Origin of the sequence: Pelotomaculum isophthalicicum JI (assembly GCF_029478095.1) — a bacterium.
GTDB lineage: Bacteria > Bacillota > Desulfotomaculia > Desulfotomaculales > Pelotomaculaceae > Pelotomaculum_D > Pelotomaculum_D isophthalicicum.
Genome location: NZ_JAKOAV010000030.1, coordinates 1 through 41,337 on the forward strand (window position 1 = coordinate 1; position 41,337 = coordinate 41,337).

Here is a 41,337-nt window from a genome sequence, read left to right on the forward strand (position 1 = left end):
TTTGATTACAGCCTGGTACTTCTCCTCAAGCCCTTCGGACCTCACCTCGCGGTGAGCGCCCTGCCCTCTGGGTATTACCCAGCCCCCAAGGCATTACCCCCGGGTTTGGATATGAGCCCCCTAGTCCGGGACTCAGTGGGACTTTAACCCACCTGACAGCTACGCTGCCATGCGCACACTACGGGCTCATCTGTCACCCGGCACCACGTATTCCCTTCCTTGCATTTCTGCTTGTCTGGGCTTACCTGCTATCAGCAGGATGGTGCCGGGTTTCCCCGGTTAAGTCTGCTTGCCTGAACTTGAACACATCCGTCCTAACCTCTCAGGTTATCCAGCTTTTGGGCTTTCCCACTCTGTGCAAGGTTACCCACCTGAGTAGCCATCTCCGGTTCGCTTGCGCTATGTTCCAAGTTCCCCCTTCGACGCACCAATAGACCCCACTGTTACCAGTGACGCCCTTGTCTACGGGTTGTCTTCCCGCTGGTTAGGTGACAAGGTTTCTTTCAACCCCTCGGCTCGGCAGACATGCCGGGCGAACATAGACAGGCTGTTCCGGAAGAAACAGCCTGCTTTAGTTAAAAGTAATGGAGTGTGGGCCTGGATATATTTTCCCAGTTCCCCGTGAATGGTGATGGCGGCCACGCATAACGTCGCCCGGTTGCCATCGCGGCTGTGCAGAACAACATTTTGTTCGCGTCATGCCGCCGCCGCACCCGCGGGGAGGCCGTCAGTTCACGCGGGACGGCCACAGGAGTCGGGTGCCTTAACGAAATGGTGCCGGGAAAGGGCATATGGATAGTCGCATAAGCCGGATATTGTTTTACGTTTTACGGATAGTATTCGCCGTTTTCTACTTCGCCAACGAGGCTTTAGCTTTTCTTTAAAGACTGGCGGTAAAGTTGTGTGATTTCCTCGCCCGGCTCGGCCCCCATCACTTTTTGCAGCAGGCGCCGGTAGCGCAGAAACTGCCGGCTGGCCGCCGAATGATGTCCCTGCGACAAAAGAAGGCGGATAACCTCCCGCTGGCCGTCTTCGTGAAAAGGCTCGCGCTCTACCAGTTCCCGCCACAATTCCAGGGCTTCCTCCGGCCTGCCCGCTTCCTCGGAATACCTGGCCAGCGACCACAATATTTTTAGATACTGCTGCCGCAATCTTTCCCTGGCCGGAACCGGCCAGCTTTCATAAATGTCCTCGGTCAGCAAATCCCCCCGGTAGAGTTGCCTGGCCTCTCTCAGGCAGGTTACCGCCATATCGGGAGCAGTTGCCTCCTTGCTGAAGGCAAGGGTACAGGCCCGGCTGAACACATCTACATCCACCTCTTCCACCAGCCCCGGCTCCAGGTAAATCACTCCATCGCGGCTGACAACGTATTCGATATCCCGGCCCAACCCGGCACTAAGCGTTTTTCGCAGCGTATGCAGTGTAACGTAATAAGCATTAGAGGCCTTTTCCGCCGGAAGATCCGGCCACAGAAGCTCCATCACCACATCCCTAGGTACCTTTTGCCCAAGGTGCAGGGCCAGGAATTTGAGCAGGGTTTTACCCTTGCGCCGCGTCCAGCGCCGGTCGTCCAGCAGTTCTTCTCCCCGGTAAACCCGGAAGGCGCCCAGGCAGCATATGCGCAGGCGCGGCGGCGGGTCCAGATCTGCCGGCGTTTTGGAAGCATCCTGCCGGTTGCCGTTTTCAGCAACCGGCGGGGCCGCCGGCCCCGGGGCCGGACGCCGAGAAGAAGGGTTATTTTTTCCCGCCGGCCGGGACATTTCCGCGTCTGCGTAGTTTGCCTGCTCCAGGATCAGCCGGCACGGTTTCCTCTCCCTGTCCGGCAGGGAGGGAAAACGGTTTAGATGTGCGAGGCATTGCTTCAAAAGAACCGGGTCCGGCTTGCCGCTCAAAAGAAATTGTCCGTAAAAACGCCACAAGCCGGCCAAAGCCAGGTGATAGGGGTCTTCCCGGGCGCGGAAAACGTTGTTTGCTTTCTCCAGCATTTTCAAACCGTCCCACAGGCTTTCCCCGCCGGCCTCTATCCAGGCGGCGGCCAGATTCAACCCCGCCATCGCCTCCTGCCACCCATCGCTCATCCCTCTGGCCAGTTCCAGTGCATTGTGCGCCTCTTCGATGGCCCGGCCCGTTTCACCTTGTTGACGGAAAAAAGCACTCTGACCCAGCGCCAGGAGAAAGCCGGCCTCCAGGGAAGGTCCCAGACGGCCCAATTCACCGGCCGCCTGCCGGAAAAGGAGTCCGGCGCGACTGTGGTCCGGGCCGGCCAGCAGCCCGAGCGCCTCAGCCTCCCCCAACTGTGCCAGCAAACTGGTCAGGGAGCTGTTTCCCTCCTCTGTGACAGCTTGCCGGGCAAGCTCAAACCGCCTGACCGCCTCTGCAGGTTTTCCAAGGTAAAGGAGCACCCTGCCGCCCAGCAGATGACAGCGTGCCGCAAGCGCAAAATCTCCGTGCGCCCGTGCAATCACGTCCACCCGGCCTACCAGGCTCGCAGCTTCTTGAAAAAGCCCCCGGCGGCAACAGTAGAAGGAAGCCCGGTCCAGGAGCGCCTCCCCTTCCGCCGCAGTCTCGCCGGACGAACGGTAATGGCCGGCCGCCTCTTCAAAAAACCGGCGCGCCTGCTCCACTTCCCCGGCCCGGGCCGACCAGATCGCCAGGTAGTGTAACACCGTTCCCCGGAGCCGGGAATCACCGGCTTCCACCTCGCCCAGGGCCTGGCGGTGTACCGCCCGGGCATTTCCGTGCTCCCCCAGGGCGGTAAAAGCTGTTCCCTGCACACAGAGAGCTCTGGTCAGGCCGGCGGCATCACCGGCCTGGCCGCAGGCACCGGCGGCACGGCGCAGCCAGCGCAGGCCTTCACGGTACTTTCCGGCCTGGACACAGGCTTCCCCGAAATGCAGGACGATTTCCGGAAAGGAATCCGTTACCTTGCCGGGCAGCGCTTCCAGCCAGGTGGACAGGGTATTCAGCCGGTTCTGCCGCAAAAGCGTGGGAGCCGCCCGCTGCAGGAGCAGTCCGGCCGGGCCGAAATCCCCGGCCGCCACCAGGCAGGGAAAGGCTTCTTCCGGTTTTTCCCGTGCCAGGTAGTAATCAGCCGCCTGGCGCTCAACCTCCCGGTAGGCCTGAACGTCTTCTTTAAGCCGGTTCAACAGGTACTCCCTGAACAGGTTGTGGTAACGCAGCCCGCCGGGTACCCGCTCCGCCGGCAATCCTCTGCCGGCCAGGTACGCCACCATGGCGGAGCCGTCCCGGCGGTGGAAAACGTTGTTGAAAAGCTCACCGTCCCATTCCCGGAAAACCGCCGTTCTAAGCAGAACCTCCCTGATCTCCGGCGGTTCACCTTCCAGAATCTCATTCATAATATCTTCGAACAGGTAGAGCCGCCCCTTGTCCTGCCCCAACAGGCCGGAAGTGTCCCCCGTTTTGCCGCCGGCCGCCAGGGCCCGGGCGGCCAATTGCAGTCCGATGGGCCACCCCGCCAGTTCCCGCCAGATCTGTTCCACGGCTGCCCGGGATAAAGCCGGGCCGTGTTGCCCGGCGAAAATACGCTCCGCCTCTTCCAGGGTAAAACGCAACTCCTCCTGGCCCAGTTCCGCCGCCCGCCCGGCAGCGGCCAACGCGGGCATGGTCCTGAGAGGGACATGGTTCCGGCTTAGCAGAATAAACTGAACCTGCGGCGGGAAGAGACGAATCAGATTGTCCAGGATAGCTCTTGTTTCATCGCTGCCCAAAACGTGGTGGCAGTCTTCCAGCACCACCGCCAGCCGCCGGCCCGCCAGCTGTTCTTCCAGAATATCCGACACTGCATCCAGAAGCCTGCCTCGGTCGGGCCAGTGGAGCTGGGGCAGAATTCCTTCCCGTTCCAGTTCGGCGCCGAAGGAAGGAAACCGGCGGGTCAGGCCCCGCAGGATCAGCTGTAGAAACACCGTGCCGTCACTGTCGCCGGCATCCAGGTTTAGCCAGAGAGAGGGCAAGCGGTTTTGCTTCAGGAATCCGCAGGCCAGGGTGCTCTTGCCGTATCCGGCCCCCGCCGCCAGACAGGTGAGCCGCCTGGCCGGCTCATCTGCCAGCAGGGCCAAAAGCCGCTCCCGGGGGAAATAGTGATACGGCAACTCGGGGGGCTGGAATTTGCTTTTAGGAAAGGTTGTCAGCATAGGTTAGACTTCCCTTCGCAAGCTGTCGAATAACTGAGTATTCTCTCAAAAAGACCGGTAATCCTCTTTCACAAAGAAAGGACCCGGGGTAACTTTCCGGCCGGGTCCTTTCTTAATCCTCTTTGGATGTGATAACAACTGCTAAACAAGCCTTAAGAAATTACCTCTTTATGAAAATCACCGCCCGAACAGGGACTTTTGCAGCATATCGTATCTCATCCTTTCATTCCAATACCTGTCAACATCTTTTAACGTCATATCATCTGAATCCGGGCCGCTGGTTTCCTTCACGGTTTCCTGGCCGGCAGTACTGTCCGGCTGGGCTGTCGGGCTTGAACTGTTCCCCTTATCCAGGAAGAAATAATGCTTGCCAAAGACCACCTTGCCTGTGGCACTGTCATAAGAAACCTTTTCTCCCAGTGCCTCCGAGGCAAACCGCAGAGGCACAAAAGTTTTGTCACCGTTGATGAACGGCGCCGCCTCAAGCTGTCGCGGTTGTCCGTTGAAAAAGGCTACTTTATTGTCGATTTGGAGTATTACTTTGTTCTGTCCTTTCGATGCAAGGATGGTTTGGGTTGCGCCATCCCATTGAACTTCCGCCCCCAGGGCTTCGAAAAGGTCCCTCAAAGGGACAAAAGTACGGTCGTTAACTACCATTGGCTTCTGATTAAAGGTTATTTCAGTCAACTGCGCCGCGGGTTCAGTGTTGCCGCCCGGCCACTGTCGGGGCGCCGCAGGGGGAGAAGTTACGGCCGGTGTTTGGACAGGCGTGGACGGCGTCGCCGGGACAGACGGCGTAACCGGCGCAGATGGCGCTGTGATCACAGGCGGCGCGGAGGCGACCTTCGCCGGCGCCCCTTTCAGCCTATAAAGGGTGAAGTTTACGTAACGATCGTCGTTAACTAATGGAATATCGTCGATGTACAGGGCGAAATAACCCAGAGTCAGAGTCTTCAGGATATAAAAATGGCCTGCTTCGATTTCCTGTTTCCCGTTATAGGCCAGTAACAGCGGGGTGATTTGCAGTACCTCCCGCCCGGCTGGCTTATCCAAAGCACCAACGTCCATAAAGCCAAAGCCGCCGTCATCGCCTTCGCGATAAGTCAGGCTCGGATAATTGTAGCCATAAAATCTAAAGAGCTCATCGACATTATGGTCAACAGAAGTGTTTCTTTGCAAGTCCCAAAAGTTGTTTAATTGAAGGCCGTATTCCTGAGCCTCACCCAGCTCAATGGAGAGAGGCGAAACCGCTGCCGGGGCAGGCTGTGCTCCGCCCGCAAGGGTTATACAAAAGACAGCCAGGGAAAGAATTAACACCGTTGTCAGCCATGTTCGCATTTTGATCACCTTACCCTTCCAAAAAATAGAACATCTTACAGCTAAAAGTTTGCTGTCGCTCGCCCAAGTCTAAAGAAAGCGATGTGACGGCCGCCTGCAAAGGTGACTTGGCGGCAAATAATAAAATGCAAATTGAGGTTAGAAACAAAAACCAATTTTACAATAACCTACATTGCACATAGTTCACCACTTTTCATGCTTTTTCAAAGAAGGCCACTGAAGAGTAAGTGGCCCTCCATATTACCTTTTTCAGCGTCCGAACAAGGACTTTTGCAGCGCATCGTATCTCAGCCTGTTATTCCAATATTTGTTGATTTCCCCTCTAAGATCTTCGCCTTCTGAACTGTTGCTTTCCGTCACGGTTTCCTGCCCTGCGGTATTGTCCACCTGCTCTGTTGTTTTAGCACTGTTTTCCTGACCCAGGTAGAAATAACGGTTGCCGAAGACCACTTTACCTGTGGCGCTGTCGTAAGAGACTTTTTCTCCCAGTGCTTCCGAGGCAAACCGGAGAGGCACGTAGGTTTTCTCATTATTTATGAACGGCGCCGCCTCAAGCTGTCGCGGTTGTTCGTTGACCCAGGCTACTTTATTGTCGATTTGCAACGATATTTTGTTTTGCCCTTTCGTTGCCAGGACGGTCCGGGTAGCGCTATCCCACTTAACATCAGCCCTCAGGGCTTCAAAAAGGTCGCGCAAAGGCACAAAGGTACGGTCGTTAACTACCATCGGTTTTTGATTAAAAGTGATTTCAGTCAGCTGCGCCGCTGGTTCAGTGTTGCCGCCGGGCCATGGCCGGGGCGCCGCAGGGGAAGAGGTTACCTCCGGTGTTTGGGGTGGCGTGACAGGCATGGCCGGCACGGACGGCGCAGCTGGTGCAACGGGTGCGGAGGCGACAAATGACGGAGCCCCTTTCAGCTTGTAAAAGGTGAAATTCAAATAAGGTACGTCTTTTACAACCTGTGCGCTGTCGGCATACAGGGCAAAATAACCGAGGGTAAGGGTCTTAAGGATATACAGATGACCTTCGCTGATGTCCTGCGTGTCCTGGTAAACTGTGATCTCCGGGGAAACCTGCAGCGTCTGATCTCCGGCGGGTTTATCAAGACTGCCGGCGTCCACAAAACCGCCGCCTTGTCCACCTTTATAAACAAGGCGTGGATGCAGGTTTCCGTAGATTGCAAAGCACTCACTGGTAGTTTCGGCTCCAGTTATATTTTTTTTCAGGTCCCAAAAATTATTGTAATCCCCACCAACACTATATTCATGGGGTTCACCCAGTTCCACAGACAGAACTGATGCACGGGCAGGATGCATGCCTGCAGTGAAAAAGATACAAAAAACAGCTAAGAAAAGTACCCAAAGTTTTGTATTAAACATAATTTTCAGCCCGCCTTTCCAAAATTCTTAATGATTTAAATTCTTACCTGTGACATTTCAACAGATATCTTAAATGCAGGTCCCCTCCGCTTGCGATATTAATTATTTCAGCCGAAAAAAGTTCCAAAGCCCGGAGTACCAGCCTACCGGCGAGTGAACTCAATGGTCAGACGAAGCATGTTCCCGTCGGGCAGGCGCCGGACCTCCACCTTGTTCACCAGGTTCCGGATCAGGAATAGCCCCCAACCCCTGGGTGCTTCATCTCCTTCAATCTTATTTTGCATAGAAGGAGCCGGGACAGGGAAGGTAAAAGGCGGGCCGGCGTCGGCTATGTCCACTTCCAGGGAGCCGGGACCGGTCCGGAAACTCAGCTTTACCGGCAAGCGGGAGTCATAACCGTGGGCGTGCTCCATGGCGTTGAGGCAGGCTTCGCTTACGGCGGTGGCCAGATTCATGGCCGCTTCATTACCCGCGCCCTCAAGGCGCGCCAGTTCCGCCGCCACCGTCATCGCCACCTTTTCATAACCTCGTATGGATGGAATTTGTAATTCAACAGTTGGCTTCGCCATGGTAACCACATCCCTTTTAAGCACACCTTTTAAATTTACACAGCGCCGGCATTGACCAGATTGGCTCCGCTCCGGATCCAGCCGGAGTAAGAACTTGTACACATCCCCCCCCGTATCCGAGGTGAGGGGACATACCTTCTGTGTTATCTTAATTCCTTACTTTTTAACATTCTCGCGAAGGAATGTCCCCAATTTAGTGACCCTGTTACATGGAGTGTACCGGGGGGATCTTACAGAAATCTTACAGAAAACGGGTAGCCTGTGCGTTTCGTGAAAATTTTTTTAAAAAATTCTTCCCAAAAATTTAAAGCTAAATTATCCATCCGGTTTACCTAATCTAACCGTTTGATGCCGAAAAAAACCTGTTCTCATTAAAGAAAACAGGCGGTGCGGCCGGCCCTGTGCGAAAGAAAGGCGGCCATGGCCGGCGGGGAGATCACGGCGGCTCCTAAAAACGGGAACTTTTGTCCGGTTACCTTAACCGGCGCACCACCAGCAGGGTGAGGTCGTCCTCCTGTTCGCCGCCGGTAAAACGGGACACCTCGTCTATAACAGATAATATGAAGGCTTCACCGGTGGAGCCGCTGGAAAAACGAAAAGCGTCTAAAAAGCGCGGGAAACCGTAAAGTTCACCGGTTACGTTTCGTGCCTCGACGATTCCGTCCGTATAAAAGGCCATTCCGCCGCCGGGGGGAATGGCCAGGGTTGTTTCCCTGTAGGAAACTCCACTCGCCAATCCCAGCGGCAGCGCCCCCGTATCAACCAATTCCGGGCCTGTGCCGTCCGGAAGAAACCGGACCGGACTTAAATGCCCGGCGCTGGCCAGGGTGCAGATTCCGGCTGCGGGGTCGAACACGGCGTAAAGGGCGGTGATAAACATCCCCCCGGACACAGTGCCGCAGATGAGGTCGTTCACCCTGCCTAAAACCTTTGCGGGACTTTCTTCCCGGGGCGCTTCAGCCCGCAGCAGGCCGATCACCGCCGCCATCAGCAGGGCCGCCGGCATACCCTTTCCCGCCGCGTCACCCACGGCCAGCCCGAAACGGCCGCCCGCCAGGGGTATGTGGTCGTAAAAGTCGCCCCCCACCTGCCTGGCGGACAGCGATCTCCCGGCAACCTCCCAGCCCGGCCAAAACGGAAACTCTTTCGGCAGCAGTTCCGCCTGCACGGAGCGGGCCAGCGCCAGTTCGCGGTCCACTTCCCGGTAAGTCAAGGCCGCCTGCCGCTGCAACCGGTTAAAGGCCACCACCAGGTCCCCTACCTCATCCAGCGACGTCACCGCCAGCGTCTGGTGCAGGCCGGGCCGTATTCCCCGGGTTATTTGCTCCAGCTTCCCGGTCACCAGGACAATGTCACGAGCCGTATCGGAAGCGGTTATAACGCCGACAACGACACAGAAAGCAGCAATCAATACGGTAAGGATTAAAAACAGGCCTATGGGCAAGGGTTTTCCTTCCAGCGGGAAAAACAGGTAGGAATATAAAAAGGTGGACGCCGCAATAACCACAATGGATATGATTGTGATCAGCAGGCGGCTTCTTATGGCCAGGCGCTTGCCTTCGTCCGGCGCGAGGCCCGTGGTTTTTTCCAGGAACTCCCGCAGCGGCCTCCGGGCGAAAGCGAAGAAAAGCAGGGCCAGCGAGACGGTGAGGGTCAGCTCGAAGGCGGCGGCCTGGAATGTCGCCAGCCACCAGTTGGCCGGGATATCTCCCTTATAAAAGAAGAACCACTCGGAAAAGTGAAAAATCAGAATGAGCCCTATCCCGCAAAGGGCAAGGAAAACGAGCATGTCCAAGGGGTAATTAAAAGCCGCCCTCCTGGCCTTGGCGACCAGTTGGCGCGCCGGCTCCCTTCCCTCCTCAAAGCAGTCGAGGGTATCCAGCACCGGTCTCAAATAGGCTGCCGAAAGGGCGTACAGGGCCAGTACCACAAATAAGCACTGCCCGGACACCACGGGGAGATAAAAAGCAACCTGCTGCTTAAAAGTAACGCCCTGGATAAACTGGTTGCCCAGGGTTATCACCGCAAAAGCCACGGCCCCCATACAGGCGGCGAGGCGCCAGATCCGCCCTTTGAGCCTGCGGGACGCCGGTTGCTTAAGCATCTCTTTCCCCTTCGCCGTTTTCCGGCGCCAACACGGTACGCGCGGCGTCCTCGCCGTCAAAAACCGTTATATAGTCGTTGAGGCCGACCATGTGAAAAATCTTGCGGTAATGAGCGGAAAGGTTGACGGCGCCCACCGGGCAACCGGATGCGCGGCAGCGGCGCACCAGGCCGATGAGCAAAGCCAGGCCCGCGCTGTTGACATAGTCTACCCCGGCGAAATCCAGCACAACCGGGGCGGTTTGCCCGTCCGGCGGCAGCATCTTTTTGAATTCCTCTTTGCCTTCACTGGTTATATCGCCGCTGAGGCGCAAAAACGTCATCCCTTCTTTCCACTCAGACCGGGAATAGAATTTTTTCTTCACACCTGTCCCTCCTGCGTCCGGCCGCACGGCTGCCTGCCCCCGGGCATCTCTCCGTCAATACGCCGCGGGTTTTAACCATCAATCTTAAAATAACCGGAGTTTGACTAAATAAAAATATTCCACCCGCCCCGGAAAAACCCTGCAAGTCTTTGGAATTCGGACCGGAACGGCAATAAAAAATTTTAATAAAGACCTGTATCTCTTTCAACAGTAAAGGAACCGGGTTGTTTTTTGCCCGGTTCCTCTGTTATTTTGCCGTTTATATACCTTTTTGCAGCCGGAAAAAATCCGGGGTTGTTATTTTAATGCATTCATAATCGCCGTGACTGCTTCCGCTCTTGTGCTGTTGCCTTCAGGTTTGAAGGTATTATCGGGGTATCCTTTCATGATGCCCTTTTTAGCGGCCGTGGCAACAGCGCTTCTGGCCCAGGCTGAAATCTTGTTGCCGTCCTCGAAAGAAATACCTTCGGAAACTATGGCAAGTTTCTCAGCTTTTACGATCATCACGGCCATCTGCTCACGGGTGATCAGGTCGTCCGGACCAAATGTTTCGTTATCGTAGCCGTTTACAATTCCATTTGATGCTGCTGTCGCAATATAATCCCTGGCCCAATGCCGAGCGGTATCCGCAAAGATTTTCCCGTTTTGAGGCGCGAGTTTTAACGCTTTAACCAGGACGGTGGCAAACTCGGCCCGGGTGATTGTATTGTCCGGTTTGAAGGTTCCGTCAGGATAGCCGGTTACGGCGCCGCGGGCTACCAAGCCCTCAATTTCATTTTGCGCCCAGTGGCCGGCAATGTCTGAAAAAGCAACGGTTGGCGCTTCACTGCCCTTTTCGACGGCCAGTACCGCGAACTTCGTGAAGTGATTGACATCACCGCTCACCTTGCCGGATGCAAGGTCGATTTTTATATTGTCAAGTTTGGTCCACTTGCCTGTCTCAGGATTGAGCCAGAAGATGCCGATGTCGTATTTGGCGGTGTCTAATTTAGACTTGTCAAAGGGTAAGGTGATTGTAACCGCCTTACTGAAGTCACCGGCTTTGTCCTTGGTGATTTCAAAGACATCGCTGATCAGCCTGGTGTTCTTCGCAAATGACAGGCTGGCGGTATTGGCCACCTTTTCAACGGTCACCTTGATGTCACCTGTTACTGCACCGGCCGGAACAACGATGGTAGCGTCATTGGAGGTAACGGTTCCGCCGCTTGTTGCCGTAACAGTGGTTGAACTGCTTACTGGTGGCACACCGCCACCGCCACCGCCGCCGCCACCGGCCGAGGTCTGCGTGTAGGTGACGAATTTAGTAAAGTGTTTGGTCCAGATTACCAGGTCTGAACCAACGTCAATTTTACCATCTCCTCCTGCGGGAAGCGCGTCGCCGGCAGCCTGCGTATCGGAACTTAGAACCGCAGTTATTTTATTAAAGGCTCCTCCCCGGTAGTAACCCGCGTCCTTGCCCGCCTGGCCGGGAATAAGTATCCGCACCGCCTTGCTGAACGTCAGGGGAACGTCACCAAATCCCACTTCAATTACAGTATTAACTGTCGCGGTTTTCCCGGCGTCAGCCGTTACCGCTACACTGTTGTTGGGCTTGACCGTAGGCACATTTATCGTTCCGTCCCAGTTATCGGCTGCGTCCGCAGTAACCGTGGTTCCTGCCGGTATAGCCACCTGGACAGGATTAGCGTTAACGGAAGTGTTGGCCTGTATGGTTATGTTCGGCAAAGCGCTGGTAGTCACTTTACCGGCTACAGGCGCATTTAGCAAGCCTACCACGTTTATGGTTGCGTCTGTGACATTGTTCGGGATAGCTAACGTAGTGGCAGGAGTAGTGCTGGTTATGGAAAGGTTTTTATTGTTGCTGTCAACCGAAACCGTTGGAGAAGTAACCTTTACCGGGCCATTGTTCGTTACCGCCTGTCCCGCGAAGGTTGCAAGAACACCACCGTCGGCTGCTACCACTGTGCCCGCAGTATATCCTATTGTGATTACGTCACCATGATAAATTGGGTTGGCAAGCGTCAGCTCTATTTTTTGGGGATCAGCGTTCAGTGCAGCGGCTGTCACCGCATCCGGCGTCCCTCCGACTGTAACTGTAAACTGTGCGTGTTTGCCTGCCGGGTCTGCCATTGCCTTGTTAAAGGTCAGTATTATTTTGTTGCCTGCGTTGTTTGTTGCGGCAGAGGTGACTACAGGCGCGCCGGCTTCTGCCTTGCCGATAAAAACGCGGTGGTCGGAATAATGAAAACCGCTGAACTCCATCGTCTTCCCGCCGGCTACATCGGTCACTATAGCATTGGTTACGGCTTCCTTGTTATTGCCGTTTCCATCCCCGATTTGTGCGGCCAACTGGTTATTAGAGGTGATACCCCAGTCCTGGAGCAGGGCCTCAGGCAGAAATACCTTGAAATAGCCTTCCTCCCCGCTAACCCCGTTGATATAAACGTAAAGTTGCGTTCCTGAAACCATGACGGGCGCATTAAACGACGACGCGTTAGTGGAGATAGACATGCCCCGGTACGAAACAGGCATATTATACGGTGCTTGGTTAGCATCATACGCGATGGCCATTTGTACACCCAGGTGCACGGGAGTTCCATCCGGGAATTTAAAGGACATTCCCTTCACGCGGATAGTAGTGACCCCGTCCTGACCGGTTTCCCAGCTTTGAACATACCCGGCTCCGAGGAGAATGTAAGGGGTATGGCCGTTGTTGTTGATAGTGACCGTAAATTCTGTGTTTGAGTCGTACGATCCTCCACTAATGTCGTCATTCCCGTTTCTCCTCAATTTTAGATTAGCCAGTCTGGAATTGGAATCGTAAGTTAAATTAGCTGTTATATCGTTTAATGCCTCGCCATTAGCATATACTGAGCCGGAAACTGACGGCACATCGCCATCAGGTGGTAGCCCGCCGCCACCAGCTTGTGCTGCTCCGATGGGCATCACCCATATTTGAGTTGTTGTTGGTAAGTTGTTGGACTCAACATTTATAGAGTTGCTATTTTTTACTGAGTATGTGAAACCACCTACACTTTTCTGGTCAGTTAAGAAATAATTCAACCCTGCTTGGCTCCACCAATGTATAGGAATAACAACCTTCGGTTGAAGGTCTTGAATAGCATAAACTACGTCCTGGGTGCTAAGATTTTCCATTTGTGGACCACCATATTCAGGTGGAACAGGACCCATGGGGCCGCCAATTGGAACAAATAAAATATCGGGTGTTCCTAAGGCTTGCTTCTCCGCCGCTGTAAATCTGTTATTGTCAGAACCAGTGCCGTCTCCAAGATGCACAATCCGTAATCCGTCTACATTGAAGACAAAGGCTGCGTCATCCCCGGCGCCGTAAAAGTGCGGAAGGTAAACATCATTAATTACAGTATCATTAACCACCTGATTTATACTGTTAAAGGTGTTATAGCTATCAAAAAGAGGGCTTATTCCATTTAATACCAGGGGTCTCCCATACACCCACGCTGCTGTTGAATTATTATGGTCTGAATGTTGGTGACTAACTGTAACTACGTTAGGATATATGGGGCCGGGATCGACGCCAAGGTTTCCGAAATCTCCAAGATGTGGAGGGTCCATCAAAATTTTCGTTCCGGCATCAGTGGTCATCAGTACCTGGGAGTGGCCGAAGTATTGAATAGTGAAAGCTGAAGCCGGGGTGGCCATGGGCAGCAGAAGGCTGGCCGTTAAAGTCAGAATTAAAATTATTGAAAGTTTCCTTTTCCTTTGCATAAGAATCTCCTTCTTCCCTAGTAACTGAGTTTGTTTAAGGGCCTTCATTACCATGCAATGCTTTTAACCAGGCATTATCCGGGCACGGTGGTACCGGCTTTTACCCCTCGCTCACCGGACGGGGAACTCCATGGTCAGGCGTAGAAGATTGCCGTCGGGCAGGCGCCGGACCTCCACCTTGTTCACCAGGTTTTGGATCAGGAACAGCCCCCAACCCCTGGGTGATTCATTTCCCTCAATCTTATTTTGCATGGAAGGAGCCGGGACAGGGAAGATAAAAGGCGGGCCCGCGTCGGCTATGTCCACTTCCAGATAGCCGGGACCGGTCCGGAAAGTCAGCTTCACCGGCAGGCGGGAGTCATAACCGTGGGCGTGCTCCATGGCGTTGAGGCAGGCTTCGCTTACGGCGGTGGCCAGTTGCAGGGCCGCTTCATCACCCGCGCCTGCAAGGCGGGCCAGTTCCGCCGCCGCCATCGCCACCTTTTCGTAACCTGGTATGGATGGAATTTGTAATTCAACAGTTGGCTTCGCCATGGTAACCACATCCCTTTTTAAGCACACCTTTTAAATTTACCCGACGCCGGTATTGACCGGGTTGGCTCCCCCCGCTTGGGATCCGGCCGGAGTAAGAACTTGTACACATCCCCCCCCGTATCCGATGTGAGGGGACATACCTTCCACGCACCTTGAATTTCTTGTTTTTTACATTCTCGCGAAGGAATGTCCCCAATTTAGCGACCCTGATACATGGAGTGTACCGGGGGGATCTTACAGAAATCTTACAGAAAACGTCCAGCCGGCATGTTCACGAAAAAATTTTTTTAAAAAATTTTTTACAAAATTACAACCACATCATTCATCCGTTAAAACCGAAAATAACTGGACTTTGTTTAAATAAAAATATTCCACCTGCCCTGGAAAAACCATGCAAGTAATATTGTCAGCTACCTCTCACTTTGGCCCTCTGAAATGACAAAGGGGTTATCGCCGATAAAAGCGATAACCCCTTGTCTTACAAGAATTTTGGCGGAGAGAGTGGGATTCGAACCCACGAGGCGGCTCATCACCGCCTACTCGATTTCGAGTCGAGCGCCTTCGACCAACTCGGCCATCTCTCCGGATACTTTTTTCTCCCTCAATTCTTTAAAGAAGCGCTGTATAATATCCCGGCATTCTTCTTCCAGGACTCCCGCTAAAACTTCAACCTGGTGGTTGAAGCGTGGTTGTCTCACCACATCAATTACCGAATCAACCGCGCCGGCTTTTGGATCAGCCACACCATAAACCAGCGTTTTCACCCTGAATTGCACCAGGGCTCCGGCGCACATGGGGCATGGTTCGAGAGTCGAGTAAATGACAGCGCCGTTCAACCGCCAGTCGCCGAGGTACCTTGCCGCCTCTTTCAGCGCCAGCATCTCCGCATGGGCGGAACTATCTTTTAAAGCCTCGCGCAAGTTATGACCCCGGCCGATAATTTCACCGTTAAGCACTACCACTGCGCCAACCGGCACCTCACCCACGGCATAAGCTTTTTCAGCTTCCGCCAGAGCTGCGCGCATGTAGCCGGCGTGATCCAACGGCACCTGCTCCTTCAAAAAATCATGATGAATTTTTATCTTCCACGACATCGACATTATAGCATAGTGTATGGCTGTTGACAACAACAGCGACTGTTATTTGACGTTGTCATTATATCGTTGCTGCTCACCCGTTTATTCCACGGTTTACTTATAGATTTGGCGTTAATTAAATATAATACCAAATTTAGTATTGAAGTCGGCAATAAAAAATGATAACATTATATTGTAAAAGGAGGGATTCCTGTGGATACTGACGCTGTCGGTACTGTAAAAGCTTATTTGGGTGTAAAGCAAGTAAAGCTGCAACAGGATGTACAGGTAAACATCCTGCGCCAAATTATGAATCAAGAAAAGCAGTCGGTCCAAGATCTTCTGGAGACTATGCCTCAGACTTCGCCGAATCCTCCTCATCTGGGTAATAATTTGGATCTATATGTTTAATAAACGGCAAGGCGCGCCTGCCGTTTATTATTCACCTCTTTTTCCCCAATTCCTTAAGCCGTTAAACTGTAAAATGTCTTCATTATATTCATACTATTATACCTCGTTGCGGCAAGCAGCCTCACGGCGTTTGCTTATTGATGCGGTAAGTTATCTAGGAATGGGTAAAGGTTTAATTAAGAAATATACTTAAAATTAACTGAAATTTTGTTAACGGAGGTAGAATAAAAATGGTTTCGGGGAAAGAGGTAATTACCGTTAAACAAGAAGTCTGGCTAAAGGTGCCTTATCAGCCGTCCTTTCCAGCCACAATCAATTATGTAGAAGAAGATATCTTCTGGACGAACCTGCCCAGAGGAGAAGGTCAGGTTCTATTATTGCAGGAAAAACAAACTGTTGAAATTGGTTTATCTCTGGCGGAAGGATTTTATAGCGCTGATTCTCATGTCGTAAAAATGGGTGAAGATCATAATAAATTTTATGGTTTCTCCATTCCGGAAAATTTCACGATGGCACAGGAGAGACAATTCCTGCGCGTGCCCTATGCGACAAACGTGTTGTTTGCCGCCGGCGGTCTTGTCGCCCAAACCGCTTTGGTAAATTTTTCGGCTGGCGGCGTAATGGTCTATCTTGTGCCGGAACTTGAGAAAATCCTGGCTTCGGGCAAAGAAATAACCATAAGTTTAAATATTGACAACATTGCTCTTAAACTACCGGTGTATTTTGCATGGAGAAAAAGCTACGACAACATACCGTTTGCCGGATTTGAGTTTCAAAATCTGGATACTCCTATGCAAGATACCATAGCCGACCTGGCTAAAAAATATTCGAAAAACAAATAGTGTTCTGTTCATCAGTTGTAACACTTTTTCCCCGCCTCAGCCAAAAGCCGCGCAGCCATTAGCGCGGCTTTTGTTCTCATCAATTATGGCGCTTTTTCATATTGAAAATTCCCACTCACAATTATATTCATCCGAGTGGTTGTTGTCCGGATGACAGGTAAGGCAACGAGTCTTGATACGGGAGTCAATGGTTTTCGCAAAACTGCTATATTCAAGAATACCCACCGGCTTGCATGGAAATTCCGGCATCTTCTTCCATTTCCTGGTCGCTTGAACCCGGCAGGTGGTCATTCTGAAAATCAATTTATTTTCGCTTAATTCAACAACTTCCTTTTTGTTGAGAAAAGAGTACTGCCTCAATTCCAGGGCTTTTACCAGGGCGGGCAAGCCTCCGTCCGGCGGGATTTTATGTAACTTCATGATCCTGGCGGCTTCTATCTGAGCAAATCTATCCCATGCCCGGGCATCCATTTCAACAGCCTCTTCCATGCCATACTTATTCTCCACACACTGGAACCAAACACCATCGTGCGCCAGCCAGCGTTTGGACATATCCTGCACCAGCGCTATTAATTCTTCTTTGCTAAACGATTCGAGCGTCTTCAAGCCATCCAGTTCCATCGAAAAAAAACCTCCGCTACAATGATCTAATTAATCAATATTATAACATCTGGCTGCCACTATTCAACGTAAAACAAATTTGATTTTCTAAACCTTTGAGTATACAACGCGGCTCATGTTCGGCCCCTATAATTGTTCGAGTTCTATCACCGATAAAAAAATTCCTTTTGCCATAATTAGTCACTTTCGTGTTTCCTGCTAATTATGCAAAAGGAGACAAATAAGGGAGATACGCGAGAAAATTTATTTATTGACAGTCGACACAGACGCCAGCTCACTTGATAACACTATGCGCGCGTCAACTATCGAATAATAATCAGGATAGGCTAATACCGGATTGAAATCCAATTCGCTAATTTCCGGCATTTCTTCGAGCAACTTACCGGCATGAATAATGAGATCCGCTAATGCCACAATGTCGCAGGGTTTATTCCGGCGAACCCCTTGCAGGATCTTAAATACCTTGGTCTCTCTAATCTGTCTCAATGCTTCTCCTCTGTCGAGCCGCGCCAACCTAAAGGATACATCCTGCAGCACTTCAATTAAAGTTCCACCGGCCCCAAACATGACCACCGGCCCGAATTGCGGATCCCTTAAACCGCCTACCGCTACTTCCACACCTTGAGGCATTGACTTTTGTACAAGCACTCCATATATCTCAGCGTCCGGGACCTTGCCACGGACATTTTCAAGCATGGTGCTGTACGCATTTTTAAATTGCTCCTCTGACTGAATACCGGTAACAACACCACCCGCGTCGGTTTTATGAATTACTTGCGGGGAAACCACCTTGACAACCACCGGGAACCCCATGGATCTGGCGGCGTCTATTCCATCTTCTACATTCGCGACAAAATTGAACTGTGGACAAGTTATTCCAAACTCACCGCAAACATAGTACGCTTCCGGTTCTAACAAGTGACTTCTTCCTGTCTTTAAAACATCTTTAACTAACTTTTTATAATCCATAATTTAACCTGCTTTTCCGCCACTCGCTATACCACACCATGTTCGCCATCACTGAAGCCGCTACATCAGGAAATTCCAAAGTAGGTATACCTCCACGCTCAAAAAGACGTCTTAGTTCAGCAACATGAGATCCGAACGTAAAAACGCTGAGCAACGGCTTCCTCTTTTCTTTGGGAAATGAATTATAAGCATTGAGGAAGTGCTCGACAAGTTTCTCATTGCTAAAAAAAGCTGGTGGAGTAATCAAATAGATCAGCCCGTCAACACCTTCATCCGCGAGAATTGTTTTTATAACCTCTTCATGCAGCTCTTCGGTGACGGACGCTGTCATATCCACATAGCCTTGAGGCTCATCAACAACGGCAGTGCGGGCTAGTGTTTCTTTTAAATGATTTTTGGCGTGATCTGACAGACTGGCCATTTCCACTACACCAGTGGCTAACAAAGCGTCTATGCAAATCGTTCCCGGCCCGCCAATAGCTGTGAGAACACATATCCTCTTTCCCCGTGGCAACGGCTGCTTGCCAAGGGCACAAATAGTATAGTAGAATTCCGCGACAGCAACGGTTCGAATGATTCCAGCCTGGCGGAATGCTCCATCATAAATCTTGTCGTTGCCGGCAACCGCTCCCGTGTGACTGCGCACCGCTCCGGATCCAAAGTCTGTTCGCCCACTTTTAAAGGCCACTATCGGTTTCGTTTGCGAAACCTTTTTGGCCACTTCTACAAAGCGTCTACCCTGCCTGATTCCTTCCAGGTACATGGCTATAACCTTGGTGTTTTTGTCTTCGCCAAAAAATTCTACAACCTCATCCATATCCACGTCGGCCATATTACCCACAGTAAGAAATTTACTGAGACCGAAAAGTTCCAGATCTTTTGCCCACATGAGAAACGAGGCGGCGAACGCGCCGCTTTGGGAAACGACAGAAACCTCGCTTTTAAGGTACGGCGGCAAATCAAATATAGTATTAACACCACTGTGTTGATCAGCGATTCCCAGGCAATTTGGTCCAATTACGCGTATACCGCGAGCTTGTAAAGGTTCCAGCATGGCCTTCTCTTTGGCCAGGCCATCCGCCGAACCCCCTTCGCCAAATCCAGCGGAGACAACCACTATACCGGCGACGTCTCCTTTTTCGTCCCACCGGCGGGCAATATCCTGCGCAATCCTAACACATTCATCAGCGCCGACAATCAGTACCACCAAGTCCAGCCGGCCGGGAATATCCAGGATGTTTTTATAGCATTTAAGGCCTTCGATTGTTGATTGTGTGGGATTAACCGGGTATATTAGTCCATCGAAGTCCATTGCTTTTGCGTTCCGGACGATTTGGTTGCCCGGCTTGCCGGGTCTGGGTGACGCCCCGACAATGGCAATGCTCTTGGCGTTGAACACGCCACTCAGACTGCCTTTAGTAACTTGTTTGGTAACTCTCATTATCGTTCCCTCTGATTTTTCGTTATCTAGCAATCCAGTTCGCTAAAAGGCTCAAATTGCAATCCCGGTAACGCCACGTAATAATGAAATAGCATTATAGTTAAATTTCACATAATATTTATACCTGGCAATTACAAGATATTTTAATGCAATTTTCATACCACTAACTGATGCGTTTCCGTTTTATTCTGACTTTTTTTCGCGGTAATTTTTACGTTTTGTAGAAATTATTTTAAAAACGCTTTATCAATAAAGTTAAGATTGACCTGAGATTAAACAAACATATGCCATCACATGTAACTATAAACATTTACGCCTGTATAGTATTAATTCAGGTGTCCGGTAATTATACAGCGTATGATTGTCGGACACCTGCCTAATTCTAAAGCATAAAATAAGTTGCTTTTTTCCAAGTACAATGTTTTTATATCGCCTCTACCTTACATAACAAGGCTTTGAAGTCGGGGTAACCGGTAATTGGATCACGCACTTCCATATCGGTCAGGAGATTAACGTTAGCTTGGGACCACCCGTGTGGAACAGCTACTATTCCCGGCATTAACCTTGGCTGCTCCTTAACCCGCATGTTTATACTGCCATTGCGGGTGGACAGCCGGATCCGTTCCCCGTCCTTTACTCCGTAACGGCTGCAGGTCGACGGGTGGATTTCAGCAAACGGCTCCGGTTCAAGAGTTCTGAGTTTCGGCACATGCCGCATTTGTGTATGCGTAAATGCTTTCCTCCTGGCCCCGCTAATCAATATTAACGGATACTCCTTAGCTAGTTCGGGAGTGCTTACCGGACTCTGCGCCGGCTCCACATATTTCGGCAGCGGATCGTAGCCGGCATCTTCCAGGGTCTTGGAATATATTTCGATCTTGCCGCTGGGCGTGAGGATCTTTTTATTCTTGTACAATCCCACACGCATAGCATGCAATCGCTTAGCACAGTTCTGCTTTCCACTTTACGCCACCCCTTACATTACAGGATCTATACAATAATTGTAAATGAATATAATTCATAAGCCAATTCTTAATTGCATTAAATTCATTAAAGGGAATTTGTAGTGAGGATATGATATAATATACAGAAGCCATCACTAGGAGGAATAACGTTGGATATCGGCAATAAAATAGCCTTTCTTAGAGAGCAAGCGGGATTGACGGGATCAGCCCTTGCTTCAAAGGTCGGTCTTAACCAGTCCCAGATCTGCAAGATCGAGAAAGGTGTCTGCAACCCTTCAATAAGCACCTTGCGCAAAATATGCGACGCCCTTGGTATTTCATTGCCCCAATTTTTTAACGGTGAGAGTCTGGAGGAAATGCCTCTTCATTTGCAGCGTCTGTTAGCGCAAGCCAAGAAACTATCCCCCGAGGAGGTTCAACAGCTCAGCAACCTTCTCGAAGTCATGTTGGCCAAGAAAGAAGTAAAAAAGGAAGATATCTAGTGGCGTGTTGATCATCCGCCAATCTGCGACATCACCCGGTTGTCCTGCCAACCATCAAGCATGTGGTGCCGATCTGCTTTTAAGCTTACCGCTTTCTTGATTAGAACGGCTATTTCTTTGATGCCCGCGCCATTGCGCAATGGAGCCTTTAAGTCTATCTCGCAGCTGTCATACAGGCATGGTCTCAAACTTCCCGTTGAGGTTAGCCGCAGGCGGTTGCAACTGCTGCAAAAATGGTCGCTCATTGATGTGATGAAGCCGACGGTACCCTGGGCGCCTTCAAGCCGGTAGTATTTTGCCGGGCCGCTGCCTGCGGGTATCTTCGCCGGGATCAGTTGCCCCAGCTTATTTTTGATTTTGGAGATGCGCCTTACCAGGTTCTCCAACCCCTTGCGCACAAGAGGTTCCCCCCCGGTCAGGCGCACCTTTTTCACGCCGATTGAAGCAGCCGCCCCAACAACGGTCCCGATTTCTTCAAAGCGCAGGATTTCTTTGTGATCAACAAACTTTACGCCTTCCGGCGGCATGCAGTAAACACAGCGCAAATTGCACCGGTCAATGACGGAAATCCGCAAGTAATTTATCTCCCGCTGGTAGTTGTCCTGCATTACACGATCACCTTCTCGCTTATATGTCAAAATCATTTCTTGTCAACTAGTCGACCATAATGCTTGCAGGTAACCTACCTTCCTCGTCCGCTTCGGAAACAGCCCATCCTAAGCACACGATTCAAACAACCTTTGCGATTTCTTCAAGCTTTTTTGCCGAAGCAGCCAGTTCCAGCAAGCCGGCGGAAATTTCTTCGGTGGCCGCGGACTGTTCCTCGCTCTGAGCCGCGGAATCAACAACTCTTTCAGCCATTTTTGATATGTTATCATTAATCATGGCAAGGATTTCCCTGATTTCCTTGACAGCTTGGGCACTTTTTACCGACAGTTTACGAATCTCCTCGGCTACCACCGAAAAACCCCGGCCGTGATCCCCGGCTCTGGCCGCCTCTATAGCGGCGTTAAGGCCCAAGAGGTTTGAGGTGTCAGCCACCTCATGAATAAAGCCCAAAATCATGTCGGTCTTCTTCACCTGTTCCAACACTTCCTTGCCAAGACTATCAAGCTCTCCTTGATTGCTTGCCAACTGTTGAGCAGAAGAAGCAAGTTCCTCAACCGAAGCGGAAGTCTGTTGCGTTGAAGACGCCACCAACTGGGCCACGTTCTGCAGTTTCTCCTGATTCTTCAAACTGACGCCCAAACCCACCACTCCAACTATATTACCCCTGCTGTCTCTTAACGGCATGGCTCTGGATTTAAAAGAAACACCGTAAACTTCTTTCGGCACAATAGTATCGACGACCTCACCTGTAGTGATGGCTTTATACAAACCACTGCCCTGAACAACTGGTTTTCCGTCAGCATGCAAATTAATATCCTTTCCCGGAAGGTAAAGAATATGTTTCTCCCTATCCGCTATACCAATAGTACAGTCCAGTGGAATCATTTCCTGGATCAGCGGAGCGCTTTTACAAATAGATTGCAATATATCTTCTTCCTTATTAATAACAGAAGTTTCTTCCATAAGGGACAACTTATTAACCTCCTTGCCAAACTCGTGAACAGGTTGACGCACAGTTCTTTGAATTTACAGGCGAGGCTGCAACCTTACGGTTACCCCCTCGCCTGATGTTTAACCTGTGATGCTAATATCTACTTTCGTTTGAACTCCCTGTACCAGTTTCTCTAAATAATCAGTTAGAGAATTTATACAGCCTCAACCTTGCACTGCAGAACCTTGAAGTCGGGGTAACCGGTAACGGGGTCACGTACTTCCATATCGGTCAGCAGGTTGACGTTAGCATCTCCAGCCCAGCCATGCGGCACAGAAACGACGCCCGGCATCAGCCTCGGCTCTTCCTTAACACGCAGTTTGATGCTGCCGTTGCGGGTGGACAGCTTGACGCGCTCACCGTCTTTAACTCCAGCACGGGCGGCGGTCGCCGGGTGCATTTCAACAAACGGCTCCGGCTCAAGGGCCCTGAGATGCGGGACATGCCGCATCTGGGTGTGGGTAAACGCCTGCCGCCGGGCTCCGCTGATCATAATAAGCGGATACTCTTTGGCCAGTTCGGGGGTGCTGATCGGGCTTTGCGCCGGCTCCACGTATTTCGGCAGCGGGTCTAGGCCGGCATCCTCCATGGTCTTGGAATATATTTCAATCTTGCCGCTCGGGGTAAGGATCTTCTTCTTCTCATAGGCGTAGTAGTCCTGCTTGTTAAAATACTTGCCCATTGGATCTGCTTTTAACTCTTCGCCGATACCGCTTGGTGCCAGCAGGTGATCCATCACTTCTTCATCTGTATTCCATGGGAAGTACTCTCCCAGTCCCAGGCGGCGCGCCAGTTGGGTCCAGATCCACCAGTCGGGCTTGGACTCCCCTACCGGTTCGACAACCTTGTGGTGGTACATCGCAAAGGGTTCACCGTGCACTACGCCATGGACGTAGGAAATAGCATCCTTCTCCATGAAGGTGCAGGCAGGTAAAACTAAGTCAGCCATTTCAGCGGTTTCGGTCATGAAGAGGTCGATTGCCATCATGAAGTCCATGGACTTAAAGGCCTCAATGAACTTGTTCGCTTCCGGGAAGGAAACCACCGGGTTGGCTGCGGCGACTATGGCGCCCCGGACTGGATAAGGCTTGCTCTCCAGGGCTGCCTGCGGGAACAGGGTGGCAATGCCGTAAGGAGATACCCGTCCCCAGAAAGAGTAAAACAGCGGGTATTGATCAGCGCCAATCGGCTTGATGTCCATCGGCAGGCGCAGGTCGGTCATGCGAAGGAAGGGAATGGTAACCCAGGTACCCGGCTTATCGACGTTGCCGGTAATAATCTGCAGGATGGACAAGAGCCTAGACAGCTGAAAACCGTTGACGTGCTGGTCCAAGGTATTGATCCCCTGCACGATGCAGGCGGGCTTGGTTTGGGCAAAAATACGGGCTGTCGCCTTGATGTCACTTGCGGACACCCAGGTTATCTCTGACGCCCACTCCGGCGTATACTGCTGGACGTGCGCTTTCAGCTCTTCAAAGCCGATGGTATAGCCTTCGACAAACTCTTTGTCGTAAAGGCCTTCATTAATAATCACGTTGAGCATGGCCAGTCCAAGCGCTCCGTCAGTGCCGGGCCGGATCGCCAGGTGCAGCCCCAGTTCGGCCAACTCGGTCCGCTTGGGGTCAATGGTAATCAGGTCAAGAACTCTCTTTTTTGCTTTATCCCTGATCATTTCAGCCAGTATGCCCTTGGAGCCGTCCGGGTTATGACCCCAGAGAACGATGCAGCGGGCATCGGGCGGGTAGTCCATCGGGTACCGCCCGAAGGTCATCTGACGGGCCATGATCCGGGCGCGGTAACATACGTTTTCCACTGACAGCAGGTTGGGGGTGCCGTAGGCCGACTTGAACCTCTGCGCAAACCCTGCCACTTCAATATTTTCCACGCCCATTGAACCGCAGAAAATAGCCAGTGATTTGGCGCCATACTGCTCTTTGATTTTACCCAGCTTCTCGGCGGCATAGTCCAGCGCTTCTTCCCAGCTAAGCCGCTCCCAGGTGTTGTTCACCCGGCGCATGGGATATTTAATGCGGTCCGGCGAATATACAAATTCAGGGAGATATTCTCCCCGGGGGCAGATATACCCTTTGCTTACCGGGTGCTCAGGCAATCCCTCCACCTTTACCATCTTACCGTCTTCCAGCGTAACTTTAATGCCACAGTCCCAGACACATGACATGCAGTCGCTTATCACAGTTTTTCTTTCCACTTTACTTCCACTCCTTAAAACATCTTATATCAATTTAGCGCACATAAGGAGCGCTTAGGTCGTATACAGGATATTCTTAAATCACCGTCCTGTTCGGTTAAGGCTGGCGCGGGCATTTACGCCCGCGCTCTCAATATCGTATCTTTAGCTTAATCTAGTGCCTATCCAAACCATTAAGTCCTTGCCAACTATTACACTTTGTTTTTCCAAATTAATTAACGCCCTCGATTTTCACTCTCTCACGCAGTTTATACCGTTGGATTTTACCGGTGGCGGTACGCGGCAGTTCCGTAACAAATTTGATCCAGCGCGGGAACTTGTAGTGGGCAATATTCTTGCGCACGAAGTCCTGAATGTCTTTAACAAGCTCAGGAGATCCCTCACAACCCTCTTTAAGAACCACATAAGCCATTGGTTTAACCAACTCATCCGTGTCGGCTGCCGGGACAACACCACACTCAGCCACTGCCGGGTGGTGCAGAATCGCATCTTCGACTTCAATTGGTGATACCCAGATACCGCCGGCTTTCAACATATCATCAGCGCGACCGACACCGAAGTAATAGCCTTCTTCATCTTGATAGAACTTATCTCCGGTAATAAACCACTCGCCAATAAAGCATTCCTTGTTCTTCTGGTGCTTGTTCCAGTAACATTGTGCCGTACCTTCAGCTTTAAGCCACAGGTTGCCGGCTTCTCCCCTGGGCACTTCGTTTCCTTCTTCGTCACACAGCTTGCCCTCATAGCCGGAGAGCAGGTTGCCAAGGCTGCCGGGCTTAACCGAACCAGGCACGCAGGAAAGATAAATCGCTCCCACGTCACTTGAGCCGAGGCCGTCGAGGATTTCAATACCGAACAATTCTTTCCAGCGATCAAATATTACCCTGGGCAGGGCTTCCCCGGCAGAAACACACGCTCTAACCGAAGAAAAGTCATAGTCGACACCCTTAACCCCTTTATCCATGAGAGCCAGCAAGGCCATATAGGAACTCGGCACTCCGTAATAGATGGTGGGCCGGTATTTTCTGACCACTTCGATCAAAGCGTCCGGCTTCGGCATGCCCGGGAACAGGACCACAGCACCGCCGCTTAACAATACGGTATCAAACGAGTTATTGCGGCCATAGGAGAAATACATCTTGGAAAGCGAGAACGAAATGTCATCTGGAGTCGCTTTTACTACTTCATCACAGTGGGCAGTCAAATACATGAGGTCGTGCTGCAGGTGCACAATACCCTTCGGCTGGCCGGTGGTGCCGGAACTGTAAAGCCAAAAACCCGGATCGTCCTTATTGGTGTCAGCGGCTTCCAGGTCAGGGGATGCTTCTTTACAAATCTCACTGAAGCTTAACAGTCCTGGAACCGCATTACCGATTACGATCATGTGCTTCAAATACTTGAATTGATCCTTTACTTCCATAAATAACGGCAGCACGCTCTCGTGAACGATCGCTGCTTTGGCGCGGCTGTCGTTTACGTAGTAAAGATAATCTTGCGCTATAGCCATGGTGCTAAGGAGAACCGGCACTATTCCCGTCCTCATTGTGCCTAGGAAACTATAGAAAAATTCCGGCATATCAGGCATGCAGAGCAACACACGGTTTTCCCTCTCAATACCTAAATTAAGCAGGGCATTACCAAGACGGTTAGCTCTTTCCGCAACTTCGGCGTAGGTGATCTTTTCATCTTCATAGTAAATACAAACATTGTTTCCGCGGCCCTCTTTTAAGTGCCTGTCCATAAGGTAAGTGGTAATGTTAAACTCGGCGGGTATCTCTGGCATACGAAGCATCCTTTTTCCTCCTTTTTAATAAAGTGCTTTATTTATTGTGAATTTGTTCACTATTGATATTGCCAAATTATATTCTAATTTCTTTTATGGAAAATTAATTGACAACCTGCCTGGCGACCCTAGATAATTCATGCCATATTTCTCTAAATATTTCTCCATACCCCCCTCTTTTAAACACACATATAACACCATCACCCCACTTAGCAAGTCAATATAAGGAGCACAGGACGGGATGATTTTATATCCCCGCCCTATGCGCTGCTTCCGTCAGGGCGACTCCAGGTTCAACTTTGACTCGATTAAATTATTCACAGTTCTCAGTTGAATCTTATTCATTGCTATTTTCCCACTTTGTCAAATTACCCCTTATCCCTTACCAGAACGCTTAAGGCCTCTTTTCCAAATAACACAACACAGTTTATTAAAGCAATTTTTATGCCATAAAAACCAGGCCAATTGTTGATTAACATTATCCCTTACCAATTGAACGGCTTGACTCTCAACAGGTTATTAGTGCAATTTTTATGCCATAAACGATCCTTCACTAAATTCCAGAAAATAATTTGCATATAGCTTTTTACTAGCAATAACGCCATGCCGTTCCGAAGAGTGCAGCATCCCTTACGGCTGAAATCTGCAAAAGCATAGCTGAGGCATTTGTCCATTTAACATACGGTGTATAATTATCGGACAAAAAATTTAATGTTTAAGAAGGAATATATCAATCCACGTAGAAGATATATGTAAAACCCCACTTATATGAAGCCCCGCTCATCAATGTGAAAAAAATTCCTCTTTTCCAATAAAGGCTTGGACTTTCGAAGACACAGTTTGCTATCCTGTATGTAAAACTGTTTATTTTTTGTCCTGAAAACATACACTGTATGATTTAAGGACAAACACAATCTAAAGGCGCGAGGTGGTAGCTAAATGCTGGCAAAAGATATTATGGTACCCACCACTGTAAGTCTTGAGCCCCACAGTAAAATGCGTGAAGCTATTAGTATTCTCCGGGACACAAGGCTTGGCGCAATTCCCATAGTTGACTCAAGCAACAGGCTCATAGGGATGTTTACAAGGTCAAATTTATTTGATTGCTTACTAAATGGTGTAAGCATTGACACTGAGTTATCAGGCCATTTCATCACGGACGTTATTTATTTTAAAGAAGATAAGCGGTTTAATAATCTTTCCGAACTTAATCAATGGTTGCGCAAAGTACCTATCGGTCAAACGCCTGTCGTTGATCTTCAGGAACACCCCATAGGTTTCATGACCCGGGATATTATCGTCTGTTTTTTGCTTGACCACATTGAAAAATATTACCGGGATAAGCCCAAAGAGGATTCCCAAAAAATAAACTCTTCACATATAACCAGACATGAAGAACTTTACAAAATAAACGGCACTAAATATAATATAGATTCGATCATTGGCAAGAGCAACGACATGGAGAAACTTAAAAGATTAGCTTTAATGGCGGCACAGACTGCCTCTACTATTCTTATTACCGGAGGTTGCGGGACGGGGAAAGAATTGTTTGCGCAGGCCATTCACAATGCCAGCAGCCGGTGGTATCAACCATTTATTAATATAAACTGCGCGGCCATACCGGCTGAACTAGCCGAATCAGAGCTATTCGGTTATGAAGGAGGAGCTTTTACCGGCGCAAGTAAACATGGTAAGCCGGGTAAGTTTGAATTAGCAGATAGAAGCACTATCTTTTTAGATGAAATTGGAGATATGCCCCTGCCGCTTCAAAGCAAACTGCTACGCATTATTCAAGAAAAAGAGGTTATGCGGGTAGGAGGATTGCATCCTAAAAAAATTGACGTTCGAATCATTGCCGCCACGAATCAAGATCTCCAAAAACTCTATTATGAGGGTAAATTCAGGCAAGATTTATATTATAGATTAAAGGTTATATCGTTAAATATTCCGCCGCTGAGTACTCACTCTGAGGACATTCCCATTTTAGTTAATTATTTTATTGACATATACAGCAAAGCAAACAATAAACAGATTAAAGGCATTTCCAAAGAAGCAATGAATTATTTACTAAGTTATGATTGGCCAGGCAATATTAGAGAATTGGGAAATGTTATAGAGAGGGCTATATTGTTCTGCAAAGAGAAAATAATAAGACTGGAAGATTTGGGCGTTAGTAACAATAATAGTAATATTGAAAGCGGGGCAGATATTTTTTCACTATCGGGTATTGAAAGAGATACCATTCTTAAAGCTTTGCAAGCCACAAATGGGAACAAATCTCAAACAGCAAAAATATTGGGTATCAGCCGGTCAACTTTATATAAAAAGTTGGAGTTACTATGAAGTAACTCCAATGCGGCTCATGTTCATTGAAAAAGGCGTATGGAAAAACCAGACGCCTTTTTCATCACTCATACCTTATTACTATTTTATATTCTAAAGCTTTTTACTTCTTTTGAAACGCCTTTCACTTCCAGAACATGCACAGCACAGGCAATGCAGGGGTCAAAGGCGCGGACTATGCGCACCAACTCAATCGGATTGTCCGGGTCTTTGACCGGGGCGCCTACCAAAGCCTCTTCTATCGGACCGCGTTGCCCCTTGTCATCCCTGGGACCACCATTCCAGGTAGTCGGCACAACTGCCTGGTAATTATCAATCTTGTGGTCTTTAATGGTAATCCAGTGTCCCAGAGCGCCGCGCGGAGCCTCGTGCAATCCTACGCCAGATCCTTCTTTAGGTATGTTAAACGGCGCGAAGGTCGGCTGTCCGGGCACCAGTTGATCCAACCACTCGGGCATGGCGTGGGCAACCTGGGTGGCTTCCAAAGCGCGCGCGAAATGCCGTCCAAGAACCGAAAATCCCTTGTCTCCCAAACCAATAACGTCTTTTTGCTTATTTACAATCTGGCGGGCCAATGGTCCCACCTCATACGGCGTTCCTTCATAACGAGGCGCCTTTAACCAGGAGTACGCGCCCTTCTTTCCGGGAGCCGGTTCGGTTACTCCTTCTCCAGGATATTTTCCAGTTCCATCTTTGAACCAGGAATATTTTACCTCTTCAGTTATTTTAGTCTTGTCAAGCGGTAAAAACTGACCGTTGATATAGCGGCCACGCTTAAACAACTGTTTTTGCCCGTCCGGATCGTCTTCATCGGTCAGTTTGATGCCGCCATAAGCCAGCATGTTTTTACAGCCTGTCCCGATGCTGAACCCGTCATCGCCATAAATCTTCGCCACCGCGAGCACATCCGGGATATACACGTCATCCACAAAAGAGGTTATTTCACGCAGGTACTGTCTGAACTGGGCGATTTTTTCGGCCGTCACGACTTCAGTCACTCCGCCCGCGGTAAACACTGTGACGTGAGGCATTTTTGCCCCAAAGATAGCCAGCATCTCTTGCGCTTTTTTACGGATGTCCAAAGCCTTGATATAATGCTGCACCGCCAGGTCGTTAATATCTTGAGGCAAGCGGTAATCGCCTTCATAACGCGGGATAAAGGGCGCCGTTTCAGGCCCCTTGACATAATCCAAAGCCGCCAGGTGGTAAAAATGCAGCACATGGGATTGCAAATAATTTGCCCCTTGGATTAAATTGCGGACGATCCTGCCGTTTGTCGGCGGCTTCACGCCAAAAGCGTCATCAAGACACAGCATCGAGGCCGTGCCGTGGGCAATCGGACAAACTCCGCAAATCCGCTGCATAATATGACAGGCATCGCGAGGATCGCGCCCTTTTAAAATTAATTCCAAGCCCCTGAATAAAGTCCCGCTTGATTTGGCGTCAATAACTTTTCCGCCATCTACTTCCACTTCAATCTTCAGGTGTCCTTCAATCCGGGTTACCGGATCAATAATAATTTGTTGTGCCACTTTATATTTTTCACCCCTATCAACTAGAATTACTTTAACTAACTAGTTTTCTTCTTTTCCGGAAACTCTATTTTCAGGTTAGGCACAACCGGTGCGTAAGTAACCTTTTCTTTGTTGGTCAGGGGATACACGCCATAGAAAGGCGCGCTTTGGTCAGGAAAAGTAGGTTCTGAACAAGCCTGACAAGGAGCCCCGGCCTTTATGCACCAGTTCACATTATTGTTCCAGCCCCGCTTATAGCAGTCCGAGGTGGCCACAAAACCCTTGCAGCCCAAATAAGCCAGACACCCTTCATCACCAATATACTGGGCGAATTTGCCAACATCAAAATACTGCCGCCGGAAACAATTATCGTGAATCGGTTCAGGATAGAACATCTTGGGGCGCCCAAACTTGTCCAATTCCGGAATTTGGCCGTATTTCAACACGTAAACAACCGTGCCCAGGAAATGGTCGGGATGCATCGGACATAAGGAAAGATTAATGACAGGTTTATCTTTAACCACCTGATTTACACCCACCACCCCGGTAGGATTGGGCGCCGCGGCGGGTATGCCGCCGAACGAGGCGCAATTGCCGGCTGCAATCACGGCGCTGGCTGCCTTGCCAAGGGTAGTCACGGCTGACAGCATGGTTAATTCTTTATTATTTTTTTCCGCGATGGTGCAGTAAGCCCCTTTCTCCTTGGTGGGAATGCCGCCTTCAATTACCAGGATAAACTGATTATTTAATTTTGACGCCGCTTCCTCCAATACTTCCGCGCAAAGATGACCTGACCCGGCCATAACATTAGGATGATACCTTAAGCTGATAACGTCGAGAAGCACCTTTTCAATCGCCGGTTCGACACTGTTTAGCAACGAAATAGAGCACCCCGTGCAACTGGCGCCTTGCAACCAGATTACCGGAGGTTTGCCGTCAGCCGCAAAAGCCAGAGTTTCTTCGAGATCGGGCCCCAGCAAAGTGATTAGACTTGCTCCGGCTGCCGAAGTCATGCAGAGCTTAATAAATTCACGCCGTGTTAAACCCAAATCTTACTCCCTCCTTAATATGGTAATAATAACTCTTAGAAATGGGATTTACGCACCCCCCGCCCAAAGATGGTAATAATGTCTTTATCCAATAGAATATAATAAAAACTTTGCCTTCCTGAAAAAAGGGCAAAGTTCTCGTGCTTATAAATGATCGTCCTTGCTCATTTATAAACATGACATCTAAACTGTGCTCTCCTTTCCACGATGGGAGGCGTACCGGTTTCCCGGTATACCCGCCGGTCAGGCATCCATACCACAGGCTAAGGTCACCTGGCTCGGAGAATAAGCTATAGATTAAGCTGTATTTTTATTTCGATAAAAAAGTTTATTTTCCTTTTTATTTATAAAAAAATTTTATCGCCTGATTAATTTCCTTTTTTATTGAATTTATCAGAGAAGGCAAGGCTTTGTTGACTGCATGGGAAAGTTGATCATTAAATGTAATTTCCCCTGGTTGGATACCGTAAATGATTGTTGGCGGCAACTTTCCCAGCTGATTCGCTATATGTAACACCTCTTGCAGATTCAAATCATGTAAGGAGATAATTTGATCAGAAGAGTCAAAGGCTATTTCCTCAGCAGGTATGCGAAATATAGCGCCCGGCTCCTCACCGGCTTCCAGGCAGTCGATAATAACGGCATAGCCGGCGTCTTCCAGCCAATACAGCAAGTCAATACCCGCCGTCCCGCCGTCCACTATTTTTACGCAGGCGGGGAATGAATCTTTTTTCAGCTCGTTAATCGCGTGAATGCCTGCTCCATCATCACCGAGCAGTAAATTGCCCACACCTATTACAACAACCCTTTTTTCCTCCCCGGGCATAAAACACAACCCTTCCCCATTAACAGATACGCGGCAGGGGCGCGCCCGCCATCATATTTAGCTGTCTGGCGCCTCCCAGCGCGGTCCGCAAATAGACATTTCCTTTTCCAGCCTGAATATCGCCGATCTGGCAGGCATACTCCGCCGACCAATCTTCTCTCAGATATCTCAAGAGCTCACCTGCCTCTTCCGCCGCCACGACTATGAGAAACTTACCCTCGTTAGCCAGGTAGAGGGGATCCAGCCCCAGTAGTTCCGTAATCCCTTTAACACTGTCCTCCACCGGCAAGGCTGCTTCATCCAGCCAGAAATCCACTCCGGAAGACATGGCAATTTCTTTCGCGTTGGTCGCCAGGCCCCCCCTGGTTAAATCGCGCATCAGCTTAATCCCTTTAAACCTTTTAAGAATTTCTGTAGTCATAATGCTTAGAGGGGCGCAGTCGCTGATAATCTGGCTGTCCAGGCCAAGCGCCTCCCGCTGCAGTAAAATAGCTAGGCCGTGATTGCCCAGGCAGCCGTTAACCAGCACCTTGTCGCCGGGCTCCAGTCGCTGGTAGCCCAAGTTAGCCCCGGGCAGCAAGTAACCAACTCCGGTAGTCGTAATATATACCTTGTCCGCCTGACCACGGCCCACGACTTTAGTGTCTCCGGCGATTATTTGCACGCCGGCTACACGGCAGGTGTTCGCCATGGAGGCGATTATTTTCTCCAAATCGGCGAATGGAAAACCTTCTTCAATAACAAAAGATGCAGTCAGGTAAAGCGGTTGCGCCCCGCTTACCGCCAAATCGTTAATTGTGCCGCAAACAGCCAGCTTGCCGATGTCGCCGCCCGGGAAAAAGACCGGATCCACCACAAACGCGTCGGTGCTGATCGCCATCCGTCCCGGCTCCGAGGAAAAAACAGCCGCGTCAGTTAAACTGTCGAGCAAGTCATTTTTGAAATACCGTAAGAAAAAATCCTGCAAGAGTTGATGGGTAAGCAGTCCCCCGTCTCCGTGGGACAGCAAAACGATGTCCTTGTCTTTTTCTTCAGCCATTTCCTCACCCCCCTATATTTCCTCTAGACCCCGTCTTGGACCACTCGTATTGATAATAAGCGGCGCACGCTCCTTCTGTGGAAACCATGCAAGGACCCACCGGCTGTAAAGGAGTGCATTTCCTGGCGAATAACGGGCAGTCGGACGAGACTATTTTCCCCTTCAGGACATCGCCGCAGGCACAGCCCCTGGGCGGCGGGGATTCTGAAACTTCAACCGGGAACTTTACGGCCGCGTCATATAAAGAAAACCTTTCTTGCAGCGCCAGACCGCTTTGCGGAACCATGCCGAAACCGCGCCACTGAACATCTACCGGCTTAAAATATTCTTTCATGATTTCTTTCGCTTTATTATTCCCTTCTTCCCGGACCAAGCGCGGGTAGCCGTTGACAGTTTCAGCCCGGCCGCTCACGATCTGCTTCAGCAACAAATAAGCCGCCTCCATCAGGTCGACCGGCTCAAATCCGGCAACAACAGCCGGCACATTAAACTTGGTTGAGACAAAATCGAAGGCCTTTCTCCCCGTTACCGTACAAACATGCCCCGGCAGAATCAACCCGTCAATTTTTAATTCCGGATCACTCAGCAAAATTTCCAGAACAGTGGGAACCGTTTTGTGAAACGATAAGACCGAGTAGTTTTTCAGATCCCGGCTTCTAGCCGCGGCAACGCTTAACGCGACGGCGGGCGCGGTAGTTTCGAAGCCGACCCCCAGGAAAACCACTTCATCCCGGGGATGTCCGGCGGCAAAGGTCACCGCCTCCGCCGGCGAATAAAATATTTCCACCCGCGCGCCGCGAGCCCGCTCCTGTTCAAGTGAGGAGTTTGTCCCCGGCACCCGCAGCATGTCCCCGAAAGTGCCGATAACCAGGTCATGTCTGGCGGCGGCAAGGGCGATAACTTTGTCTATGTCTCCCTGATCAGTGACACAAACCGGACAGCCCGGCCCGCTTCTCAGTTCCAGGCTGCCGGCCAGCAAGCTTCTCAAACCGCTCCTGGCAATCGCCATGGTATGCGTGCCGCAAACCTCCATAAATATAGCCGGCCGTCCCAACAGGCGGGCGGCTTCCCGGGCCAGGGGAACCAGCTTGGACAGAATTCTTTTGCCCAGCTCCGGGTCGCGCAGTTTATTGAGCATGCAATATCTCCTCCCATAGCTCCAGGGAGACTCGAGCATCCTCCATGTCGATTTTCCCAATCGCGTAGCCCGCGTGCACCATCAGATAATCCCCCGGAACGAGGTCCTCGTCAATTAAAGCGATACCCACTTTCTTACGCACGCCAAAGCTCTCCACCACCGCCCAACTCTCCGCCTGATTTACTTCCACCACTTTGCCCGGTATGCCTAAACACATCTTTTCCGCCACCTCCAGTGCGCAATCATGGCTTGCCCTAAGGCTATTCCGCCGTCATTGGCCGGCACCTGCCGGTGATACAACACTTCAAACCCGCGAGCGCTGAAATATTGTTTCGCGGTCCGGAACAGATACTGATTTTGCCACGTTCCGCCGCTCAAAGCTACCTTTTTTATGCCGGTAGCGCCGGATACCCGCTCAACCGCCTCACCGACCATACTCACCAGGGTCCGGTGAAACCTGGCGGATATCGACTGCACCGGCACTCCGGCCATTTTATCATCTATTATCGCCGCCAGCATCTGACCCGGCCAAATTATTCCTTCTCTTGTTTCGTAAGGGTAAGTTTGCATATCATCATTACCCGCTGTTTCCTGAATGGCTTCCCCCAACTCCACGGCCGCCTGTCCCTCATAGGTGTTTTCCCGGCATATGCCCAAAAGGGCGGATACGGCGTCAAAAAGCCGGCCGCAACCCGAGGATAGCGGTGAATTAAACCCGCCGGCCACCATTCTTTCAATAACATCAAGATTCTTCTCCGGAAAAATTAAACCGGCGGATCTTTTCCCTTCTTCGCCCAGAAAAGCCAGCAGGTAAGCCACCGCCGTGCGCCAAGGCTGGCGGATGGCCGCTTCGCCGCCGGGCAGGGGGACATAGGCCAAGTGAAACCGGCGTTGAAAATCATCATAGTTCCCGGTTAGAATCTCAAACCCCCACAGGTTGCCGTCCGTACCGTAGCCGGTACCGTCAAGAATCGCCCCGATCACTTCTTCGTTACCCAGGCCGTTTTCAGCCAGGCAACTGGCCAGATGGGCATGGTGGTGCTGCACCTCAAAATAAGCCCGCGCCGGAATTTGGCGGGCCACCCTGGCGGAAGCGTAGCCCGGATGAGCGTCATACGCCACAACTTCGGGGATCGCGTCAGTTAACTTTCGCAAATTGAAAAAGCTGGTTAAAAGATTTTCCTCTCCTTCCAGACTGTCAATCTCCCCAATATACTGGCTCATAAAGGCCTGATTTTTCTTGAGCAGGCAAAAGTTGTTCTTCATCTCCCCGCCGATCCCCAGAATGACCGGCTCATCCTCCCCGCGGGGCACCAGCACAGGATGCGGGACATAGCCCCGGGAGCGGCGGTAGATATGGGGTTCCCCGTCAACAACCTGGATCAGGGAATCATCGCAGCGGTTGACTATTTCCCTGTTGTGCTGGAGGAAGTAATCAGCGATGCCGCCAAGTTCGCCCGCCGCCCGGCTGTTATCTTTAACCAGGGGCAGGTTGCTGTAATTCCCGCTGGTCATTACCAGCATATCTAAAGGCCCGCTAAACAAGAGCAGGTGCAAAGGCGTGTACGGCAACATTACTCCCAAGGTTTTTAAACCGGGCGCGAGTTCTTCCGGCAAGCCCTCATTCAGCCTTGTCTGCAAGTGTTTTCTTAATATGATGATCGGCGCCAGGGGGGAAATTAATAATTCTTTCTCCTTTTCCCCGGCCACGCAGTACTTTTGAACGGTCTCCAGGTCCCGGCACATCACGGCAAAAGGCTTGGCGTCCCTCCCTTTGCGCCGGCGCAAAGCCTTCACAGCCTCTTTGTTCTTCGCGTCACAGGTCAGGTGATAGCCGCCGAGTCCCTTTAAAGCAAGAATTTTTCCATCTTGCAAGATGTTCCAGCAGGTTTCCAGCCAGTTTTCCTTCCCGGCCACATTTCTCCCGGCACTGTCAAGCACTTCCACATGCGGCCCGCAAACCGGGCAGGCTGTCGGCTGCGCGTGAAACCTTCGGTCCGCCGGGTCATGATACTCCCGGGCGCACTGGTCGCACATACAGAAAGAAGCCATGGAAGTTTTCGGCCGGTCATAGGGGATCTCATTAATAATAGTAAAGCGCGGGCCGCAATTTGTACAGTTGGTAAATGGATACTGATAATGCCGGTCTTTCCTGTCAATAATCTCTTTGGCGCAATCCGCGCATATGGCCACATCCGGAGGTACTAGCGCTTCTTTTTCATCACCCGGGTCGCTGGCTAAAATAACAAAAGAAGTATAGCCGGCCGGCGGCATCTTGCTTAACTGGTAGTCGCTGATTCTGGAAAGTTGAGGCGGGTTGTTTTTTAATTCACTTAAGAAACCGGCGACGTTGTTTTCTTCAGCCTCCGCCTCGATCACCACTCCCCGGCTGGAATTTAACACGCTGCCTTTGACCCCCCAGACTTGCGCGAGGTTATAAACAAAGGGGCGGAAACCCACCCCTTGCACAACGCCTTTGATCACGATACGGTAGCGTGAAACGGTCTTGCCACCCGGTTGAACCTGTCGTGTCACTGCCGCCAATCCTCCAAATCTACCCGAAAAGCATAATTTCCCAAACAATAAGATAGTATGTTGCGCTAGTAAAGTAAGCGCCATGCCATATTGAGCAAACTTATACTTTTAGGATTATTAATGATGTTCAGCTCGGTTCAATATTTATTGGATCAAGTCAGCTTTCACTATTCTTTCCAACTTAGCGGCAAAATCCGTTTTTAGCAATTCACGCGGGTCTCCAAGAGCATCTTCGAGGTTATCATCAAACAATATTGAGCCGAGAAAGGGAACCTTGCAGCTACTCAACTCTTCCTTTACGGTAGAGTGTTCTTTTCGCCGCATGTTTTCAAGCACACCGGCGACAGGGACCCCAAGCTCTTTTAATACCTGCAGCTCTTTTTTCGCCACTGCCAAGGCTACCCGCGACTGGGTGGTGACAACAAGAAACTCTACTCTTTTAATCAAACGAATAATGTCCAGGGCCGGATCACCAGTACCGGGCGGCATGTCGATTATTAAAAAATCCAATTCATTCCACCTGGTTATCGCGAGCATTTCAATAATCGCGTTGGAAACCTCGCCACCCCGCAATGGGACAGGATTATAGCCGGCAAAATAAGTGATCGACATAAACCTGACGCCTAGAACTTCCGGCGGGATAATTCCTTTGTCCTCTTCCGGAAAAACTCCTTCAATGCCCAGGATCACATGGTCGGAAGGCCCGCAGAAATCCAAATCCAGCAGGCCGGTCCGAAAACCCTGTTTTGTTAAGATCAACGCCAGGGTGGAAGCAGTCAAGCTCTTGCCGATACCCCCCTTGCCTCCTGATACGGCAATTATTCTTTGGACATTTTCAAACCTTTTATCGATGATGTTTAGCCTGGGGTCCATTACCTCTCCCCTTTGATATAATCTATCCAAACCCCGCGCCCCTTGGCAATTTCAAAATCAGGACTGCCGCAGCGGGGGCACCTTATATAAATATGCGCAACTTCCGGGATAAAGTGGATTGCCTCCGATTCCTCTTCCGGCAACTTGCCGGCGGCCTCCCGAAAATTCCACTCATTCCGGCAAACTTTGCATTTTAAAGTACTCTCATCTATTTCAATATCTATCCTGTTCATATCCAGCGGTATGCTGGACAATGGCAGGACATTTTCCAGGGCAAACTTAAATATATCCAGATCTATCTGCTGCAATTCACCCACTTTGACTTTGACCATGGTTATATCTTTAAGCCTTTCTTTATCAGCCTCTTCATTAACAGTAAATACTATTGATTCCGCCAGCGCCCATTCATGCACTTTAACACACCCTTGTAATTGCGTTTACGTTAAATCATATTATAACCTGTAGGGCTGTATCCGTAAAGGATACAGCCCTTTTTCCCAAAAAAACTATTACTTGCCCAGATCCTGTTCATTTTTCCCCGCGTCAGGGAAGAACAACGGCTCACCGTATTTATCTTTGCCAAACTCCCCGATTAGTTTTTGGGTATCCGGATTAATCATAAAATCAACAAACGCCTTAGCGCCGTCTTTATTAACCTTGCTGAATTTCTCCGGATTGACCTGCATTACATGGTAAATATTCAGGAGCGACTTGTCGCCCTGCGCCAGTATATCCAGTTTGAGATTCTTTTGTTGCGCCAGGTAAGTTCCTCTGTCAGTCAAGGTATACCCCTGTTTCTCATTGGCGATGTTTAAAGTCGCGCCCATACCTGTGCCGCTCTGCTGATACCAGCTGCCTTCCGGCTTAATTCCGGTGCTAGTCCAAATTTCTTTTTCTTTCTTGTTGGTTCCCGAATCATCGCCGCGGGATACAAAGATGCTCTTTGTACCGGCTATTTTTTTGAATGCATCGACGGCATTGCTTCCTTTAATGCCTGCCGGGTCGCCGGCGGGACCGACGATGATAAAGTCGTTGTGCATGACCAGTTTGTAGTTTATACCCACACCACTGTCAACAAGTTTCACTTCATCTTTCGGCGCGTGGACCAGAAGAACATCTGCTTCCCCTTTTTCACCCATAGTCAGAGCCTGTCCGGTTCCGACAGCAATAGTCTTTACCTTATACCCGGTTTTCTGCTCGAACACCGGAACTAACGTGTCAAGCAGCCCGGTATCCTGAGTGCTGGTTGTGGTGGCTAAAATCATATCTTTATTTTGAACCTGCGCGGCTTGTTGTTGTGCCGGTTGGCTGCCGCATCCCTGCAATACACCCAAAACAAAAATTAAAAGCATTACCAGCAACGGAGCAACAAATTTTTTTGTCTTCACACAAATCTCCCCTTTTAATTATTAATTTTGCTAAGGTTTATTCCGCGACTGCGATATTCCGCCCTCCCTTCACTCAAATTCGAAAAAAAGCTTGACCATTCTACACAACATACGAGCGTAAAAACCATGATTTTAAAAAAATAAAACTTTGTCCCATGTTGAAGGAACAAAGCGGAAATAAATAGAGCCCTCTTCTCCTTTCCACAATGGGAGGTGCATTCGTTTCCAAACGCGCCCTGACGGCCAGGCACCCATACTTGGGCTTAGGTTGTCTGGCTCGGAGATATTTTTTTAAAAACAAATAAGTTAATTCGCCCATTATTGCCAGATTCCTGCTACAAACTGTTAATACATATTAACAAATTAAATCATCGCAACATAAACATACATTGTAGGATGAAATATCCATGGAAAGGAGTGAATTCAAAATTGTTAGAGAGACTTCAAGCCAATAAAGGCAAAAAAATTGTTCTTGAACTATCCAACGGAAGAATACTTAATGGCACTGTAATAGCAACCGACCAGAAATGTGTACGTCTTGAAACCGATAGTGGCGTTGGGACCATCCCTGTTGATAGAGTCCAAATTATCTGGGAACCGGTAAAACGTTCTCTGACCGAAGAAAATATGGAGGTATTGGCACAAAAGTTTCGGGATAGCTATAATGATCCCATGGGGCAACAGGGAAGCGATCCACAAGCAGAAATTGCCTGTACCGGCTTTCCGGCTTTCACCTGCAGTCAGAGTTATATCTGCAGGCCACCGGATCTCTGTTCGTTTTCATTTGCCTGTCCGGGTAGATACGTTCCCGGTCCCCCCTCAACTGGCGGTGGATGCCCGATATTCCTCTGCGGCCCATTTCAGTTCGGGCAGCCTTGCGGACCTTTCCAATTCGGCTGCAGACCATTCACATTCGCATGCGGACCCTTCCAGTTCGGGCAACCTTGCAGACCATTCACATTCGCATGCGGACCCTTCCAATTCGGCGGTTCACAGTGCGGCACACTAGGCGGCTTCGCCTGCCCGGGTCAGCAGTTTATTGGTTTAGTGGGATCTCCAGGAGACGCGGGAGCACCGGTGAAGCCACCAGGCATGGTATCCGAAATAGCTCAGGAGACCCATATGCCACCTATGGATTTCTAAATTTAGTTCTATTGTTTATTAAAGAGCCTCCGGGCTCTTTTTATATTAAGCTGCTATTTAATGCTAAAAATAATCCCCTAGTGTTTCAGTTCAGTCAGCTCGCTCCGGTCGATGGCACGGGGCGGTTCTTCAAACCAACCGTTTTCTATCATGATATTCAAACTGTCCTCGGCAAAACTAGCTGCTTCTGCAATAATACGGGTGTATTTTGCGGCAAGGTCATGTCTCATACTTCCGCCATTGATGAGGCATAATTCCCGTATCAGAATATTTTCTTTCTTTAAGGTTGAGCCAAATGATTCAATAAATTTGTCAGCCATATTAATACCGCGGACCATAATGGAACGCACCTTCTCCGAACTGGCTACCTGTTTAAAACCTGTCAGCAAGTACTTGCCTATGATATTATTAAACAGATTAAAGTAGAGGTGTTCTACTTCCCGCGCCAGTAGAGGACGACGTTCTCCCAAAAAACCGGTTAAGAATGACTGATTTTTTACAAAATCTTTTACGCTTGCGGTAATTATATAAGGTAGCCGGATGGCGAGACCTTTAGCCAACATTATATCCGTGCATTTATCCCAGTAGCGCATGGTTGAAATACAGCACTGGTGATAAAAGGCGCGGATGGCAGGCCGGGTGGACGCGGTAAGAGCTATACAATGATACTTTTTTAATTTACAATATTTTTAGTATGTCATACTTACATTATGTTTATTTAATAAAATCACGAAATTCAGCTAATGGCTGGAATTCCTGCATTTAGGCGCGTTATATACCCGGGTCTTTGACACTTGCGACCTATATAGAAATCTCTACAAGCCTTGAAAATAGGGCTTTTTTTATTGGAAAAATGTCAAATTCCCTCCGATAAATAGTGCGTAATTTTGCGTAATGTGTTATAAT

The 41,337-nt window shown here is 50.0% G+C and carries 35 protein-coding genes, 1 tRNA gene, 1 pseudogene and 2 riboswitches; of the genes and pseudogenes, 6 read left to right on the forward strand and 31 right to left on the reverse strand.

Features of this window, described 5'->3' with window-relative positions; genetic code table 11:
* Nucleotides 1–462: 462 nt before the first annotated feature.
* From L7E55_RS13715 to tadA, 11 genes are all read right to left on the reverse strand, one after another.
* Nucleotides 463–642 carry a hypothetical protein gene (locus L7E55_RS13715; protein WP_277444861.1) on the reverse strand — a complete coding sequence of 60 codons (180 nt, stop codon included), beginning with the start codon at nucleotides 640–642 and terminating at the stop codon, nucleotides 463–465.
* A 227-nt stretch (nucleotides 643–869) separates the two neighbouring features.
* Complete coding sequence (locus tag L7E55_RS13720) at nucleotides 870–4,151, reverse strand: AfsR/SARP family transcriptional regulator (RefSeq protein WP_277444862.1); 3,282 nt, start codon at nucleotides 4,149–4,151, stop codon at nucleotides 870–872.
* A gap of 177 nt (nucleotides 4,152–4,328) precedes the next feature.
* Nucleotides 4,329–5,489, reverse strand: a complete 1,161-nt coding sequence (locus tag L7E55_RS13725) for a copper amine oxidase N-terminal domain-containing protein (protein WP_277444890.1) — start codon at nucleotides 5,487–5,489, stop codon at nucleotides 4,329–4,331.
* A 249-nt stretch (nucleotides 5,490–5,738) separates the two neighbouring features.
* A complete protein-coding gene (locus L7E55_RS13730; RefSeq protein WP_277444863.1) occupies nucleotides 5,739–6,866 on the reverse strand; it encodes a copper amine oxidase N-terminal domain-containing protein in 1,128 nt (375 codons plus the stop codon).
* A gap of 143 nt (nucleotides 6,867–7,009) precedes the next feature.
* A complete protein-coding gene (locus L7E55_RS13735; RefSeq protein ID WP_277444864.1) occupies nucleotides 7,010–7,537 on the reverse strand; it encodes an ATP-binding protein in 528 nt (175 codons plus the stop codon).
* A 370-nt stretch (nucleotides 7,538–7,907) separates the two neighbouring features.
* Nucleotides 7,908–9,539: a PP2C family protein-serine/threonine phosphatase gene (locus tag L7E55_RS13740; RefSeq protein ID WP_277444865.1), complete on the reverse strand. Its 1,632-nt coding sequence runs from the start codon at nucleotides 9,537–9,539 to the stop codon at nucleotides 7,908–7,910.
* Nucleotides 9,532–9,903 (reverse strand): STAS domain-containing protein, encoded by a 372-nt coding sequence (locus L7E55_RS13745; RefSeq protein WP_277444866.1) that lies wholly within the window; start codon nucleotides 9,901–9,903, stop codon nucleotides 9,532–9,534. Before L7E55_RS13745 ends, L7E55_RS13740 begins: the two co-directional genes overlap by 8 nt.
* A gap of 297 nt (nucleotides 9,904–10,200) precedes the next feature.
* Nucleotides 10,201–13,650, reverse strand: coding sequence for an S-layer homology domain-containing protein (locus tag L7E55_RS13750; RefSeq protein WP_277444867.1), 3,450 nt, complete (start codon nucleotides 13,648–13,650; stop codon nucleotides 10,201–10,203).
* A gap of 111 nt (nucleotides 13,651–13,761) precedes the next feature.
* The gene (locus L7E55_RS13755) at nucleotides 13,762–14,184 is read right to left on the reverse strand and encodes an ATP-binding protein (protein WP_277444868.1); all 423 of its coding nucleotides are present in this window, start codon (nucleotides 14,182–14,184) and stop codon (nucleotides 13,762–13,764) included.
* 490 nt (nucleotides 14,185–14,674) lie between these two features.
* Nucleotides 14,675–14,768: transfer RNA gene (locus tag L7E55_RS13760), tRNA-Ser, on the reverse strand.
* Nucleotides 14,721–15,227: a tRNA adenosine(34) deaminase TadA gene (tadA, locus tag L7E55_RS13765; protein WP_420852050.1), complete on the reverse strand. Its 507-nt coding sequence runs from the start codon at nucleotides 15,225–15,227 to the stop codon at nucleotides 14,721–14,723. The genes L7E55_RS13760 and tadA overlap by 48 nt, the downstream gene beginning before the upstream one ends.
* Nucleotides 15,228–15,473: 246 nt before the next feature.
* Between tadA and L7E55_RS13770 the strand changes: the two genes are divergently transcribed.
* The gene (locus L7E55_RS13770; RefSeq protein ID WP_277444869.1) at nucleotides 15,474–15,671 is read left to right on the forward strand and encodes a YjfB family protein; all 198 of its coding nucleotides are present in this window, start codon (nucleotides 15,474–15,476) and stop codon (nucleotides 15,669–15,671) included.
* A gap of 230 nt (nucleotides 15,672–15,901) precedes the next feature.
* On the forward strand, nucleotides 15,902–16,513 hold the full coding sequence (locus tag L7E55_RS13775; RefSeq protein ID WP_277444870.1) for a PilZ domain-containing protein: 612 nt from the start codon (nucleotides 15,902–15,904) through the stop codon (nucleotides 16,511–16,513).
* 96 nt (nucleotides 16,514–16,609) lie between these two features.
* On the opposite strand, the gene L7E55_RS13780 is transcribed toward L7E55_RS13775, so the two are convergent.
* The 4 genes from L7E55_RS13780 to L7E55_RS13795 form a co-directional block, all read right to left on the reverse strand.
* On the reverse strand, nucleotides 16,610–17,134 hold the full coding sequence (locus L7E55_RS13780; protein WP_277444871.1) for a DUF6125 family protein: 525 nt from the start codon (nucleotides 17,132–17,134) through the stop codon (nucleotides 16,610–16,612).
* Between the two features lie 243 nt (nucleotides 17,135–17,377).
* Entirely contained in the window at nucleotides 17,378–18,103 is a 726-nt protein-coding gene (locus tag L7E55_RS13785; RefSeq protein WP_277444872.1) for an acetate--CoA ligase family protein, read from the reverse strand.
* On the reverse strand, nucleotides 18,093–19,544 hold the full coding sequence (locus L7E55_RS13790; RefSeq protein ID WP_277444874.1) for an acetate--CoA ligase family protein: 1,452 nt from the start codon (nucleotides 19,542–19,544) through the stop codon (nucleotides 18,093–18,095). Before L7E55_RS13790 ends, L7E55_RS13785 begins: the two co-directional genes overlap by 11 nt.
* A 424-nt stretch (nucleotides 19,545–19,968) precedes the next feature.
* Nucleotides 19,969–20,472, reverse strand: coding sequence for a molybdopterin dinucleotide binding domain-containing protein (locus L7E55_RS13795; protein ID WP_277444892.1), 504 nt, complete (start codon nucleotides 20,470–20,472; stop codon nucleotides 19,969–19,971).
* A 186-nt stretch (nucleotides 20,473–20,658) separates the two neighbouring features.
* Here L7E55_RS13795 and L7E55_RS13800 point away from each other — a divergent pair, with 186 nt between their 5' ends.
* Entirely contained in the window at nucleotides 20,659–20,991 is a 333-nt protein-coding gene (locus L7E55_RS13800; RefSeq protein WP_277444875.1) for a helix-turn-helix domain-containing protein, read from the forward strand.
* An 11-nt stretch (nucleotides 20,992–21,002) separates the two neighbouring features.
* Here L7E55_RS13800 and L7E55_RS13805 read toward each other — a convergent pair whose 3' ends face one another.
* The 4 genes from L7E55_RS13805 to L7E55_RS13820 all read right to left on the reverse strand — a co-directional run bounded on the left by L7E55_RS13805 (nucleotide 21,003) and on the right by L7E55_RS13820 (nucleotide 26,592).
* A complete protein-coding gene (locus tag L7E55_RS13805) occupies nucleotides 21,003–21,599 on the reverse strand; it encodes a GTP 3',8-cyclase MoaA (RefSeq protein WP_277444876.1) in 597 nt (198 codons plus the stop codon).
* 121 nt (nucleotides 21,600–21,720) lie between these two features.
* Nucleotides 21,721–22,563 carry a methyl-accepting chemotaxis protein gene (locus tag L7E55_RS13810; RefSeq protein WP_277444893.1) on the reverse strand — a complete coding sequence of 281 codons (843 nt, stop codon included), beginning with the start codon at nucleotides 22,561–22,563 and terminating at the stop codon, nucleotides 21,721–21,723.
* 182 nt (nucleotides 22,564–22,745) lie between these two features.
* On the reverse strand, nucleotides 22,746–24,800 hold the full coding sequence (locus tag L7E55_RS13815; RefSeq protein ID WP_277444877.1) for a molybdopterin-containing oxidoreductase family protein: 2,055 nt from the start codon (nucleotides 24,798–24,800) through the stop codon (nucleotides 22,746–22,748).
* Nucleotides 24,801–25,011: 211 nt separating this feature from the next.
* On the reverse strand, nucleotides 25,012–26,592 hold the full coding sequence (locus L7E55_RS13820; RefSeq protein ID WP_277444878.1) for a benzoate-CoA ligase family protein: 1,581 nt from the start codon (nucleotides 26,590–26,592) through the stop codon (nucleotides 25,012–25,014).
* 948 nt (nucleotides 26,593–27,540) lie between these two features.
* Between L7E55_RS13820 and L7E55_RS17770 the strand changes: the two are divergent.
* Nucleotides 27,541–27,681: pseudogene (locus tag L7E55_RS17770) on the forward strand (CBS domain-containing protein); the annotation flags it as partial.
* Nucleotides 27,682–27,723: 42 nt separating this feature from the next.
* On the opposite strand, the gene L7E55_RS13825 reads toward L7E55_RS17770, so the two are convergent.
* A complete protein-coding gene (locus L7E55_RS13825) occupies nucleotides 27,724–27,945 on the reverse strand; it encodes a hypothetical protein (protein ID WP_277444896.1) in 222 nt (73 codons plus the stop codon).
* Between L7E55_RS13825 and L7E55_RS13830 the strand changes: the two genes are divergently transcribed.
* Entirely contained in the window at nucleotides 27,865–28,926 is a 1,062-nt protein-coding gene (locus L7E55_RS13830) for a sigma-54 interaction domain-containing protein (protein WP_277444894.1), read from the forward strand. The two genes, L7E55_RS13825 and L7E55_RS13830, sit on opposite strands and share 81 nt — an antisense overlap.
* A gap of 86 nt (nucleotides 28,927–29,012) precedes the next feature.
* Here L7E55_RS13830 and L7E55_RS13835 read toward each other — a convergent pair whose 3' ends face one another.
* The 10 genes from L7E55_RS13835 to L7E55_RS13880 all read right to left on the reverse strand — a co-directional run bounded on the left by L7E55_RS13835 (nucleotide 29,013) and on the right by L7E55_RS13880 (nucleotide 39,252).
* A complete protein-coding gene (locus L7E55_RS13835; RefSeq protein WP_277444879.1) occupies nucleotides 29,013–30,458 on the reverse strand; it encodes a nickel-dependent hydrogenase large subunit in 1,446 nt (481 codons plus the stop codon).
* Nucleotides 30,459–30,496: 38 nt separating this feature from the next.
* Complete coding sequence (locus L7E55_RS13840; protein ID WP_277444880.1) at nucleotides 30,497–31,489, reverse strand: hydrogenase small subunit; 993 nt, start codon at nucleotides 31,487–31,489, stop codon at nucleotides 30,497–30,499.
* Between the two features lie 179 nt (nucleotides 31,490–31,668).
* A riboswitch (molybdenum cofactor riboswitch) is annotated at nucleotides 31,669–31,785 on the reverse strand.
* 44 nt (nucleotides 31,786–31,829) lie between these two features.
* The gene (locus L7E55_RS13845) at nucleotides 31,830–32,315 is read right to left on the reverse strand and encodes a HyaD/HybD family hydrogenase maturation endopeptidase (protein ID WP_277444881.1); all 486 of its coding nucleotides are present in this window, start codon (nucleotides 32,313–32,315) and stop codon (nucleotides 31,830–31,832) included.
* A 19-nt stretch (nucleotides 32,316–32,334) separates the two neighbouring features.
* Complete coding sequence (gene hypE / locus L7E55_RS13850) at nucleotides 32,335–33,354, reverse strand: hydrogenase expression/formation protein HypE (protein WP_277444882.1); 1,020 nt, start codon at nucleotides 33,352–33,354, stop codon at nucleotides 32,335–32,337.
* A gap of 4 nt (nucleotides 33,355–33,358) precedes the next feature.
* The gene (gene hypD / locus L7E55_RS13855; protein ID WP_277444883.1) at nucleotides 33,359–34,492 is read right to left on the reverse strand and encodes a hydrogenase formation protein HypD; all 1,134 of its coding nucleotides are present in this window, start codon (nucleotides 34,490–34,492) and stop codon (nucleotides 33,359–33,361) included.
* Nucleotides 34,482–34,709, reverse strand: a complete 228-nt coding sequence (locus L7E55_RS13860; protein WP_277444884.1) for a HypC/HybG/HupF family hydrogenase formation chaperone — start codon at nucleotides 34,707–34,709, stop codon at nucleotides 34,482–34,484. Before L7E55_RS13860 ends, hypD begins: the two co-directional genes overlap by 11 nt.
* Nucleotides 34,700–37,027: a carbamoyltransferase HypF gene (hypF, locus tag L7E55_RS13865; RefSeq protein ID WP_277444885.1), complete on the reverse strand. Its 2,328-nt coding sequence runs from the start codon at nucleotides 37,025–37,027 to the stop codon at nucleotides 34,700–34,702. Before hypF ends, L7E55_RS13860 begins: the two co-directional genes overlap by 10 nt.
* Nucleotides 37,028–37,171: 144 nt before the next feature.
* Entirely contained in the window at nucleotides 37,172–37,930 is a 759-nt protein-coding gene (locus tag L7E55_RS13870) for a P-loop NTPase (RefSeq protein ID WP_277444886.1), read from the reverse strand.
* Nucleotides 37,900–38,313 (reverse strand): hydrogenase nickel incorporation protein HypA, encoded by a 414-nt coding sequence (hypA, locus tag L7E55_RS13875; protein WP_277444887.1) that lies wholly within the window; start codon nucleotides 38,311–38,313, stop codon nucleotides 37,900–37,902. The genes L7E55_RS13870 and hypA overlap by 31 nt, the downstream gene beginning before the upstream one ends.
* Before the next feature lie 96 nt (nucleotides 38,314–38,409).
* The gene (locus L7E55_RS13880) at nucleotides 38,410–39,252 is read right to left on the reverse strand and encodes an ABC transporter substrate-binding protein (protein ID WP_277444895.1); all 843 of its coding nucleotides are present in this window, start codon (nucleotides 39,250–39,252) and stop codon (nucleotides 38,410–38,412) included.
* A gap of 214 nt (nucleotides 39,253–39,466) precedes the next feature.
* A riboswitch (molybdenum cofactor riboswitch) is annotated at nucleotides 39,467–39,583 on the reverse strand.
* 134 nt (nucleotides 39,584–39,717) lie between these two features.
* Between L7E55_RS13880 and L7E55_RS13885 the strand changes: the two genes are divergently transcribed.
* Nucleotides 39,718–40,431: an LSm family protein gene (locus L7E55_RS13885; protein ID WP_277444888.1), complete on the forward strand. Its 714-nt coding sequence runs from the start codon at nucleotides 39,718–39,720 to the stop codon at nucleotides 40,429–40,431.
* A gap of 77 nt (nucleotides 40,432–40,508) precedes the next feature.
* Here L7E55_RS13885 and L7E55_RS13890 read toward each other — a convergent pair whose 3' ends face one another.
* Nucleotides 40,509–41,024 carry a DUF3231 family protein gene (locus tag L7E55_RS13890; RefSeq protein WP_277444889.1) on the reverse strand — a complete coding sequence of 172 codons (516 nt, stop codon included), beginning with the start codon at nucleotides 41,022–41,024 and terminating at the stop codon, nucleotides 40,509–40,511.
* Nucleotides 41,025–41,337 lie beyond the last annotated feature (313 nt).

Bases quoted from the DNA above. Each gene is read 5' to 3' on its own strand.
- L7E55_RS13720 (WP_277444862.1), bottom strand. From the start codon at position 4,151: ATGCTGACAACCTTTCCTAAAAGCAAATTCCAGCCCCCCGAGTTGCCG.
- L7E55_RS13725 (WP_277444890.1), bottom strand. From the start codon at position 5,489: ATGCGAACATGGCTGACAACGGTGTTAATTCTTTCCCTGGCTGTCTTT.
- L7E55_RS13730 (WP_277444863.1), bottom strand. From the start codon at position 6,866: ATGTTTAATACAAAACTTTGGGTACTTTTCTTAGCTGTTTTTTGTATC.
- L7E55_RS13740 (WP_277444865.1), bottom strand. From the start codon at position 9,539: ATGCTTAAGCAACCGGCGTCCCGCAGGCTCAAAGGGCGGATCTGGCGC.
- L7E55_RS13750 (WP_277444867.1), bottom strand. From the start codon at position 13,650: ATGCAAAGGAAAAGGAAACTTTCAATAATTTTAATTCTGACTTTAACG.
- L7E55_RS13755 (WP_277444868.1), bottom strand. From the start codon at position 14,184: ATGGCGAAGCCAACTGTTGAATTACAAATTCCATCCATACCAGGTTAC.
- L7E55_RS13775 (WP_277444870.1), top strand. From the start codon at position 15,902: ATGGTTTCGGGGAAAGAGGTAATTACCGTTAAACAAGAAGTCTGGCTA.
- L7E55_RS13780 (WP_277444871.1), bottom strand. From the start codon at position 17,134: ATGGAACTGGATGGCTTGAAGACGCTCGAATCGTTTAGCAAAGAAGAA.
- L7E55_RS13785 (WP_277444872.1), bottom strand. From the start codon at position 18,103: ATGGATTATAAAAAGTTAGTTAAAGATGTTTTAAAGACAGGAAGAAGT.
- L7E55_RS13790 (WP_277444874.1), bottom strand. From the start codon at position 19,544: ATGAGAGTTACCAAACAAGTTACTAAAGGCAGTCTGAGTGGCGTGTTC.
- L7E55_RS13795 (WP_277444892.1), bottom strand. From the start codon at position 20,472: ATGCGTGTGGGATTGTACAAGAATAAAAAGATCCTCACGCCCAGCGGC.
- L7E55_RS13805 (WP_277444876.1), bottom strand. From the start codon at position 21,599: ATGCAGGACAACTACCAGCGGGAGATAAATTACTTGCGGATTTCCGTC.
- L7E55_RS13810 (WP_277444893.1), bottom strand. From the start codon at position 22,563: ATGGAAGAAACTTCTGTTATTAATAAGGAAGAAGATATATTGCAATCT.
- L7E55_RS13820 (WP_277444878.1), bottom strand. From the start codon at position 26,592: ATGCTTCGTATGCCAGAGATACCCGCCGAGTTTAACATTACCACTTAC.
- L7E55_RS13830 (WP_277444894.1), top strand. From the start codon at position 27,865: ATGACCCGGGATATTATCGTCTGTTTTTTGCTTGACCACATTGAAAAA.
- L7E55_RS13845 (WP_277444881.1), bottom strand. From the start codon at position 32,315: ATGCCCGGGGAGGAAAAAAGGGTTGTTGTAATAGGTGTGGGCAATTTA.
- hypE (WP_277444882.1), bottom strand. From the start codon at position 33,354: ATGGCTGAAGAAAAAGACAAGGACATCGTTTTGCTGTCCCACGGAGAC.
- hypD (WP_277444883.1), bottom strand. From the start codon at position 34,492: ATGCTCAATAAACTGCGCGACCCGGAGCTGGGCAAAAGAATTCTGTCC.
- L7E55_RS13860 (WP_277444884.1), bottom strand. From the start codon at position 34,709: ATGTGTTTAGGCATACCGGGCAAAGTGGTGGAAGTAAATCAGGCGGAG.
- L7E55_RS13880 (WP_277444895.1), bottom strand. From the start codon at position 39,252: ATGCTTTTAATTTTTGTTTTGGGTGTATTGCAGGGATGCGGCAGCCAA.
- L7E55_RS13890 (WP_277444889.1), bottom strand. From the start codon at position 41,024: ATGCGCTACTGGGATAAATGCACGGATATAATGTTGGCTAAAGGTCTC.